Genomic DNA, 54,471 nt, shown 5'->3' with positions numbered 1-54,471 from the left:
CCGCGACTGCCTTCTGATAGGCCGAGGCTGGCAGCGGGCTGTCTGGCTGAATCGTCAGGGCCAGGTTGCGATTGACTTCATCGACCCGGGCATCGACCACCTTGCCGCTGTAGTGCTGGTCCAGGCCGAACACCTGCATGTCCACCGAGCGCACGCGGTCGACATCGGCCAGCTTGTCGAACGGCACATTGGCGCGCACGAAGAGCCCTTGGTCCTTGGGCAGCAGGTGCATCAGCGGCGCATCCTTGTAGCCGTACCCATCCAGGCGTTGGGTCGGGTAGTACACCTGGCAGTCGCAGGGGCTGTTGATCACCGTTTCGAGGGTGGCGCGGCCTAGCAAGGCTTGCAGATCGCCCGGGGCGAGGTCGGCCACTGCCTTCATGTCGGCCGGGCTGGTGAAGCTGGTTGCCAGCTGGGTGGACACGTTGGCCAGCGGCTGGCCGGCTTGCACTTCGGTGGCGCCGGCAGGCAGCAGGTACTTCACGTAGCCGTTGTCGGGCATGCTGATGACCTGGGCGTGGGTGGACACCTGCGCCTGGGCGGCCGGAATGCGGAAGAACAACAGGTAACCCTTGTAGCCGACGAAGGCCAGCGCCGCCAAGCCTGCGGCGGTGTACAGCAGGGTGCCGGTAAAGGCCTTGAGGCGGGCACCGGGGGTACGTGCCGTGGCGTACTTCTGCTTGCGCTCCTTGATGTAGTTTTCCCGTTGCATGACGTTGAACAGGCCATTGATGTCGGCGATTTCACCCGACAGGTAGGCGCTGATCAGGTAGCGCAGGATGTCGCGCTTCTGTGCGTCGAGCTCGACGAACTGCGCGCCCACTTCGCTGCCGCGCTGCGAGACGATGCGGATCTTGCTGTCGATGCTCAGGTCGACCTGGTTCAGGCGCAGGCGGATCGAGGCGTCGTACAGCGCGCCGATCTTCAGCGGCGTTTCGTGACGCAGGCCCATGCCTCCCAGGGAAATGTCCTGCAGGGCCGTTTCGAACGCTGCCTGACCTGCGGCGGACAAACGCACGCGTGCGTTCATGCGGGTGCGTACATGCTGGCGTTCGTCGATCGCCTCATGAACGATGTTGGCCGCTGTCTTGCCCGGGGCCACGGGAATGTTCGAGCTACTCATGTGCAGGCGCCTTTCCTTAACGTTGCGTTGAGTTATCGGGAGACTTCGAGGAGAACGGTGATGACCCCGAAGAAGATGGCGATCGAGGAGCACAGCATCGCCTTCGAGGACCAGCGGTTGAGGGTCGCGTCGAAGTCGACGTTGCCGGTGCTCAGGGTGGTCTTCTGCCGCGTCCAGCTTTGCTGGTCCATGTGGAACATCGCGTAGACCTTCATCAGCGAACCGACGATCTGGTTGTAATAGAGAACGAAGGGGTACATCGGGCTGACCGGGTGGCCGGCGAAGACGAACAGCACGGTCACCAGGCTGCGTGAGAGCAGTACCCAGAACAGGTACACCAGCAGGTACTGGATGCCGAAGATCAGCCCCGCCATCACCGAAGCTGTCAGGCCCATCAGGCAGGTCCACATCGAGATGCGCTGGTCCAATAGGACGTACAGGGTGAACAGCCCGAGGCGAGCACGCCCGAGCAGGGCGGTGGCGCGGAAGTTCTGGCGCAGTGAGTTGCCGTACCAGCGAAACATCAGCTGGCGGGTGGCGACCCAGAAACTGTCGCTTGGCGGGTGCTCGACGGTCAGGGTGTGGCTGTCGGGCACGTAGAAGGTGTCCCAGCCGGCGCGCATCAGGCTCAGCCAGCTCGACTTGTCGTCACCGGTGAGGAATTGGAACCGGCCCAGACGCCAGTGTTCGAGGAAGTCGGCCTCGACGTCGCGGATGAATTCGGGGTCGGTCATCACGCTGGCACGGAAGAACGACAGCCGCCCGGTGAGGGTCAGGACCCGGTGCGAAAGTGCCATGGAGCACATGTTGATATGCCGCTGCACGAAGCGCATTGAGTGCCACTGACGCATCCAGCGGCTGCCTTCGACTTCGCAGAACTCGTTGGTGGTCAGCCCGCCGACATTCGGCAGCAGGGCGAACAGCTTGACCGCGCGCTCCACACAGCCGGGCAGCATCATGGTGTCGCCGTCGACCACGCCGACCACCGCATCGTCCAGCGGCATCTGCCGGGACAGGGCACGGAAGGCGTGGGCCAGGCCATCGCGCTTGCCGGTGCCGCGTGCACGGACGATCACCAGCCTGATATCGTCGCGGTCCTTGACCTCGTTGCGCAGGATGTCCTTGATGAACGTCTCGTCGCCTTTCTCGACAATCGAGGCGATCACCGTGCAGGGCACCTTGAGCCGTTGCACTTCCTGGAACACCGACTGGTAGACCTTGAAGGTGGTCAGGGTCGGGATGCGGAAGCTGGTCACCACCATGAACAGGTGCGAGGGCAGGGCCGCATCGCCCATGCGTTCGACCTGGCGGCGCAGGCGTGGGAACTTCAGGTGCAGGAAGTACATGCCGCGCACGTAGTGGACGACCGCGTTACCGTAGCGCCACATGCCCAGCGTGCCGATGATGAAGATGAACAGGTGATGGTTCGGGTCCAGGTACTGCGGCGCGACCATCTCCGACGCCAGCGCGATCAGCCCGGCCAGGCATGCCCAGGCGAAGAAGCTGGCGCCTGCACGCAGGTAGCCGGGTGCCTCGAAGGGATGCTGTTGCTGTCGATCCATGTAGCTTCAACTCCTGTTGTCGGGTGCCCGATGTCGATCAACGAAGGTGATTTCGTCGACGGAACTCGGGGCTTGTGGGTGCTGGCGGAGCCTGCGAAGTGCCGCATAGCAGCCCCCGGACGCAACTAATTGCGTCGCTGGCTCCGCCGACTCCCACGGGACGGCGGGTTAGGCACGCTGCCGGTTACCAGCAAATGCCCTGACGTTGCGCGTCGCTGGTCTGGGGCATGAAACCGACCAGGTCGATCACCCGTTTGCCATCACTGGCCTCCAGGGCCTGGGCGAAGCGTGCGTCGTTGTTGCCCAGGACGATGACCTCGGCGTCGTCGATCACCTGGTCGAGGTCGCTGTGCAGCAGGGAGGAGACGTGAGGGATCTTCGATTCGATGTAATCGCGGTTAGCCCCGAAGACCCGTGCGTACTCGACGTTGGCATCGAAGATACGCAGGTCATAGCCTTTGCCGATCAGGCGCTCGGCCAGTTCCACCAACGGGCTTTCGCGCAAGTCGTCGCTGCCGGCCTTGAAGGCCAGGCCGAGCAGGGCGATCTTGCGTTTGTCCTGGCGCTCGATCAGGTCCAGGGCGTTCTGCACCTGGTTGCGGTTGCTGGCCATGATCGACGCCAGCAGCGGGTGCTCGACGTCCAACTGGCTGGCGCGGTAAGTGAGGGCGCGTACGTCCTTGGGCAGGCACGAGCCGCCGAAGGCGAAGCCGGGGCGCAGGTAATAGCGCGACAGGTTGAGCTTGTAGTCCTGGCAGACCACGTCCATCACCTCGCGGCCATCGACGCCCGAGGCTTTGGCGATATTGCCGATCTCGTTGGCGAAGCTGACCTTGGTGGCGTGCCAGACGTTGCAGGTGTACTTGATCATCTCGGCGACTTCCACCGACTTGCGGATCACCGGTGCGTCCAAGCCCTCGTACAGTGAAGCCAGCAGGTCGCCTGATTGGCTGTCCAGCTCGCCGATCACGGTCATGGCCGGGAAGTCGTAGTCCTTGATGGCGGTGCTTTCACGCAGGAATTCGGGGTTCACCGCGACGCCGAAATCTTCACCGGCCTTCTTGCCTGAAGCTGCTTCCAGGATCGGGATCACCACGTTTTTCACCGTGCCCGGCAGCACGGTGCTGCGTACCACCACGGTGTGGCGGCCAGCCTTGTCGCGCAGGGCCGTGCCGATCTCGCGGCAGACCGCTTCCATGTATACCAGGTCCAGGTCACCGTTCTTCTTGCTTGGTGTGCCGACGCATAGCAGGGAAAGGTCGGTGGCGAAGATCGCGGCCTGGACATCGGTGGTACCACGCAGTCGGCCTTTGCTGACGCCATCGAGCAGCAACGCTTCGAGGCCAGGCTCGACGATGGGCGACTTGCCCTGGTTGATGAGGTCGATTTTCGCTGGAGAAATGTCTACCCCCAGCACGGTGTGGCCACGTGCCGACAGGCACGCCGCGCAGACTGCGCCTACATAGCCAAGTCCAAAGATACTGATGTTCATAGATCCCTCTTCCTCGGGCGCGGCAACGCCGGCCGAGATACTCAGTTTGGTTAGTTTTCGATCGGCAGACGCGCAGAAGTTAGCCGCGCTCGGAAGTGGCGTAACAGGCTGTTTCTTAGTTGTCTATTTACATCCTAAGGGGGTTTTTATTTTTGCTGCAAGTGTTGGTGTTCTTAAAGTTGAAAATAACTAAAAGGTTTCTCGTTAAGTTTATAAAACCGTTAAAAATCAAATAGTTAAAGTTTGATGATAGTTAGGCGTCAAAAAATTGTTTTCTGTTGAAGGGGCGGTAAAATGACGTCAAATCTGCGTCTTTTCGGCTTTTTGCGGTGTTTTCGCCACGCCTAAAAGGGCCGGAGAATGTCCGGTTAATTGATCTTCCCCTGCTGGTGTGATTGCTTTTCAAGGATTTGCCTCCCCGTTGATTTAATTGTCGGGGCAGGCGGTGGTGGCATACAGATGAAACCCTGGGTTGCGACAATCGAAGGGGAGGGCCATAGTGGCATTTAGATATCTAGTTGCGCATGATGCTATTGGGTTTCGTTGACTGCCGGCTTCCGGCCACAGGGCATCCGGGTGGATGCTGGGGCAGTGACCATGTCAAGACTGCGCCCGTGGAACGGCAAGGTCGTCCGCGCAGCAGCGCCAGACGTTTCTGACAGAAGTTTTACGCTAGGTCCGCCACGAAAAATTTTGTTAAGGTGGCGGGATCCAATCGCCCTGTTGACGAGGTGTGTGCTTGATTAGGGTCCTAGTGGTCGACGATCACGATCTGGTACGAACCGGTATTACCCGCATGCTGGCCGACATCGACGGCTTGCAGGTGGTGGGCGAGGCGGATTCAGGCGAGTCGGCGCTCAAGCAGGTCCGCGAACTCAAGCCGGACGTTGTCCTGATGGACGTGAAAATGCCTGGGATCGGTGGCCTGGAGGCCACCCGCAAGCTGTTGCGTAGCCACCCTGACATCAAGGTGGTGGCAGTGACCGTGTGCGAAGAAGACCCATTCCCCACGCGCCTGATGCAAGCCGGCGCCGCCGGTTACCTGACCAAAGGCGCAGGGCTGGACGAAATGGTCCAGGCCATTCGCCTGGCTTTCGCCGGGCAGCGCTACATCAGCCCGCAGATTGCCCAGCAACTGGCGCTCAAGTCCTTCCAGCCCCAGGGGTCGCCTTTCGATGCCCTGTCCGAGCGGGAAATCCAGATCGCCCTGATGATCGTCGGTTGCCAGAAGGTGCAGCTCATCTCCGACAAGTTGTGCCTGTCGCCCAAGACCGTCAATACTTACCGCTATCGGATCTTCGAAAAACTCTCCGTCACCAGCGACGTCGAGCTGACGTTGCTGGCCGTTCGCCACGGTATGGTCGACGCAAGCCTGTAAAGACCCATGTCCCAGATTTTTGATGCCAGTGCATTCCTGGCAACCTGCAGCGGCCGCCCGGGCGTGTACCGGATGTTCGATGCCGAGGCACGTCTGCTTTACGTGGGCAAGGCCAAGAACCTCAAGAAACGCCTGGCCAGCTACTTCCGCAAGACTGGGCTGGCGCCGAAGACCGCTGCCTTGGTAGGCCGCATCGCCCAGGTCGAAACCACCATCACCGCCAACGAGACCGAGGCATTGTTGCTGGAGCAGACCCTGATCAAGGAGTGGCGACCACCCTACAACATTCTGCTTCGCGACGATAAATCCTACCCCTATGTGTTTCTCTCCGATGGCGAATTCCCCCGCTTGGGGATCCACCGTGGGGCGAAGAAGGCCAAGGGGCGTTATTTCGGTCCGTACCCCAGCGCAGGGGCTATCCGTGAAAGCCTGAGCCTGTTGCAGAAGGCCTTCTCGGTACGCCAATGCGAAGACAGCTATTACGCCAACCGTACCCGGCCGTGCCTGCAGTATCAGATCAAGCGCTGCAAGGGGCCGTGCGTTGGCTTGGTCGATGCACAGGAGTATGCCGAGGATGTACGCCACTCGGTGATGTTCCTCGAGGGGCGCAGTCAGCAGTTGGGCAACGAGCTCAATGCCGAGATGGAGAAGGCCGCCATGGCCCTCGATTTCGAGCGGGCCGCGGAGCTGCGGGACCAGATAGCCCTGTTGCGCCGGGTGCAGGACCAGCAATACATGGAGGGTGGCTCGGGCGACGTCGATGTGGTCGCCGCCTTCGTCAACCCCGGTGGGGCCTGTGTGCACCTGATCAGCGTGCGCGGCGGTCGGGTGTTGGGTAGCAAGAACTTCTTCCCTCAGGTGGGCATCGAGGAAGAGGTTGCTGATGTGATGGCTGCGTTCCTGTCCCAGTATTACCTGGGCAATGCCGAGCGCGAGTTGCCGGGCGAGCTGATCGTCAACGTGCTGCACGAGGACTTCGACGCGATCCGCGAGGCCTTGCACAGCTTGCGTGGTCGTGAACTCGCGATCAGTCATCGCGTGCGTGGCACCCGTGCCCGCTGGCAGCAGTTGGCGGTCACCAACGCCGAGCAGGCGCTCAACGCCCGCCTGGCCAACCGCCAGCACATGGCTGCGCGTTTCGAGGCGTTGGCCCAGGTGCTGGGGCTCGATGAAGTGCCACAGCGCTTGGAGTGCTACGACATCAGTCACTCCAGCGGCGAGGCCACCGTGGCCAGTTGCGTGGTGTTTGGCCCGGAAGGTCCGCTCAAGTCCGACTATCGTCGCTTCAACATCGAAGGCGTGACCGCTGGCGATGACTATGCCGCCATGCACCAGGCGCTGACTCGGCGCTATGGCCGTATCAAGGACGGCGAAGGCAAGCTGCCCGATGTGTTGCTGGTGGACGGCGGCAAAGGCCAGCTGAACATGGCCCGGGAGGTGATGCAGGAACTTGCCATCACCGACCTGACCCTGCTCGGTGTGGCCAAGGGCGTGACCCGCAAGGCGGGATTCGAGACCCTGTATTTGAACGACGTAGCCCATGAATTCACCCTCAAGGGCGACAACCCGGCGCTGCATTTGATTCAGCAGATCCGCGACGAGGCTCACCGTTTCGCGATCACGGGGCATCGCGCCCGCCGTGGCAAGGCTCGCCGCGTTTCGAGCCTGGAGGATGTGGCCGGGGTAGGGCCCAAGCGGCGTCGAGACCTGCTCAAGCACTTCGGCGGCCTGCAGGAGCTCAACCGCGCCAGTGTCGATGAAATCGCCAAAGCGCCCGGTATCAGTAAAAAGCTTGCCGAGTCGATTTATGCCAGCCTGCATAGCGAGTAGAATGCCCGACTCAACCCGCAGCCAGTCGTACCGATGAATATTCCAAACCTGCTCACCGTTCTACGCGTCCTGCTCATTCCGATCTTCATTCTGCTGTTCTACATGCCCTATCACTGGAGCTATGCAGCCGCCAGCAGTGTGTTCGCCATCGCCGCCGCCACCGACTGGCTGGATGGCTACCTGGCCCGTCGTCTGCAGCAGAGCACGCCGTTCGGCGCCTTCCTCGACCCCGTGGCCGACAAGCTGATGGTGGCCGTGGCCCTGGTGCTGCTGGTGCAAGTGCACGCCAACTTCTGGCTGACTCTGCCAGCGGCGGTGATCATCGGTCGCGAAATCGTGGTGTCGGCCCTGCGAGAGTGGATGGCCGAACTGGGGGCGAGGGCGCATGTGGCGGTGTCCAACCTCGGCAAGTGGAAGACTGCGGCGCAGATGCTGGCGCTTGTGATTCTGCTGGCCAACCCGCCGCTGGTCACTTTCTGGGTGATCCTGGGCTACGCACTGCTGCTGGTGGCGGCCGCCTTGACCCTATGGTCCATGGCACACTACCTGCTGGCAGCCTGGCCGCATCTGCGCGAAGGCTCGGAGCAGAAATAAAAGTTTTTCGAATCAAGGGGTTGACGCCGTTTTAGATATCGCTAGAATGGCACCCATCACGACGCGGGAATAGCTCAGTTGGTAGAGCACGACCTTGCCAAGGTCGGGGTCGCGAGTTCGAGTCTCGTTTCCCGCTCCAAATTAAAGATCTACAGGTTTCGCAATGGGATCTGTAAGTCGTGAAAAAAGGGCCTTAGGGCCCTTTTTTCGTTTCCGCGATCTCGCCGGTAACCTGCCCGAAGGCTTCACCACTCGATCGCTTGCCCATCCCATGCCCAGAAGCCTCCGCTGTCCAGCGGCCCAAACCGTCCCACCAGCTCGATCAGGCACTGCGCGCAAAACGCAGGCTCGAAGAGTTTGCCAGCGGGTACCCCTCCTTGAAACGGCCGCGACAGCTCGGTGTCGGTCGTACCCGGATGCAGTGCCAGAATCGTGGCTGCGGGGTTCAGGCGTTTGAGCTCGATACTTGCCGTGTGCAGCAACTGGTTCAGCGCCGCCTTGCTCGCCCGGTAGCTGTACCAACCGCCCAGCCGATTGTCGCCAATCGAGCCAACCCTGGCCGACAGCGCTGCGAAGGTAGTCGGCCCTTTTCGTAAAAGCGCCAACAGGTGTTTGAGCAACAATATCGGCGCGAATGCATTGGTGGCGAAGCTCGCCTGCAGGCCAGCCAGGTCCAGTTGCGCCAGCGATTTTTCTGCCTTTGCGCCGCCCTGATGAAGGATGCCCAGCGTGCTGATGACCAAGTGAAGGTGATCGCAACCGCGCGCCACCTGTCCGGCAAGCGCCGCAAGCGCTTGCTCGTCGCGTGCGTCGCAATCTATCGGCACCAAGCGTTGATTGTTGAGCTGCCCGAGCTTCGCAAGCCTGTCATCGTGCGTGGCGTTGCGCGACACGGCCCAGACCCGGGAAACATCTTCGCGAGCCAACAACGCCTCGCAAAGCGCCAACCCTATACCCCGGCTTGCGCCGCATACCAGCACATTGGCCTTGCCAGACAGATGGGGAATCAGGCTCATGCAGCACCTCGCGCAGTTATCCTCGACGTGAGCGGTTCAAGCACCATTTGGCGGCGGTGCCGGTCTGCCGTTTACCTCGTACAAGCAGTGTAGGCACCTGCGGCCAAATCTTTTGCCTAGCGATTTCGATGCTTGCCCAGGGCCGGCGCGCTGAATCATCCTCAGTGGCTGTCCAATGCTCAGCATTCCCTTTACGCTGAAACCTCTCTTCCTCCGTCACAGACTTTGCACCCTTGAAGAAAATCCCCCGCGTCGACGACCTGCAGATCTTTCTCACCACCACTGAGGTCGGCAGCTTCTCCGCAGCCGCGAGGTTGCTGGACATTTCGCCGGCCCTGGCCAGTGGCGCGATCCAGCGCCTGGAGACCTGCCTGGGGGTGAGGCTGTTCATCCGCTCAACTCGCCGGCTACGCCTCTCGGAAGATGGTGTACGCTATTTGCCTCACGCCCGCCAAGCCCTGGAGTCTCTGGATTTGGGCGAGTTGGCACTGACCGAGGGTCGCGATGAAATCGCCGGCCTGCTGCGCCTGTCCATGCCATCGGACCTGGGCCGCAACGTCCTGCTGCCATGGCTCGATGCGTTTCAGCAACTGCACCCGCAGGTTCTTTTGCAGCTGCGTGTCAGTGATCAGGTTGCCGATCTGTTCGGCGAACAGTTGGACGCCAGCATCCGTTATGGGCAGCTCGCTGATTCGAGCCTGGTGTCGCTGATGCTGTCACCCTCCAACCGCCGCACCGTCTGCGCGTCTCCCGACTACATCGCCCGCCACGGGCGGCCCCAGACGCTGGAGGACTTGAGCAGGCATAACTGTCTGCGCTATGTCATGGGTGAGCAAACCTACGAACGTTGGCATTTCCACACGCCTGACGGAGTGAAAACCCTTCAGGTAACCGGCGACCGCATCAGTGACGATGCTGACATCGTCAGACGCTGGGCGGTCGCCGGGTTGGGCGTGGTGTACAAGTCGAAGCTCGACGTCATGGACGACATACGCAGGGGGAAGTTGGTGGAAATCTTCCCGCCCGAGCATGGCCAGCCAGCGCCGCTTCAATTGGTATGCGCACATCGCACGTCGCTCACGCCCGCATTGCAGGTGTTGCGGACCTTCCTGGCCGAGCGTTGTGAGCATTACATCAATACGTCCATCGCAGGGCACTGACCCGCTATCAGAATCCCTCCAGGACGATCTTGCCCTTGGCCTTGCCGCTTTCGATCAGCGCATGGGCGCGTTTGAGGTTTTCTGCGCTGATTCTGCCGAAATGTTCGCCCAGGGTCGTTTTCAGCACACCCTCGTCGACCAACCGGGCGACCCGTTCGAGCAGCTGATGCTGCTTGATCATGTCGTCGGTGTGGTACAGCGATCGGGTGAACATGAGCTCCCAATGGACAGACAGCGATTTGCGCTTGAGTGGCATGATGTCGAGTTGTTCAGGGTCATCGATCAGTGCGAGTTTGCCCTGGGGACGCAGGGCTTCGACGATCTGCTCAAGGTAGCTGTCGGTGTGGGTCAGGCTGATCACATAGTCGACCGGGCTCAGTTGCTGCGTTTCCAACTGGTGCGGGATCGGTGCTGAGTGATCGATCACGTGGTGAGCCCCGGCTACCTGCACCCACTGCTGTGTTTCCGGGCGCGACGCGGTGCCGATGACGGTCAGTTGCGTGAGCCGACGAGCCAGCTGGACCAGAATCGATCCGACCCCGCCCGCGGCACCGATCACCAGCAGGCTTTGCCCTTTGCCGCCTTTCTCCTTGACACCCAGCCGATCGAACAGCAGTTCCCAGGCGGTGATGGAAGTCAGTGGCAGGGCGGCGGCGCTGGCGTTGTCAAGGGTGCGGGGTTTGTGCCCGACAATGCGCTCATCCACCAGGTGATATTCGCTGTAGCTGCCAGGGCGGTCGATTGCGCCAGCGTAGAACACCTCGTCGCCAGGTCGGAACAGCGAAACGTCGGCACCCACCTCGCGGACGATGCCGACAGTGTCCCAACCCAGCACTTGCGGGCCGTGGCCGCTGCTGCGCGCGCGGACCTTGGTATCGACCGGGTTGACGGCGATGGCCTTGACCTCCACCAGCAGGTCGCGTGGGCCAGGCGTGGGTTGGGGCAGTGTGGTTTCGTACAGCGATTGCGGGTCTTGGATCGGCAAGCCGGGCTGGCTGAAGACGATGGCTTTCATGGGGTTTTTCCTTCACAGAGGTTCAGACGTGATGTCAGGCTATCCATGTTGGTCTGATGCAGAAACAGGGTAATCACCGCAAGACTTTCGTCGTTTTGGCGAAAGTCTTGCGTGTCGGTTTGGGCGAGGGCTGCGTGCGTCCGCTGCAGCACCTGCCGGCTGCGACGGGTGCTTCGGCATTCGATTGGCTTTAATGTCAGCGTAGCGGGGGCGAGCCGGTGGAGAGCCTGAGGCTGGAGGCCGCACGGCCAATGATCGAACAGGAGCCGTCATTGCCTGGATGTGGTGGCCAGGGTAACGGGAGGGCAGGGGCCGGCGTCACCTGCGTGAGGTATTCATGCGGGTTTTTGGCGTTCCCCCGCAGGCGGTGCGTCGGGATGCGCGTCGGGTGGAGTGAACCTGAGGGTTGGCACTTGGTTAGCCACCCCGAACGGTACATGCACCATTGGCAGGTTCCCCGCCGCCGAGGTCAGATGGCTGCGCTGGTCATCGAAGAACATGTGCGGCCGTAGGATGGACAATACCCGGCCCTTCTCCATGCCGCCCAGAAAGAATGACTCGTCCGGAGAAACGCCCCAGGTCTTCAGGGTCGTCACTACCCGTTCATGGGAAGGCGCATTGCGCGCGGTGACGATGGCGATGCGCAGAATGCGCTGGTAGCCCGGGTCCTGTGCCAGTTTACGGTCTTCCAGCGTGCGAATGTGCGACAGCTTGCGGAAAAGGTCGGCCAACGGCCCCGGCTGGTGAGGGACGGCCTTGCGCGCATGCTCATGGGCCTGGAACTCGGAGAGGTCCAGCCGCTGCTTGTACACGCTTTCAGCCTCGTCATCGGCAATCACGCCATCGAAGTCGAAGGCTACCCGCAGTTCGGTGTCGATCTCGTCATCGTAGATGCGTGTGGGCAGTACCAGACCGGCGGGATAGTTGGCGTCGATGGCCCGTTGCACATCGCCTTCATGGGCGCTCAGGAACAATGATGCGTTGAAGGCAGGAATGTATTCGTAGGGCGAGCGGCCGGACATGAACGCTGCGCGGGTGATGTCCAGGCCGTAATGGTCGATCGAGCGAAATACCCGCAGGCCGGTTTCTGGCGAGTTGCGCGACAGCAACACCACTTCAACCGGCAATTGCTCGGGGAAGGCTTTGTTGATGCTCAGGAAGCGGCGGATGAAAGGGAACGCCACACCCTTGGGGAAGGGAACGTCCAGATTCTGCTCCTGATGCAGGCGGTACGCCTCCATGCCATCGTCCTGGTAGATGGTATCCGACACGGTCAGGTCAAACAGGGCGCTGGAGGCGACGCCAACGACCAGTTTCTGTTCGATGGGGTAGGGCATTGGGGCCTCTCCTTAAGACGGACTGTGGGCGCATTTCTACAGGGCAAGTAGCAGGCCCGAGCTTCTTGTCCGGCTGTCCGATTGAATCAAAAAAAGGGTCTTCGCGGTTGATTACCGACGTGCTTTGTCTATGGTGGCATTACACCACCCATATAAGACTAAAGTCGTAGGAGAGTGGCATGAAAATGCGCGGTGATGTTTTCTGGGCCTGGGCTGACCCGACGCTTCACCATCGCACTCATGACGAAACCCTCAATGACGGCACGCTCATCGACGTGCAGGTCAGGCTGTCGCCAGCCGGTGGTACCCAAATGTTCATCGGCGTCTATGCCCCCTCGGGTATGCCCATTCACGAAGAATCGGTGCAGTCACGGCCGGGAGAGTCCATGACCCGGGCCTTGGCCTGGGGTGTCGGGCGCGCCCGGCGCATCGCGACGGATGCCGTACCCGCCGTGGAGCAGTTCGTCTGCGCAAAGTGAGCGGGTAACGGTTTTGGCGCCTGGGCCGCGCCACTGCCGTCAGAGCGTCGAAGTGCTTTCGTCCTGGCTATTGGTAGTGATCTCAGAAGGCACGCTGCGGGTGTCGACATCGTCGTCGGCGATCACATCGTCCCCCGCCAGGGTAGACACGGTGACCGCATAGCGACCCAGGTCGTTTTCCTGGCGCTGGAAGCGCATGCCCACTTTCTGGCCTTGCCATTTGTACACTTCGGTCTGGTAGGAAGCACCGGAGGACAGTTTGACCCAACGGTTGGTGCGCTCGCCGGGTTCGCCGAAATCTTCGGTGAGCATTTCACTGACCAGGTACAGGCTGTTGGCATTGCCGCTGAACACCAGCTCTTTGATCTTGCCGTTGGGTGCGGCCACCACCAGCTCATAGCCTGGAGAAATCGGCAGATACGGCAGCCCGCGAACTTCGAAGCGATCGGCAGTGGCGGTGGCCACACGGCAGAGGCTGGCCGGGCTGGCGGGCAAGGCTGGACAGGTCGGTACCTGCTCCATGAAGTTGCCTTCGATGTCGATGCCCAGGAACGCGCTTGGCTCTTTCGGCCAGGCTGGGGCAGGTTCGGACGTGCCGGATTGTGCCCAGGCAGCAGTGTTGAACAGGCTCGCGAATGCAGCGAGGACGAGTACGGATCTCATGAGCTCCCTCCTTGGATGATGGCCATGGCTAGCGCGATTCTACGCTGGGATATGTGGCAAAATGGCCATGGTACTCACTTTCCTAGGACAGGCGCTATAAGGCTTTTCAGCAGGCTATTTGCTATTACCGCTTCTTGGGCCCTCCGTACAGCGCTGATGGCGAAGTGGCATATCTGCCATCGACACTGCGCAGACCTGCGTTTGCCGTGGTCTGCGAACACAGGTCCCAGGGTATGCCCTCGATCGGTCGCCGGGGTTTCAGGCGAATCGTTAAGTCACGACTGGGCGGAAATCTTGTAGTCCATTTCCCAAAGGTGGTGTTTCCAGCCCCCAAGCCATTGTGGTGATGGCGCTGCCGTTCTAGTCTCGGCCCGCTCGTCGCGTTTCGTAGTAGGTGCAGGTCAGGTCAAGGGCAGAGATCCGTGCAGGGTTCACACGGGTCGGCCTGGCTGGCGTCGTTGGTGGGGCGCGACGGGCGCCCTAGCGGCATGGCAGATTGAGACTATAGTAACGTCTAAAAAACCAGATCAGGGATGGTGCCATGCCTACGATCGAGTTGTCGTCCCCGCAAAGCCTTCGCAAACGCGTGCTGGTGGCAGGGGCCCTGAACATCGGGTCCATCGTGGCTTCACAAGTCATCCGATTAGGCGGCAACCTGATCATCACCCGGTTGCTGGTGCCGGAGATGTTCGGCCTGATGGCCATCGCCACCACGGTGTCGGTGCTGTTGCTGTTACTGTCCGATGTCGGCTTGCGGCAGAACATCGTCCAGAGCGCGCGCGGCGAGGAGCCGCTGTTCCTCAACACGGTCTGGTCGGTGCAGATCATTCGCGGCATGGTGCTGTTCGTCGTGATGGAATTGATCGCGCTGTGCTCCTGGTTCAGCCAACATCTGGAACTGTGGCCGGCGCACTCCACCTATGCCGCCCCGGAACTGCCCGGTGTGCTGGCCATAACAGGCTTCTTCGCGATCATCTTCGCCTTCCAATCGACCAAGATGGACGTGGCCGTTCGTGCGTTCCAGCAAAAGAAAGTGGTCGTGGTCGAGCTGGTTTCGCAAATCGCCGGTCTGCTGGTGATGCTGGTTATCGGTTACCTCACCCGTTCCATCTGGGCGTTGGTGGCCGCGGGCCTGGTCAGTACCCTGGTCACCACCGTGCTCAGCCACGTGATGTTCCCAGGGCACAAGGACCGTCCGCAATGGGACCCGGAAGCGCTGCGCGAGATCGTCAGTTACGGCCGTTGGGTGCTGCTGTCGTCCGCCGTTGGCGTGCTGGCCATGCAAGGCGATCGCATCTGGTTCGGTGGCAGCATGACAGTGGCTCAACTGGGGGTCTACTCGATTGCCGTGGGTATCCTGCAGGCATTCACCCTTAGCCTGCAGCGCCTGGCCGGCGCCGTCGCGCTGCCGGCCTTCAGCGAGGCGGCCAGAAGTGGCGACAAAGAGCGTCTGCGTCGACTGTATTGGCGCTTCAGGCTGATGTTCGATGTGCTGACCTTATTCACCTGTGGCTTCCTGTTCACCGCCAGCCCGCTGATCATCCACTGGCTGTACGATGATCGTTATGCCGACGCGGGGCAGATGATGGCGATCCTGTCGTTGTCGCTGTTCACGCTCCGTTATGGCCTGACCCAGCAAATCTGGATGGCCCTGGGGCTCACCAAGTACATGGCCATGGACAACATCATCCGGGTCGTGGCGTTGTTCACCTTGATGCCGCTGCTGTTGGCCATTGGCGGCGTGACCTATGCGCTATGGGGCGTGGCCCTGCATAGCTTCTTCACCCTCATCCTGATCTTCAAGGTCAGCCACCAACTGGGCATGTTGAGCATCAAGCGTGAGCTGGTGGTCTTGCCGGTGATGGTGATTGGTGCCTTGTGTGGAGAGTTCGTCACCCAGTTGTTCGCCTGAGTCGTTGCCCAAGGACCTGACCGATGAATGTGATCGACTACTTTGATCGAACCAGAATCATCAATATCCCGTACCGGACGGACCGTCGGGTGGAAACCGAAGCCGAGTTCGCCCGCAATGGCTTCCATATCGACGACGACAAGATAGGCTTCTTCGCTGCGGTTACGCCCACGGCGCAGGAGGGGTTTCCCAGCATCGGCGCCAGGGGCTGCTTTCTCAGCCATCTGCACATCCTCGAAGAAGCGATGCGCCTGAATGTGAAGAACATCCTGATCATGGAGGATGATATCCAGTTTTCCCGGCGCATCGCCGCGTTCGGCAAACAGGCCATCGAGTCGTTGCAGGGCATGGATTGGGACATCGCCTACCTCGGTCACCCCTATGAAGGTAACTCGGATACACCCGGTTGGGAGGTGGTCGACCGACCGATTCACCTGTCCCATTTCTATGCCGTGAACGGCAAGAGCGTTGCCAAGCTGCGGGACTTCCTCACCCAGATTCTCGAACGCCCCCCCGGTCACCCGGATGGCGGGCCGATGCACTATGACGCGGCCCTCAATACCCTGATTCGAACCCGCAAGGACATCCAGGCGTACTATTACACCTGGAACCTTGGCTACCAGCGTCCTTCGCGCACCGACCTGCATGCGCTCTCGATCTTTGACCGCCTGGCGGTGTTCCGGCCATTGATGGCTGTCTATCGCAGGCTCAAGGCAGAAAAACTGCGCAGAACACGCTGATGCATGGGCTGGGTGGAAACTACCCAGCCCTGTTCCGTCTTGGTGCGCAACCGCCTCAAATTAAGTCACGGCGCACACATTGAATCGACAACGTTGGCTTTTGAGTGTGCATGATGCACATTGGCGCTTGTGCCGTTCGCCCGCTATTTTTGCCTTTTCAGCCGGTGCAAAAGCGGCCCGCATATTGCTCTGCCTGCTCCCACCTATAACCCGGAGCACCGTGCAATGAGCTCACCCACCGAATTCCCGCTGTCCGAAGCCCCTCAGACCTCCCGCAAGGGCCTGTTGCCCATTGCCATGGTCCTGTTCAGCTTTACCTTCTTTACCGGCACGATGTTCGCCGGCGGCAAGCTTGGCATGGCCTTCAACTTTGTCGACATGCTGTGGGTCGCCGCCATCGGCAACACCTTGCTGGCCCTGTATGCCGCAGCCCTGGCATTCATCGCCTCGCGCAGCGGGCTGAATACCGTGCTGATGGGGCGCTTCTGCTTCGGTGAGGCGGGCAGCCGGTTGTCCGACTTTCTGCTGGGCTTTGCCGAGCTGGGTTGGTATGCATGGGGCACTGCCACCGTGGCGATCGTGCTGGTCAAATTGCTGGGGCTGGCGGAAGGTTACACGATGCCGTTGATGGTGCTGTTCGGTCTGGGCTTCAGCATCACCGCCATCATCGGCTTCAAAGGGCTGGACCTGTTGTCGCGGGTGTCGGTGCCGCTGATGTTCGCGCTGCTGGTGATCTCGATGTACATCGCCACTCGCGATGCCGGTGGCTTTGCCGGGCTGGCTGCAGTGGTACCCCATGAAAGCCTGACCTTTTCAGCGGCAGTGACCATGGTCTTTGGCACGTTCGCCAGTGGTGCCACCCAGGCCACCAACTGGACCCGCCTGGCGCGCAGCGGACGGGTGGCGGTAGTCGCCAGCGTCGTCGCGTTTTTGCTCGGCAACGGGTTGATGGTGGTGGCGGGGGCCTGGTGCGCCATGGTCTACCAGCAAGCCGACATCGTCGAGGTGATGATGCTGCAGGGCCTGTCGTTCGCCGCAGTGGTGATGCTGTGCCTGAACCTATGGACCATTCAGGGGCCCACCATCTACAACGTGTCGGCAGCCGCGTGCCACCTGCTGCGCAGCGAACGCCGCCGCACGGCGACGCTGGTGGCGGCAGGCGTCGGGATCGTGCTGGCCATTGGCGGCATGTACGAAATGCTGATTCCGTTCCTGGTATTGCTCGGTTCGATCATCCCGCCGGTGGGTGGGGTGATCATGGCCGACTTCTGGTACCGCCACCGCGGCAAGTACCCTGCGTTGGCCAGTGTGAACCTGCCCCGCTACAACCTGATGGGGCTGTTCGCCTATGCGGTCGGCGCGGTATTGGCCTATGCGTCGCCGTGGGTCGCGCCACTGGTAGGCATCGGCGCCTCGGCCCTGTGCTACATCGTCATGCTTGAACTGAGCGGCCAGCGCCGGGCACTGGGGCAGGCAGGTGTCGAACCGTGAGCCTGGCGCTTGACGAAATCCTTCACCTGCCAGGCCTGCAGGAAATGACCGTTCGTGCGGGCGCGCGCAATCTGCAACGGCGCGTGCGTTGGCCGTATGTGGCGGAAAACGAAGGTATCGCCGAGTGGGTGATGGGCGGCGAGTTGGTGTTCGTTACCGGGATCAATCACCCTCGCGGTGAGGCCAACTTGCTGAGCCTGGTGGAAGACGGCGACGCCGTGGGTATTGCCGGTATGGTGATCCTGACTGGCGGCAGCTTCATCCAACGTATTCCGCCGGCGGTGATCGAGCGGGCCGAGCAGCTGGGGCTGCCACTGATCGAACAGCCTTACGCGCTGAAGATGGTGGTCGTTACCCACCTGATCGGCACGGCTCTGGTTCAGATGACCCAGGTGCGGCGCTCGCGCAACGACATCCTCGGCCAGTTGCTGACCGGCGATTACCCGAGCCTGGCCATCGCCCGACAGCGGGCCACGCACCTGGCCCTGGCGTTGGACGCGCCACGCCGCCTGGTTGCGCTGCGCTTGTCTGGCGTCGATAGCCTGTTCGAACGCCACGGGCTGGCCCAGGGCGAGCGGGTGTGGCAGGGCATCCGCCAGGCGCTGGAAGATCGGCTGGAGGCCTGGTGCCATGGCCGCCCGGGGACGGTGACGGCGCAGTTGCCGGGCGACCTGTTCGTGTTGTTGCTGGCGGATGCGCCGGACTTGCAGGTCACCCTGGCCGCGCTGCACCGGCAGTTGGCCGCTGCGGCAGGGGAGCTGAGTCTTGCCATGGGCTTGTCGAGCCTGGCCGAAGATTGCGCCCACTATCGCCAGGCGCTCAACGAAGCACGTCAGGCCATGGAGGTGGCGCAGAACCTGCGCCCGGTCACGGGCTTCTGCGACTTCAGCGAGTTGGGCGTGCTGCGCCTGCTGCAGGGCATCGCCGACCGTTCACTGATCGACGACTTCGTCGCGCAAACCTTGGGCCCGCTGATCGCATCTGGTCGCAAGCAGCCCCATGTGCTGGTGCATACCCTCGATGCGCTGCTCAAGGAAAATGGCAATGGCCTCAAGGCTGCCCAGCGTCTGGGCCTGCACCGCAATACCATCAACCAACGAATTCAACGCATCGAACAACTGAGCGGGCAGTCTCTGGACGACCCGCTGTTTCGTATGAACGCTTCGGTCGCCATGCTGGTATGGCGCATGAGCGAAGCCCAAGGCAAGGAGTAATGTCATGAACATCATCAATGCACGTCTGCGTGGCAAGTCGGGCCTGTTTCGCATCGAACTGAACGGCGACCGCATCGCAGCCATCGCGCCACAGGCCGATGTGGCGGCGCTCGGCAGCCCCGATGACCTGGACGCCAAGCAGAACCTGGTGGTAGCCCCCTTCGTCGAGCCGCACATTCACCTGGATGCCACCCTTACCGCCGGTGAGCCGAAGTGGAACATGAGCGGTACCTTGTTCGAGGGTATCGAGCGCTGGGCCGAGCGCAAGGAAATCACCACCCACGACGACATCAAGCACCGCTCGAAAAAGACCATCGACATGCTGGTGAACCATGGCATCCAGCACGTGCGTACCCATGTGGATGTGACCGACCCCAAGCTCACTGCGCTCAAGGCCATGGTCGAAGTGCGCGAAGAGGTGCGTCACCTGATCGACCTGCAAATCGTTGCCTTCCCCCAGGAGGGCATCGAGTCGTATGCCAATGGCCGGGCCTTGATGACGGAGGCGGTGGCCATCGGTGCCGATGTGGTCGGCGGCATACCGCATTTTGAAAACACCCGTGATCAAGGGGTGTCATCGGTGAAATTCCTGATGGACCTGGCCGAGCGTACCGGCTGCCTGGTGGACGTGCACTGCGACGAAACCGACGACCCACAGTCGCGCTTTCTCGAGGTACTGGCCGAGGAGGCCCGTGTGCGGCACATGGGGGCACGGGTCACCGCCAGCCATACCACGGCCATGGGGTCCTACGACAACGCCTACTGCTCCAAGCTGTTCCGCCTGCTCAAGCTGTCGGGCATCAACTTCGTGTCGTGCCCAACCGAGAGCATCCACCTGCAAGGTCGCTTCGACACCTACCCCAAGCGCCGCGGCCTGACCCGCGTGGCCGAAATCGACCGTGCGGGCATGAACGTGTGCTTCGGCCAGGACTCGATCGTCGACCCGTGGTATCCGCTGGGCAACGGCAACATCCTGCGCATTCTCGAAGCCGGGCTGCACATCTGCCATATGCTTGGCTACGAAGACCTGCAACGCGGGCTGGACCTGATCACCGACAACAGCGCCCGTACCCTCAACCTGGGCGAGCGCTACGGCATCGACGTCGGGCGGCCGGCTAACCTGTTGCTGCTGTCTGCGCCTGATGACTACGAAATGGTTCGCAGCCAGGGGCATGCCTTGGTGTCGGTGCGCAATGGCAAGGTGCTCATGCGTCGTACGCCTGCGCAGGTCGAGCGGTTTGCCTGACGCCTTTACCGGCAAGCTGGCCCCCCCTACGGTGCAGCAGTGGCCCGGTCATTGTAGGGGCTGGCTTGCCGTGAGTACCCGGGTGTAGCTGGACGTCCGCGAGGCGGCGTTTCGCCGGTGGTGCTGACCTGGTCCGGGTTGGCAGCGCTGCCTGTGTTGCTGGCACGTTGAACGCTTGCCTGGGGGCTTCGAACTTGGCACCCTTGGACCGCGTGAATGGTCCGTGCCTTGGCTGAAGGAAACACACCGTTGAGTTGGGACAAAGTCGGGAAGCTTCTGGTCGCTGTGCTGATTGGCCTGCTGGTCGTGCTGGTGGCCTATGGGTTCCTCAAGAGCCGTCCGCGTTTGGAGGCCACGCTGACCTACGCCTATCTCACTTACCCAAGCCAGTTCAGCGAGCGCATCAGCAAGGCCAGCGAGCTGCTCAAGTACGAGCAATTGCATCGGCGCATTCGCAGCATCGGCCAAGGTGGGCTCAGCGACGAGCAAGTCGACAAGCTGGTCGACCTGGCCCAGGCCCCTTATGCGCAACTGTTCGCCAAGCCCTTCGAGGCAGGCCTGGTGGATCACCGCACCGGTTTGCTGATCGACCTACGCAACACGGGCGATGCGCTGGTGCGCAACGTGAAGGTCAACTTGCCGGCCAAGGGCCTGGTACAGGTTCGCGATGCCCAGGGCAACGACAACATCGTCGAGGTTTCGACGTCGACGGTCGAGATTCCCACCCTCGAGCCGGGTGGCCTGTGCAAGGTCTGGGTGTATTTCGATGCCGACTACGCCCAGATCCGCCAGGGCGGTATCAGCATAAGCCATGCCGATGGCCTGGCCGATGTGCAGGTTTACCGCGAGTATGTGGGGTTTCCCGCGCAAGTGGCCCGGTACAGCCGCGAGTTGGTCACACTGCTGGGGGTGTTGGGGCTGAGCGTGCTGGGGCTTGGCTGTATCTGCCTGTGGCGGCGTCGTGCGCCGGTCCTACCATCCTGAGCTGACGGGCAAGGCTCACTGATCCTGCAGTGCCAGGTTCTGGCGCAGTATCGGCCCACAGGGTGAAATGCACCTCCCTTGAGGTCACTGGACCAGCCGAGCGACCCACTTGCCACCCAGACGGCCATCCTTCAACTGGCGTAACGCCTGAGGCAGTGCCTGGAAGTCGAAACTGCGCCGTTGTGGTGACAGCAACCGACCCTCGGCGACGGCCTGCAAGAGTTGTTCTCCCGCCACCCGCAGCGCTTGGCGGTCGAGCAAGCGGCCATGGGCATGAATACTGTTCAGTGCCACTTAGTGCAACGAGATCGCGGTGCTGAATGCGGGCAGGGGCGCGTTTTCCTGGCGGTCCTGAATGCATACCAGATGGCCGTTGTAGCCAAGCAGGTGGGCAAGGCTGGCGGCATGGGCGCCACTGACCGTATCGAACAGCGCATGCAGCGGGCGCTCGCCAAGGGCGGCCTGCAAGCGGGCCTGCCAGTCGCTTGCTTGGTAGTCGTAGGCTTCGATCACGCCCAGGGCCTTGAGCGCCGCGTGATGATGCTGGCCGGCAGTGGCCCAGACCCTCAACCCACGCTGCACCGCCAATTGCGCGACATACCAGCCCACCGCTCCACCAGCTCCGATCACCAGCACATCGCAGTTGGCGCCAGCGGGCACCTTGGCCAAGGCCTGCCAGGCAGTGAGCGCGGGGCAGGGCACAGCGGCGGCAGCGCTGTCGTCAAGGTTGGTCGGCAGGTGCATCAGCAGATTGGCATCCACCAGGCAGTACTCGGCGAAACTGCCATCGCGAGACAGCGTCTGGTGGTAAGCGACGCGCGTACCCAGTGGCAAATCCACACCATCGCCCAGCGCCTCCACCACACCGACACCATCCACCCCAGGCACGGTCCCTTGGTGCCAGTCCGGATGGCCCCATTGGCAGATCTTCCAATCCACCGGGTTAAGGGCAATGGCGCGGTTGGCGACCAACACTTGGCCGGGGCCAGGGTTAGGCAGGGGCTTGCGAACCAGTTGCAAGCCGTCAAGACCGGCGCCTGGGGTCCAGGCCCAGGCGTTGTAATCGTTGGACATGAAGGTCTCCTTGAGCACAAATCTGCCTGGAGGCTAGCGGATCGGCGCAGGCTGAAACAGCCGCCGCCAGGCCAAACTGTGGTGAATCCACGTCACAGAAAGCTTGCTTCGCCTAGCTTGCGCGGCGAAAGGCCAAGGAAAAGGCGGCACGACAACGATGAGGCAGACGATACGAGCTCACAGGCCTGTGATGTAGACTCGTACAATTCAAGCCAGCTGTGAATCGAAGTCATGCAAAGCCGAATCAAGGACATCAACCGCTCCGGCGAAATGGAGGTGTTCGCCGAGGTGGTGGCCGCCAGCACGTTCTCGGAAGCGGCACGTCGCCTGGACATGACGCCCTCGGCGGTCAGCAAGTTGATTGCCCGCCTCGAACAACGTCTCGGTGCACGCCTGCTACATAGGACCACTCGACGCCTGGAACTGACGGCCGAAGGTGAGCGTTTTCACGTCGAAAGCCTGCGCATCCTCGAGCAGATCGACAACGCCGAACGTGACGTGGCCAATGCGGCCTGCCCAAGCGGCGTCATCCATATCAACAGCAACCTGCCATTCGGCTTGCATTGCCTGACGCCGTTGATTCCCCGATTTCTTGAGACCTACCCACAGATCACCCTGAATCTTGAGCTGACCGACATGGTGGTCGATCTGTTGGAGCGCCGCGCCGATATCGCCATCCGCTCGGGCCCGTTGAAGGCATCGCGCCTGGTGCAGCGCCACCTGGGCCGCAGCCGCTTGCGCACCGTCGCCTCGCCGGGCTACCTGGCGCGCCATGGCTGGCCGCGCACGCCAGCAGAGCTGGCCCGCCACAACCGGCTCGGTTTTGGCTTTCATCGCCACGCCCAGGCGTGGGTCTACCGTGACGAGCACGGTGAGCGGGTGGAGGTCGAGCCCGAGGGCAACCTGCTGGTGCATGACGGCGAGAGCATGCGCCAGCTGTGCCTGGGCGGGGCGGGGGTAGCTCGTCTGGCCAATTTCCATGTGGGCGGCGATATCGACGCGGGACGGTTGGTGCCATTGCTGGACGGTTTTGAAAGCGACGACCAGCAGGACGTGCTGCACGCCGTGTTCATTGGGCCGGGCCGGCAGTTGCCGCAGCGGGTGAGGGTGTTCATCGACTTTCTGGTCGAACATCTGGACACACGCTATTTCAGTTGATGCGGGCGCAACCACTGCTGTATACATGACGCCACCAAGGGGAGCCCGGCAACGGGCTGAGAAACCGCTGGCGCGGTGACCCTTCGAACCTGATCCGGATCATGCCGGCGAAGGGATGGGACTGCCGACCTGCCTTTTTGCCGGCCTCACTGCGAGGTCGTTCCATGTATCACTGCACCGGTCTCGCTGTCAGCCTAGAAAGGACAGCACCATGACCGAACGCTTCACCGCCACCCTGCGCCGTCAGAGCGAGCCGACCTGGTCCGCCGCCGTTGGACACCGCTTCGTCACCCAACTGTGCGACGGTAGCCTGCCGGACGCGGTGATGGTCCGCTACCTGGTACAGGACCACCGCTTCCTCGACAGCTTCCTGACCTTGCTCGGCGCGGCCATCGCCACGGCGGACACCTTCGAAGCCCGCCTGCGTTTCGGGCGTTTCGCCGGCATGATCAGCAGCGACGAAAATACCTATTTCCTGCGCGCTTTCGAGGCCCTGGACGTTAGCGCCGAGCAGCGCCAGGCACCGGCCGACACCGTGCCCACCGCGGGCTTCAAGGCGATCATGCGCGAAGCCGCCGCCACCCGTTCTTACGCCGCAGCGCTGGCAGTGCTCAATGTCGCCGAAGGCCTGTACCTGGACTGGGCGACCAAGGCACCCAAGCCGCTTCCAGCGAATTTCGTCCATGCCGAGTGGATCACCCTGCACGACAACCCGGCGTTCAGTGAATTTGTTGCCTTCCTGCAAACCGAATTGGACCGGGTCGGCCCGCAGGACGCTGAGCGGGCTGCCGATTTCTACCTGCGCACCGTCGCGTTGGAACTGGCCTTCTTCGAGGCCGTGTACGAGGAGCAACAATGAGCCTGGATATCTTCGACCGCCTCAAGGCCGCTGCACTGCCGGAATGGAACAGCTACGTTGATCACAGCTTCGTGCGCCAGATGGGTGACGGCACGTTGTCGGAGGGGGCCTTCCGCACCTATCTGGTACAGGACTATCTGTTCCTTATCCAGTTCGCCCGCGCCTGGGCGCTGGCTGCTTATAAAAGCCGTCGCCCTTCCGACATCCGCGCCGCCCAGGCCGGGCTGGCGGCGATTCTCGACGAAACCGACCTGCATGTGCGCTTGTGCGCGCGCTGGGGCCTTAGTCAGGCTGATATCGAAGCGGCGCCGGAGCTCCAGGCGACCGTGGCCTACACCCGTTTCGTCCTGGACTGCGGCGCGGCCGGCGATTTGCTCGACCTGCACGTCGCGCTGGCGCCTTGCGTGATCGGTTACGCTGAAATTGGTAGTCGGTTGGCAGGCGCTATCGGCGACATGGCCAGCCACCCATACCGCGAATGGATTGGTGAGTATGCCGGCGAGGCTTACCAAGGGGTTGCCCAGGGCGCGCGCAGGCACCTGGACGAACTGGCTGCCCGCAGCATGACTGAACAACGCTTCACGGAGCTGGCGGCGATCTTCGCCCAAGCTTCGAGGCTGGAAGCCGACTTCTGGCAGATGGGGCTGGACGGCGCACGACCTGCATCACTGTAATCGGGGACGCAGTTGGAGTGCCTCAGGATCTGGCGCTGCATCCAAATCACCTGGCACGGCCCATTCCGATAGGAGCGGTTTACCCGTGAAAAGGGCAGTGGTTTCACTGCCGAATTCGCGGGTAAACCCGCTCCCACAGGGAGGGCTGCCGGGAGGTCAATCCAGCAACGCGCCCAGCGCCACCATCGCGCCGTCGAATTCATCCATGGCATCGAGCATGGCACCGCTAAAGTAAGCCAGCGATGCCCGGTCGAACAGGATGTGCATAGCCGGCAACGTCGCGCTCCCAACATTGATCACGATCACATTGATCCGCGCCGCCGATGTCTGGGCCACCGCCCCGACGGGAAACGTCTCCGGTCTCAGGTCGACGCCACACAGCTTGGCCATCACCGCGCTCCCTCGGTGCCCTGACAGTTGCAGCCAGGCATGGCTGTCTTGACGCGGCAGCAGGTAATTGCGTCGGGCGTCCTGTGCCCAGTTGGCCTCCTCGGCGGCGACCCGCTCGCCTTCGTCGGCAAGGCTGCCGAGCAGCAGGTATTCGCTTTGTGACAACCGAGCTACCCACCCTCCGTCATCCTGGCGCAGCGCCTGGTTGGGCCGCTCGGGGAGGCGATAGCCCCGCGCCTGCAGGTAGGCTGCGCTGTCGCTGCCGCGAAAGCCCACGCGCGGCAGGTCAGTCAGGTTGGTCAGCGCGCAGGTATTGAGCAGCCCGGCCTGCGGACTGCGTTCGATCAAAGCTTCGGCATTGAGGCTGGACATGAATCAGAGCTCCTGGCGCTGGTTGTCGGGGTCGAAGAAGGGCAGTTGCACCACCAGGGCGTTGACCATCACGCCGCCCTCCACGCGGATCGGGATGTGCATACCGGGGGTGGCCTGGTGCGCCCCGGCGTAGGCCAGGCCGATGATCTGTCCCAGGGTCTGGGAGTACTCGCAGGAGGTGACGTTGCCGCTGATGTCCTGGCCGTCCAGCACCAGATGCCCCTCCAGCGGTTGTGGGCTGCCTTTGGGTAGGGTGAAACCGACCAGTTTGCGCTTGAGCGGCTGCCCTTCGAGGATCTCGATCGAGCGTTTGCCAACGAAGAACGGCTTCTTGCGGCCGATCGCCCACTGCATGTCGATCTCGGCCGGGTGGGTCATGCCGTCGGTGTCCTGGCTGATGATCACATGGCCCTTCTCAAGGCGCAGCAGGCGTTGGGTCTCGACACCGAACGGGCGGATGCCAAGCCCCGCACCGGCCTGCATCAGCGCATCCCACAGGCGTTCAGCATGGCGCGCAGGCACGTGCACTTCATAGCCCAGCTCGCCGACGAAGCCGACCCGCAGGATACGCGCCGGGATGCCGGCCACCGTGCCCACGCGTACGCCCAGGTAAGCAAAGGCCTCGGCCGACAGTTCGACATCGTTGCACACCTTGGCCAGCACCTGTCGCGACAGTGGCCCGGCCAGGTTCACCGCAGCCAGCGCGGCGGTGACGTTGGTGATGTCCACGTCCAGGCGCCATTGCGCGTTCCACTTGAGCATCTGTTGGTAGATGCGGTCCACGCCGCTGGTGGTGGCGGTGACGTAGAAGTGCTGGTCGGCCAGGCGTGCGCAGACGCCATCGTCGATCACCACGCCGTGCTCGTTGGTCATCAGAGCATATCGGGTGCGCCCGACCGGAAGCTTGGCGAAGCCGAAGGTGTAGAGCCGTTCGAGCAGTTCGGCGGCATCCGGGCCGCGCACATCCAGGCCGCCAAGGGTGGAAACGTCGATCAGGCCGACCTGCTCGCGCACGTGGCGGGCTTCTTCTTGCATGCAGCGCTCCCGCTGGTCCGGCGTGCCGTAGTAAGCGGGGCGCTGCCAGATGCCAGCAGGCATCATCTTCGCCCCGGCTTCCAGGTGACGGCGGTGCATGGGTGTCTGGCGATAGGGGTCGAACGCACGGCCCGCGACGTGCGCCAGTTTCTCGGCCTGGAATGGTGGGCGAGCGGTGGTCACACCGGTTTCGCTGATGCTGCGCCCAGTAGCCTGGGCCACCAGGCGAGCGGTGGGCAGTGCCGAGTGGCGGCCTTGGGACGGGCCCATGCCCACCGTTGAGAAGCGCTTGACCAGCTGTACATCACGGTAGCCGCTGCGGGTGGCGTTGACGATGTCACGCACTTGCAGGTCTTCGTCGAAATCGACGAAATCCTTGCCTTTGGGGTGCGGGAAGATCGGCCAGGGGAAGTTGACCTTGGCTTCGGCGACGAAGGCCGGCAGCACCGGGGGCGGCAGGTCCAGTGCGGTCAGTGCTTCGGCGGCGCCGCGCGAGGCGTCGGTTAGCACGTTGTCCAGTTGGTGGCGGCCGTTCACCGAGCCTGCGAGATCAAGCCCAGCGGGCAGGCCGCTGATGGCGAACTCGTCGCGACCTACGTCGTAGGCCAGCTTGCCGCCGGCCTGGCATAGCAACGGGTACACCGGCATGTAGCCTGCCGACATGCACAGCAGGTCGCACGCCAGGCGCAGGCCATGCTCGCTCACCTTCCCTTGACCGGTGATGGGGCGAATGTCCACGCCGCTGACATGGCGCATGCCGGCTTCGTGCAGGGCCTCGTAGACGGTACTGCCAAGGTGCAGGGCAATGTCGCGGCGCTTGAGCTCGGCCGCCAGCGTGGCATCGGCGGGAGCGGCGCGCATGTCTACCACCGCCGCCACGGCCACGCCTTGCTCTTGCAGGTCGAGCGCGGCCAGGTAGCCATCGTCATGCCCGGTGAGGATCACCGCACGCTGGCCCGGCTTGACCGCATACAGCTTCATCAGTCGCTGGGCCGCGCTGGTCAGCATCACACCGGGCAGGTCATTGTTGCGAAACACAACCGGCTGGTCGAACGAGCCGGCCGCCACCAGGCAGCGAGTAGCGCGTACCTTGTACATGCGTTTGTGTTGGATCACCGGCAGGTAGTTGTCGGTGAACCAACCGTTGCAGGTGGCCTCCAGCAATACCTGGATGTTCGGGTGGCCTTCGACCGCCGCCAGCAGTTCCTGGCGCAGCCTGGTGGCACGGGTGCCGGCGATGTCGAAACGGGCATAGGTGAGCGAACCACCCAGCACCGGCTGCTGCTCGATCAACAGCACCTTGGCCCCGCCGTTGGCGGCATCCAGGGCCGCGCGCAAGCCGGCTGGACCGCCCCCGATGATGGCGATGTCAACGAACAGATACGCTTTGTCGTAGTACTGCGGCCTGAAGCTCAGGTCGAGCACGCCGAGTCCGGCCTTCTTGCGGATCAGAGGCTCCCAGACCTTCCACATACCCTTGGGTTTGTAGAACGCACGGTAGTAGAAGCCCACCGGCATGAAGCGCGAGAATGTGCCCAGGTAGGCATCGCGGTCGTTGTCCAGGCTGCCGTTGAAGTTCTGGCCTTCGACCACCTGGCCATCCTGTGCGGCCTGCATGTCGGCCAGCACATTGGGTTCGTCGGGCAATTGCACCAGGGTATTGGCGTCCTGCCCGGCCAGGCTCAAGGGGCCGCGTGGGCGGTGGTACTTGAACGAGCGCGACAGCAGCCAGCGACCGTTGCCGAGCAAGGCGCTGGCGATGCTGTCGCCGGCAAAGCCAGGGTAGCTCTGGCCGTCGAAGGTAAAGCGCAGGGGCCGGTCGCGGTCGATCAGCAGGCCCATGGGCGCGGGGAGGCGAGTGAGGCTGTTCATCCTGCGGTCTCCGGCGTGGCGGTGGGGGCAAAGTCGATGCGGCGGACGAATACGTCCTTTGGATCGAAGGTGCGCAGTACCTGGTCGCTCACGGTGTGACGTTCGGCCAGGAACCAGTAGCTGGAGGCGTTGTGCAGCCACCATTCGACGACCACCCCGGCAAGGTTGTCGCTGTTGAACACGTAGTCGGCCCACTCCGCGTCGCTGCAGCGACTTGGGTCGGGCATCTGCTTGAACTCGCCGCCGTAGGTGAATTCGCTGATGTTGCGCGGGCCGTTCAAGGGGCAGGTCAGGATCTTCATCGTGCGTTCCTCTAGTGGCTGGCCGCCGTGGCGCCCATTTCATTGACTTGCTGGAAGCGGCTGAAGCGCTCCAGGGCGAAAGGGGCGATCAGTTCGGGCACCTTGCCGCCGCTGGCGACCAGTTCGGCCATGGTCTTGCCGCAGATGGGCGTGGACTTGAAGCCCCAGGTGCCCCAGCCAGCATCCAGGTAGTAGTTCTCGACCGGCGACAGGCCCATGATCGGACTGTAATCCGGGGTCATGTCGGTCATACCGGCCCATTGGCGCATCAGCTTGGCGTTGGCCATGAACGGGAACATTTCGATGGCGTGGGCCAGCAGGCTTTCCTTGAGGTCCAGGGTCGAGCGGGTGTTGTACAGCGGGTAGGGATCGGAGCCGCCACCGAAGACGATCTCGCCACGGCTGGTCTGTTGCACATAGCAGTGCAGGGCGGACGAGCTGACCAGCGGATCGAGGAACGGTTTGAACGGCTGGGTAACCATCGCCTGCAGCGGGTAGGTGTGGATCGGCGCGCGAATGCCCGCCTTGGCCATCAACAGCGAGCTGGCGCCAGCCACCGCCTGCACCACGCAGCCGCACTGGACGGTGCCACGGTTGGTCTTGACCGCTTCGATCCGGCCATTGCGAATCACCAGGTCCTGCACTTCGGTCAACTGATGGATTTCCACGCCGCGTTTGGCCGCTTGCTTGGCGTAACCCCAGGCCACCGCGTCATGGCGCGCGGTGGCGCCGTCGATGTGCCAGAGCCCGGCCAGCACCGGCAAGTGGCCGGGGTCGAGATTCAGGGTCGGTACCAGTTCGCGGATCTGCTGGCGGTCGATCATTTCGGTACGCCCGCCGAAGTGTTTGTTGACCTCGGCCCGTTGGCGGAAGGCGCGCACGGTGGCATCGGTGTGCGCCAGGGTGAGCTGGCCACGCTCGGAATACATGATGTTGAAGTCGAATTCGTTCGACAGGTGCTGGAACATCCGCACCGATTCGGCGTAGAAGCGCACGCCTTCGCTGGTGAGGTAATTGGAGCGGATCACCGCGGTGTTGCGCGCGGTATTGCCACCGCCCAGATAGGCTTTTTCCAGCACTGCGACATTGGTCACGCCATGGTATCTGGCCAGGTAGTAGGCAATGGCCAGGCCGTGACCGCCGCCGCCGATGATCACCACGTCGTAACGTGGCTTGAGTTCGCAAGGTGGCGGCAGGTCGACCTCCACCGGGTAGTCGGCGCTCAGGCCGTATTTCAGCAGGGCGAAGGGCATGGGGTGCGCTCCTGTTGGGCGGCCTGTTGCTGCAGGTCGAGGGCGAGCAGGGTATTTTTCATCAGGTAGGCGATGGTCATGGGCCCGACGCCTCCGGGAACCGGGGTGATGGCGGCGGCCTGGGGCAGGGCCGCGTCGAAGTCGACATCGCCCACCAAGCGGCTGCGGCCGTTCTCTTCGATGCGGTTGATACCCACATCGATGACCACTGCCCCCGGCTTGAGCCAGTCGGCGCCGATCAGCCGAGGCTTGCCGACCGCGGCGACCAGGATGTCCGCTTCGCGGCACAGTGCCGGTAAGTCACGGCTGCGCGAATGCACCACTGTCACCGTGCAGTCGGCCTGCAACAACAGGGCGGCCATGGGCTTGCCGACAATGTTGGAGCGGCCGACCACCACCGCGTGCTTGCCCCGCAATGGGCCACAGGCATCACGCAGTAGGCGCATGCAGCCACTGGGCGTGCAAGGGGTGAGTACATCGCGACCCTGGGCCAGGCCGCCGACGTTTTCACTGTGAAAACCGTCCACGTCCTTAAGCGGACTGATGGCCTGCAAGACGCGGTGTTCATCGATATGCGCGGGCAAGGGCAACTGCACGAGAATGCCATTTATCGCCGTATCGCGATTGAGCCGGTCGATCAGGGTCAGTAGCTCGTGCTCGGTGGTGTCGCCTGGCAGACGGTGCTCCAGCGAGCGAATACCCACCTCCTCGGCGCGCAGCACCTTGTTGCGCACATACACCTGGCTAGCCGCGTCCATGCCCACCAGCACCACTGCCAGGCCCGGTTGCACGCCGCCCTGGCGCAGGGTGTCGACCTGCTCGCGCACCTCGGCCAGCACCCGCGCCGCCGTGGCCTTGCCGTCGATCAGCTTGACGCTGGGGATGGCATTCATTTGAAGATCACCGTGCGGTCGTGGTTGAGGAACACGCGGTGTTCGAGGTGGTACTTCACCGCGCGGGACAGGGCGATGGTTTCGGTATCGCGGCCGATGGCGACCAGATCGTCAGGCGCGTAGGCGTGGTCCACACGTTGCACTTCCTGCTCGATGATCGGGCCTTCGTCCAGGTCGCTGGTGACGTAATGGGCAGTGGCGCCGATCAGCTTGACCCCGCGTTGGTAGGCCTGGTGATAGGGCTTGGCGCCCTTGAAACCCGGCAGGAACGAGTGGTGGATGTTGATGGCCCGGCCCGAGAGTTGACGGCACAGGTCGTCGGAGAGGATTTGCATGTAGCGCGCCAGCACCACCAGCTCAGTATCGGTGTCCTCGACGATGCGCATCAGCGCCGCTTCCTGCTCGGCCTTGGTTTCCTTGGTTACCGGCAGGTAGACGAAGCGGATGCCCTGGCGCTCGGCCATGGGCCGCAGGTCCAGGTGGTTGGAAACCACGGCGGTGATCTGCATCTCCAGTTCACCTTTGGCGTGGCGGTAGAGCAGGTCGCTCAGGCAATGGTCGAACTTGCTCACCATCAGCAGCACGCGCATCGGGCGGGCGCTGCTGTGCAGGCTCCAGTCCATGGCGAAGCGCTGGGCCACGTCGGCGAAGCCCGCTTCCAGCTGCGGCGTGTCACCAGTGATACCGGTGTTGTAACGGAACACGGCGCGCATGAAGAAGCGGCCATTGTCTTCGTCGTCGAACTGCGCCATCTCGCTGATGTAGCAACCGTGCTCGGCCAGGTAGGTGGTCACCGCCGCGACGATGCCGGACACGGCCGGACAGCTGACGCGCAGGATGAAATGGTCGGGAGCGGGGTGCATGTCGAGGTCCTCGTGGTGGGGTGGGGCAGGTCGGGCACAAGGGCGAAATGGCCTCGCGGCTGGCGAAGCGGTGTTTCTTATCAGGAATATAAATTTCCTTTTGGCGATTTATAGGCGAAGAGGTGGGTGGTGGTCCAGAGGTTTGTGAAATTTTTTATCCTGAGGGGAAATTCTGGTGATCGAGGTGGCCCCTGGCAGGCGCCGGCTGGCCGGCGACATCGCCAGTGCAGCCGACACCAAAAACTGGCTATGCTTGCCCCATGACCAACACCCCTCCATTACGCCAACCGTGCCCCCCCGGCGCCTGTGTGTGTGGCCGCGAACAACTGGCCGATCACCCCCAGGCCGCCCAGCGAATCCTGCTGCTCACTCGCCAGGAAGAAAAACGCCTGCTCGAGCGCCTGGAAAACCTCAAGGACCTGGAGGATCTGCAACGCCTGCAGCAGCGCATGTACGAAAACCTCGGCATTCGCGTGCACATCGCCCCTGGGTTCAACGAAGTGCGCACCATGCGCGGTATCGTCATCGAACTGGACGAGCAGGTGGGGTTGTGCCGCAAGACCCGACAGTCGATTCCGGCTGCGATTCGGCGGGGGTTGGAGCGTAACCCGCAGGTCGCGTTCCGGTTGCTGGATGCGCATGATCTGTTGCGGGACGCTTGAGGGGTCGTCTTGAGCCGCACGGCGCTGTCGAGATCGAGTGCCGCCCAACAGCGGACTCCCGCCAGCCTGCTCCAGCCTCACCCAGACTAATTTTCCCAACGGCTCCAACGTCTACCTGAGAGCCGCCCCACGCCAAGTGCGTATCGGCATTCATCACTCAAGGAGACAGGCAATGACTTCCGTTTTCGACCGCGACGATATTCAGTTCCAGGTAGTGGTCAACCACGAAGAGCAATACTCCATCTGGCCCGACTACAAGGCCATCCCCAACGGCTGGCGCGCCGTGGGCAAGAGCGGCCTGAAGAAGGACTGCCTGGCCTACATCGACGAGGTCTGGACCGACATGCGCCCTCTGAGCCTACGTCAGAAGATGGCTGAAGCCGCGGCGCAGTGAGCGGGATGAAGCTGCTGTGCCTGCCTTACTCCGGCGCCAGTGCCATGGTCTACAGCCGCTGGCGGCGCACGTTGCCGGCTTGGCTTGAGCTGCGCCCGGTGGAGCTGCCGGGCCGTGGCGCGCGCCTGAGTGAACCACTGCAGACCGACATGCAGGCGCTGGCCCGGCAACTGGCGGCCGAGCAGCGCACGGCCGCCAGCGCGCCCTATGCATTGCTGGGGCACAGCCTGGGCGCGCTGCTGGCGTTCGAGCTGGCCCATGAACTGCAAGCGCTGGGCTGCCCGGCGCCACGCGCGTTGTTCGCCTGCGGTACCGCGGCACCGACCCGTCGCGAAGACTACGATGGCAAGCACTGGTCCGAACCCAAGACCGACGCCGAGCTGATCAACGAGCTGCGTGCGCTCGACGGTACTCCACAGGAGGTGCTGGCCAACGCCGAGCTAATGAGCCTGACCTTGCCCATCCTGCGCCATGATTTCCTGCTGTGCGGCCGTTATGCCTATCGTCAGCGGTCGCTGCTGCAATGTCCGCTGCACGTCCTCGGCGGTGAGGCCGACCGGGCCACGCAAGAGCAACTCATGGCCTGGCGCCGTGAAACCTCGGGGGAATTTTCGCTGCAAATGTTCCCCGGCGGCCACTTCTTCATCCATGAGCACGAGCACCGCGTGCTCGGTGTGGTGGCCGCGTCGCTGGAGCCGTACCGGCGTTCTGCCTGATTGACGTCATCGCTTGCCTGGGGGAGGCTAGGGTTTTCCCCAGGCAAGAGGCCGACAATGCTGATCAACCCTCGCCAGGCCACGCTGCTGGTCGTCGATATCCAGGAAAAGCTCATAGGCGCCATGAGCGACCCCGAGGGCACCCGAGCGCGTGCGCGCTGGCTGGTGGCGGCCAGCGCCGAGCTGCAATTGCCAATCGTGATGTCCGAGCAGTACCCCAAAGGCCTGGGGCACACCCTGGCAGCGCTCACCACTGCCGCACCGGCAGCCCAGGTGGTGGAGAAAACGCATTTTTCCTGTGTGGCTGCCGAGTGCCTGCCGGAAAGCCTGCTGCGCCGCGAGCAAGTGATCGTCTGTGGTATGGAAACCCATGTCTGCGTGCTACAGACCGTGCTGGGCCTGTTGTCGCTGGGCAAGCACGTGTTCGTGGTCGAGGATGCCTGCGACAGCCGTACCCCGGCCAGCAAGGCCGCGGGCCTGGCGCGCATGCGTGATGCCGGGGCGCAGGTGGTGACCCGTGAGATGGTGCTGTTCGAACTGATGGGCAGCGCCAGCCATCCCTTGTTTCGCCATATCAGCAAGACCTACCTGGTCGGTGAGCAGCCCTGAACGCGCGGCTGATGGCGGCAGGGCTGGTGGCGCTGGCCCTGCTGCAAGGTTGCGCCGGGCGCCGCGAAGAAGCAGTGGAAACCGACCCCACCAAAGTGCGAGCACAGTTGATGCGACTGCTGCCGGCGCAAGCCAAGGACCGGCAAGGGTGGGCCCAGGATATCCAAGTGGCCTTCGAAGCCCAGGGCATTGCCCCAAGCAAAAGCAACCTGTGCGCGGTATTGGCCGTCACCGAGCAGGAGTCGACCTTCAATGCCGACCCACAGGTGCCGAACCTCGGGCGCATCGCCCGAGCAGAAATCGACCGGCGCGCGGCGCGTCTGCATATCCCCAAGCTGCTGGTCGACGGTGCCCTGAATACCAGTTCCGGCAGTGGCAAGACCTATCAGCAGAGGCTGCTGGCGGTACGCAGCGAGAAACAGTTGAGCACGCTGTACGATGATTTCATTGCCGGCCTGCCCTTGGGCAAGACTCTGCTGGGCGGGCTGAACCCGGTGCATACCGGTGGGCCGATGCAAGTGAGCATCGACTTTGCCGAGCAGCACGCCAAGGGTTACCCCTACCGCTATGAAGGCACGATCCGGCAGGAGGTATTCACCCGCCGTGGCGGTTTGTACTTCGGCATCACCCACCTGCTGGGCTACCCAGCGAACTACGAGCGGCCGTTGTACCGCTTCGCCGATTTCAATGCGGGTTGGTACGCCAGCCGCAATGCCGCTTTCCAGGCAGCGTTGAGCCGGGCAACCGGGGTGAAGTTGGCGCTGGATGGCGACCTGGTGGCGCCAGGGGCGATCATGCCCGGAACCACCGAGCAGGCGGCGCGCAAACTGGGGGCGAAGCTTGGCTTGCGCAACCCGCAGATTCGCAGCGAACTGGAGCAGGGTGACAGCCTGGCCTTCGAGGACACCCGGTTGTACCGCGGCGTGTTCGCCCTGGCCGATGCGGCGGCCGGCAAGCCGGTGCCGCGTGCAGTATTGCCGGGAATCGAGCTCAAGAGCCCGAAGATTACCCGCAAGTTGACCACGGCGTGGTTCGCAGGTCGTGTGGATGAGCGTTACCAGCGCTGCATGAAGCGGTAGGGCAAACCCGCTCCCCAAAGTCTGGCCGTGGCGCCGACCCCGGGGGCGGGTGTACCGGCGAACAGGCCGGTGAAGCGAACCTCAACCCTGACCCAAGGCATCCACCACTTGCTCGACACTGGCCTTCAACCCCGCCAGGGCATCCTCCGGGTCGCTGTCGACCACCAGCAACCTGGCCCCGGATGCCTTGATCACCTCGGCTACCGCAGCCTCCGGCTGGCGGTGGTGCAGCACCAAAGCCACATCCTGGGTCTTGAGGTTCTCACCCAGCGCCTTGAGCGTGGCCTCATCCCACTTGTCCTCGGGCGGCAGCGCCTGCTGCGCCACGTCCAGGTTCAGCCCGCTGGCCAGATAACCCAGGCGATCCGACAAGCTGACCACGGTCAAGTTGTCGACTTCGGCCAGGCGTGTCTGGCTGCTGGCGGTCAGCTCCAGCAACTGGCGCTTGAGAGCGGTGAGGTTGCCTTGGATCTTCGCCTTGTCAGCCGGTGAGAGCCGCTCAAGGTCATTGGCCACCACATCGGCCATGCGCCCAAGATTCGTCGGGCTGAGCCAGGGATAAGCGGCATAGGCCTCATCGCCGGTTACGGCAATGCCCGGCAATGCGCCATCCACTGGCCGTGCGGCATCGATCTCGACGATGCGGATATTGCTGCGCCGCGCCATTGGGTAGAGCGGGTCGTCCCGCCAGATCGAGCGCACGCCAATCACCGCATCGGCCTGTTGCGCGGCCTTCTGCAGGCCGGCACCGCCACGACCACTGAAGTACGACGGCTGGCGGCTTGCCGGCAGGTTGGCTGGAGCCGCGCGCTTGAGCTGCACCGAGGTGCCGTCAAGCAGAGCAGCGGCCAGGCTGTGGGTCACGGGCAAGGTGGTGAGCACCTGGGTGGCAAAGCTCAGCGAAGGCAGGCCCACCAGGGCGATGGCCAGGGTCAGCTGCTTGATATTCAGATTCATGCCGGGTTTCCTTGCAGGCGTGGGACGAGGGCGCGGGCCAGCGCGGCGAGGGCGAAGCACAGGCCGGCGACCAGAATGATCGCGGCACCCGACGGCACCGGCAGGTCGAGTACGATCGGCAACAGGATGCCGAGCAGGGTGCTCAGTGTGGCGATCAGCACCGAGAGGAAGAAAAAGCCTTTCAGCGACTGGCTGACCAGGCGTGCGGCGGCGGCCGGAATCACCAGCAGGGCACCGACCAGAATCGCCCCGATCACTTTCACCGAGGCCACGGTGACCAAGGTCACCAGGACCACGAACAGGTAGTCCAGGGTCTTCACCGCCACCCCGCGCACCGCGGCCAGTTGCGGATTGAAGCTGGCCAGCATGATGCGGTTGTAAAGCGGTAGGGCCAGGCTCAGCACTAGCACCGCGACGATGCCCAGCACCAGCAGGTCGTGGGCGCTGACCGTCAGCACCGAGCCGAACAGCACGTTCTCGAGGATGTGCACGTTGATCTTGCCGGCCAGCATCAGCAGCAGGCTCGCGCCTAGGGCCAGGGACACCGAGAGGAACACCCCGATCAGTGTGTCCGGCGACAGTCCGGTGCGGTTGCGCAGGTAGTTCAGCAGGATGCCGAACAGCAGGCAGTAGCCGAACAGACTGCCATAGGGGCCGGTATAGGGTTCGCCGAGCAGGATGCCAATGGCTACGCCCGTGAGCGCGGCGTGGCCCACAGCCTCGGAGAAGAACGCGAAGCGCTTGACCACGACCAGCGTGCCCAGGCCGCCGAGCACCGGGCCTATCATCAGACCGGCCAGTAACGCATTGATCACGAACCCATAGGCCAGGGCCTCGGGCAGGTAGCCGGCGCTGGCCCAGTCCTGGACCAGTTGACGGAAGGCTTCATAACTCATCAGGCGAGGCTCTCGCTGCGCGGGTGAACGGAGAACAGGTTGAGAAGACGCTCGGGGGTCAGGGCCTGGGCGGGCGCGGCGTCGAACAGCACCTGGCGGCTCAGGCCGGTGACCCGGTCGGCCAGGCGCAGCACGGCCTGCAGATCGTGCTCGATCCACAGCACGGTGGTACCGGATTGGCGCCAGCCCTGTAGCAGCGCTTCGAACACCTGGATGCCCGCTTCGTCGAGGGCCGACATCGGCTCGTCCAGGACCAGCAACTGGGGTTCGGGGATCAGGCCCTGGGCCAGCAGCACCCGCTGGCGCTCGCCACCGGACAATGCGCCCATGCGACGCTTGCGTTTGTCGAGCATGCCGACTTGTGCCAGCGCTGCGTCGATGGCCGGCTGGATACGCCGCGAAAGGCCCAGGAACGCGGGGCGCCTTTGGCACATGGCGGCCATGAAGTCGTCCACGGTCATTGGCAGGCCTCGGTCGAACTCCAGCGCCTGGGGCACGTAGCCGATCACGTTGGCTTGTGTCGGCCAGTGAAGGGTCAACTGGCCCTGGTGCGGCATCTGCCCCAGCAAGGTCTTGATCAGCGAGCTCTTGCCGCCGCCATTGGGGCCGACGATGGCATGCACGCTGCCAGCGGCGACGCTGAAGGCGACCTGTTCGAGGATGCGCGTACGGCCCAGGGTCAGGTCGATGCCGACGAACTCGATGCGCGGCCCGCGGGCGGGCATGCGCGTGGCGGCGGCGGTCATGCGCGGTTCTCCTGGATGGCCCGCACCACTGTGTCGAGGTTGCGCTTCATTTCCACCTCGTATTTGTCCTTGGTGTACTCGCCGTAGGAGATGTGCGTCAGCGGGTACAGTCGAACGCCCGATTCACGCTGGATGGTTTCGACGTAGGCAGAAGGGAAATCCATCTCCGAGAAAATCACCTTCACGTCCAGGGCCTTGAGCTGGTCGATGGTCTTCTTCAGTTGTGCGGGGCTCGGCTCGATGCCGTGGGCCGGCTCGACCACGGCGGTCACTTCCAGGCCGAAGTCGCGCACCAGGTAGTCGTAGGCCGCGTGGATGGTGGCGACGCGCAAGGTCGCCGAGGGCGCCTCGGTGACCTGTGCCAGAGCCTCGGCACGCAGGGCGCGCAAACGCTTGGCGTAGGCGCGGGCGTTCTGGGTATAGAACTTGGCATTGTCTGGGTCGAGCTTGCCCAGTTCGCGGGCAATGTTGTTGACCTGGGCGATGGTGGTGCTGATGGACAGGAAGGTGTGCGGATTGACCACCTTGCCCGCGCCGCGAGCAGCGATGCCGGTGGCAGCCAGCAGCGGAACGTTCTGGTTGGCTTCGATGGTGGCGATGCCCGGTTTTTCACTGGCGGCGATCATGCGGTCGGCGAAGTCGTCGTGGCCCACGCCGTTGAGCACCACCACGTCCAGCGTGCCGATGCGCTTGATGTCCTCGGCTCGTGGCTCGTAGGCGTGCGGGTTGAAGCCCGCCGGAATCAGCGGTACCACCTCGGCTTTGTCGCCCACGATGTTGCTGACGTAGCTGTAGTAGGGGTGCAGGGTGATGCCAATGCGCAGCGGCTTGGCGTTGTCGGCCAGGGCCAGGGCTGGCAGGGCGCAGGCCAGGAGCAGCGCAAGGACGGAGCGGAGCATGGGGGAGATTCCTTGGGTTCAGTGACGGTGTTCGCGGGTGACCCCGGCGTCGTAGTGGCTAACCACCTGCTGCCAGCCGGCAGCGATCAAGGCCGCCTGGCCCAGGTCGTCCGGGAGCAGGGCAGTGCTGTCGCGGCGTAGCCAGACATCGGACGGCCCGGCGGCGTCGCCAGGCAGGATCAACAGGAAGCTGCCGGCGATTTCCGGGGCTTTGCTGCGCCCCAGGTAGGCGCCGCTTTGCAGCCATTGCCAGTGATGGCGGCCACGGCTTTGGCTGCCGGCATCGACGACGAAGGGCGGTAGGCCCTCTTCGACCAGGTCGTCGACGCTCGGGGCAACGGCGTTTTCTTCGCGCAGCAGTTGGATCTCGTCGAAGGCCACCCGCAGGTCGGTGTAGATGCCCTGTTCGGCGGCAGTGAGGTCACGCCGGGCATCTATCTGATGGCGGGCGATGGCCTGTTCGTCCTCGCGCTCACCGCGCATCAGCACCACCGTGGAGGCCAGCAGCACGATCAGCAGGCTGGCGAGCAGAACGTAGAGCGTTTCGTACCCGGCACCGGCCGGGCGTACTACCTGGGCGTGACTCATGCAGGGCTTGCTCATGGCTGGGCGATGTCGGCGTGGTCGATTTCCACCACGTGGCCGGGACCGGCGTCGAACAACACGTAGAACTCGCCATCGGGGCGTTGGAAGGTCAAGGTCGAGTCCTGCGCGAGCTTGCCGCCGACCAGCACCTGTTCGTCGTAGCCGATCACGTCCAGCGTCACGCCAGGCGCGCCGCTGCCGTCGGAGAACCCTCCAGTGCATTTGATCTGGCCGCCGGCGACCTCTTCGCATTCGCACATCGGGTTGTGCGCCAAGGCTGGCCCGGCGGCAAGGGCCATCAGTGGCAGGACGAGCCTGCGGATCGTATGTTTCATGGTTTGCCTCCTTGTTTCTTCAGCCAGGCCACGGTGGCGGGGGATGCGTCGGCCAGCGCGACGGAGCCTTGGTGCATGCTGCCGTCCCAGCCTTCGAGGGTGATCCAGATCCGTGCGTCGGGGCGGGTGCGGGCAGGGACTGGCAGATTGGTACTCATGCGGTAGGGGGCGCCGAAGAAGATGCTGCCGGCGGCGCGCAGGTTGCGTGGTTTGCCAATGCGCAGGTAGATGGCCTTGACGTCCCCAATGCACGCCTTGCACAAGGCCGCATTGAACGCCTTGAAGTGGCCTGCGGGGCCGTCGGCGCGCGGCGCCTCGTTGCGCAACTCGGCCAGGTCGACGGTGTAGGGGCCGACCTGGATGGCGCTGATCGGGTTGACGCCGAGGCCGGCATCGCCACGCAACAGCTTGGCGTCGGCGAAGTACTTGGGCATGAAGCCCAGCGGTACGAGGATCAAAAGGATGTTCAGGTGAAAGCGCCACTTCAGCCACCACTGCTTCAGCGGGCTGACGGGCACCCTATGGACCTGGCTCATGGATGGACCTCGGCAGTGGTGTCGTTGTGGCCAGCGTGTAGGCGGGGCGTGCGCTCGCTGCGTTTGAGGGCGGCTGCGGTGGCCTGGGCGGTGCGTTTGGTCCAGATCAGCAGGCCGCTGAATACCATCAGGGTGAGAACCAGGCCGAAGAAGAACCAGATCAGCTTGATCGGCAGGCCGCCGAAGTCGCCGGTGTGCAAGGGGCGCATGGATTCGGTGACGAACTCCAGGGCCGAACGATCGGCCAGCAGGAACTGGCTGTCGACGTTTCGGGTGTACGGGTTGATGGCCGCGGTCTGGTACATCAATGGATACCAGCCACGCCCGCCCAGGTTGATATGGCTGTAGTGGGTGGCAGGCAGTGAAATGAAATCGATATCCAGCCCCGGGATCGCCTGGCCGGCGATGCGCGCCGCTTCGTCCAGGTCGATGCGCGGTGCCGGGCTGCCATCGCGAGTGGGTGGCACATCCTCGCGCGAAATGACCGGCACCACCGGTTCGGTGGATACGGTGACGTGGTTGTCGGCAAGTATGGCCTGGATCAGGAACCAGGTGCCGGTGATGGAGATGACTGCGATGAACCAGATCGACCACACGCCGGCCAGGCGGTGCAGATCACCCCAGAAAATACGTGAGCCGTGACCGGTGCGGATGGGTTTGAAGAAGCCTTTCCAGAACTTCTTGTAGACCACAAGGCCAGTCACCAACGAGGCCAGCATCGGCAGGCCCAGCAGCGACACCAGGTACCAGCCCCAGCTGTAACCATTGGTGAAGGGCACCAGCCACCAGCCATGCAAGGCGCGGGTGAACGCCTCGAAATTGAAGTCAGGGCTCTTGCCCTGGATCACGCCGGTATAGGGGTTCACGTAAAGCGTCGGGCTAGTGCCGTCCGGGAAGACCACCGAGGCATTGAGTGCGAAGTGCGCACCGTCCGGCTGGCGCAACGTGCGCACCACCATGTCCGGCTCGGCTTTGTGCAAGGCGTCGAGTACTTGCTGGTAGCTCAAGCGTTCAGTCACGTCATCGGGCTTGCTGGCGCGCACGTCCGGGTTGGCCAGCCAGACGATTTCCTGGCTGACCACGGCGAGCATGCCGGTAAAGCAGACGATCAGCACGAAGAACCAGATCGGCAGGGCGAGCCAGCTATGTACCAGGAACCACAGCCTGGACTTGGATTTTTTGGGAGATTTGGCCATCGGTCGGTCTTCTGAAAAGGAGGGTCGAGCACAGGCCCAACCAAAGGGCTGCATTAATAAGGACGAATGAGAATCGAAATCCTGAAGATTTAAATGCAAGCAAATGTTTCAGAAAACACGAGCCGGCGTGCGCGCGGAGGCGACATGCCGGCTGCTAAGGCCTATGGCGAGGTTCAGGCGCTGGCGGCAGCCGCGTGTGTCCTGCCGTACTGGCGGGCCAGGTCCTGGTACAGCGACTGGCCGATTTCCGCCGCGCGGGCCGGCAGCACCGACAGCAACGTGTCGCTCAGGCCGTGGCTGTTTTCGCAGAAGCCTTGCAGGTAGACGGAGGCTTGCAGGTCTGGGCTGGCCAGTACGCGGTAGTTGCGGTCGACGCTGAAGTCGTTCAGGTAGCCAGCCAAGGGTGCCAGCAGGTCGCGGTGCGAGCGGCGCTCGTAGCCAGTGGCGAGGATCACCGCATCGTAGCGGTGGGTCTGCTGCTGGCCGGTGGCCAGGTCACGCAGGGTCAGTTCGATGCCCTCGCGGGTGGCCACCACGGCTTCCACATTGCGGCGGCACAGCACATTGTGGCGGAACTGGTGGGACACCTTCTGGCGATAGAGAATGCCGTAGATGCGCTCGATCAGATCGAGGTCGACCACCGAATAGTTGGTGTTGTGGTATTCGCCCAAGAGTTTGCTGCGCTGGTCGGCCGGTTCGTTGTAGACCAGGTCGGTGTAGTCCGGCGAGAAGATCTCGTTGACGAACGGGCTGTCATCGGCCGGTTTGAGTGCCGAACCGCGCAGCACCATGTCGACCTTGACCGACGGATAGCTGTCGTTGAGGTCGATGAAGGCTTCGGCGGCGCTCTGGCCCGAGCCGATCACCGCAATGCGCATCGGCTTGCCTTCGGTGCAAGGCAGCTGGTTCAGACTGCTCAGGTACTGGGAGTGGTGGAAGACCCGGGGATCGTCCTTGAACGCGCCGAATTTCTCCGGGATTTTTGGCGTGCCGCCACTGCCGACCACCACCGCGCGCGTGCGGCGACTGTATTCGCGGCCCTGTGCATCGCGAGACACCAGACGCAGGTGTTCGACTCGACCGGCATTCACTTCAGGCTCGATGCGCAGCACTTCCTCGCCATAGGCCGCCTGAGTGGCGAAATGCTCGGCAGCCCAGCGCAAGTAGTCGTTGTACTCCAGTCGGCAGGGGTAGAAGGTGCCGAGGTTGATGAAGTCGGCCAGTCGCTGCTTCTGGTGCAGGTAGTTGACGAAGCTGTAAGGGCTGGTGGGGTTGCGCAGGGACACCAGGTCCTTGAGGAAAGAGATCTGCAACTCGCTCTGGGTAGCCAGGGTCTCACCGTGCCAGCGATAGTCTTTCTGCTTGTCGATGAACAGGGCATCCAGGGCGTGACCCTGGGTCTGGGCGAGCTCCTCCAGGGCGATGGCCAGGGCCAGGTTGGACGGGCCGAAGCCCACGCCTATCAGGTCTTTGATTGTTTCCGGGTTTGAAGACTGGCTCATGGCTGCGATTCCATAATGGTCGAATGTGGACGCCCGCCGGGGCTCCGGCTCCTGCGCGAGTACATGGGTTGGAACGAGCCACGTGTGGAGGAATTTACTTAAGGCGGCGTAGGGTGTTTGCGCGCCGGCCTAAAGTTCTGAGCCGCTGGGCCGATAGGTAGGCCAACCCAAGGACCCACTTCAAAGGCAGGGAAATCTCATGGTCGGAATCAGCGCCGTCACCGTCAACAACGTTTCGGCTCAGGCCCAGGCTGCCAATCAAAGCAGCGAAACAGCCGCAACCGAGGACCGCTCGACCACTCAGGTCGACACGTCGAAAATCACCGGCAATGGCCAGGCGCAGGGTGCGCAAGGGGCCCAGGGCGGCGAGGGCAGCGGCGAGTCGGCTGCCATCAAGCAACTGCGTCAAATGATCAAGGACTTGCAGAAGCAATTGGCCGAGCAGCAGAAGCAACTGGCCGCGATCATGGCCAAGGATATGGACGAGAGCGCCAAGCTTGCGCAGGCCAGTGCCAAGCAGGCCAGCATCACCACGATCAATGGTGAGATCCTGCGGGCCACCGCACAGTTGCTCGAAGCGCTTCAGGAAACCGGTGGCAGCAGCGCGGGCGGTATCGTCAGCACCCAGGCTTGAGGGGCGTTGCTGGCAGTGAAAAGGGCTGACTTGCTGCTGTCAGCCCAATCGATACTCAGTCTGCCGCCACGCGCCCTTTGTTCTGGCGCTCGGACTTGTACTGCATGGCCACCGCCGGTGCCGGCTTGGCCGCGCCAGTTTCCAGCCATTGGCGCATGCGGCTGGCATCGGCGAAGTGAGTGTACTTGCCGAACGCGTCGAGAATCACCATGGCCACTGGGCGATTGTCCATCCGGGTCAACAGCACCAGGCAATGGCCGGCCTCGTTGGTGAAGCCCGTCTTGGTCAGCTTGATGTCCCAGTTGCTTTTGTTCACCAGATGGTCGGTGTTGCGAAAGCCCAACGTGTAGTTGGGCTTGCGGAACGCCACGGTCTTTTCCCGGGTGGTCGACAGCTCGCTCAGCATCGGGTACTTGCGTGAAGCCATCAGCAGCTTGGCCAGGTCACGGGCGGTCGAGACGTTCTGGGTCGACAGGCCCGTTGGCTCGACGTAGCGGGTGTGCGCCATGCCCAGGCTACGGGCCTTGGCGTTCATGGCCTTGATGAAGGCCGGGTAGCCTCCTGGGTAGTAGTTGGCCAACGTGGTCGCGGCACGGTTCTCCGACGACATCAGGGTAATCAGCAAGGTTTCGCGGCGGTTGAGCTGGCTGCCCAGGCGCACACGCGAATAGACGCCTTTCATTTCCGGGTTGTTGGCGATGGTCATGGTGAGCATTTCATCCATGGGCAGCTTGGCATCCAGCACCACCATCGCCGTCATCAGTTTGGTCACCGAGGCAATGGGTACCACGCGGTCGGCGTGGCTCGAATACAGTTCCTGGTTGGTGTTCAGGTCGATCAGCAGGGCGCTGCCAGAGGCCAGGTGCAGCTTGGAAGGGTCGCGTTGAACCTGGGCCGGGGGTTGTGCAGCAGCGGTCGACGGGAGGGTCGCGGTTCCTGTGAGCAACAGCATCAGGCTGAGGATGGACAGGGATGTTTTCACGTTGAGGCTCACTAAATGTTGGTATGTCGTTGGCTGTGCAAGGGTTTTCCCCCAAAAAACCGCTGCATTTTGGAGTATGGCTGAACGGCTGTCGAATGCCTTATATCTAAAGGGCGCAAAGTGAACGAAATTTAATCCTGTACCAATTCTGTACCAATTATGTTCGCTTCCAGCTTCGCCAGTTCGGCCCAGTCGTTGGCGGAATTCAGCCATTTGGCGTAGGTCGAAAGAAGGACCTGCACCGAGTGTCCAAGCTGCCCTGCAATGAATGCCGGATTCATCCCTGACATGAGGCACATCGTGGCATAAGTGTGCCGGCAGTTGTACTGGGGGCGATGCTTGAAGCCCTTCGCTTCAACCGCCTGGTTGAAGTGCTTACCGGCGGTCTCGGGTACGGTGATGTGTGGCGACGAGCCTGCTGGCTGGAAGATGAACGGCGACTCGGTCGACACCCGGCGTTTTTGCTTGGAACGGTAGTGCGCGATATCCCTGGCCCGGGCTAGCGCGCCCAAGGCCCGGCTATTCAACATCACAGTGCGGGTGTATTTGGTTTTGGTCCGCTCGACCACCTTCTTCTCGACCACGATCCGGCAGACGTGAGCCGTCTTCTTCTCAAAGTCGATCTCATCCCAGCGCAGTGCCATGATTTCCCCCGTTCGCATCCCGGTGTAAAAGGCGAACTCATAGAACGCCGCGAACACCTGATTGCACCGGGAGAAATTCTCGTACATCCATTCAATCAGCGATTCCGCTTCTTCAACCGTGAAAGGGTCCACCTGTTTCTTGTTCTTCAGCGGCAGCTGGATCGATGCTGCCGGGTTCCTGTCAACCACCTCGTCATACACAGCTGCTCGAAACATCGCCTTGACCCGGGCGATTGCTGCGCGCTTGACTGTCGAGCTTTTCCACTCGGTCTTCGCAACCACCTCCCTTAGCACCATCGGCGTGACCGCCCTGATAGGCAGTGTCGCCAGATGGGGCATCCAGTAGTTGTTCATCAAACCTTTGTAGTTAACTCGGGTGTCGTGCACCACCTCCAGACTGTTCAGCCAGCTTTGGGCATACTCGCCAAACATCAGTTCGTTGGCCGGCGCCGTATAGCTCGAAGCAGGAAACAACTCGGCATACCGTTTTTCGTCCAGAACACCGTGCTTCGCCAGGCTGACTACTTGAGCGCGTAGATCGGCTGCCGCTTTGATCCCCTTGGCGGTTTGGGGATACGCGAGAGTTTCGGACCGACGCTCACCGTTCCAAGTAAAACGGATCCGGATTGACTTACCGATGAATTCGACTCCAGTGGGTAGCCCCAGCTTCCTTCCAGCCACGCTTCGTATCTCCTGATGCTGTAAAAAATCCGGCCGTCGATCTTCTTCCAGACCCCCTCGGGGATCACTCCGCGGCTTCGCTTGCCTTCCAAGGCCCGCTTGGTCGTGCCGACAAGCTCGGCCATTTTCTCCTCCGGGACCTTGTCGGATACATAGGCCACCGGCTGGCGTTCTTCGTCTTGCATGATGGTCTCCACGCCGCCGGTGGCGGCAGGTTGGTGGTCAGGCCAGCAGCACGTCGCGCACGACTTCCCAGAGTCGGGCGGCGGGCCATTGGTAGCGATCGAAGTCTGTGTCCGGCTGGACGCCGTAACGGCAGGTTGAGTGGGCGCCGGCGGGGTACTCGCCGCGCTTCTGCATGATGGTGGCAACTCGGCCGTCACCGCCTGGCTCGGTCCGGTGGTACTCGTAGGCCCTGGTGGTGTACACGTCGCCGGCTGCAATCGTGCAAGTCGAGTGGTGCACCATGTTGGCGCGGCCATCTGGTGTCCAAGGGCGCCCGCCGCCGGCCTGGCGCTGACCTTCATGCAAATACAGAACGAATTCACCGTCATCCAGCCGGCGCATGTCGTAGCAGTGATTTATCTGTTGGCCGACCAAGATCCGAGATACGAAATTGAACCTGTGGTCGTGGATAGCCGAGTGCTCGAAGCAACTGCGGCGGGGCAGCTCGGGGTGCCAAACGTGCAGGCGCTGCTCGCCCTGCAGCTGGACCTGTACGAAGCCCAGTCCGTGAAGGGTGATTTTGTCCGTCATCACGTCGTCGATGATCATGGCAATAGCTCTCCATGCCCGCGCATGTCGGCGGGCTTGAGTAGTAGGGGGAGGGGTTAGCGTTGGCGGTTGAAGAAGTTGCCGGCCTTGCGCTGGACCGTCAGGTGAGCCCATTGGCGGGCTGCGTTTCCTGCCTGTACGAGCGAGGTGGCGTCGGTTGAGTAGCCGGCATGCAGGACTTCGTCACCTGCTGCACTGCTGAGTACGATCATGGCTGCCAGCGGTTCGCGCTCCACCTCGTTGCCCTCGATGTGCTGGGCGATTTCGCGGAACCAGTCGGCCAGCCTTTTGCGCTCGGCTTGGTTGGCCATCACTTGGTTGTTGCGTGCCCGGCCCTTCAGCGGAAATTTGAAGACTTCTGCGCTCATCGCCGCTCCCTGTAGATCAGGTAGGCCATGAGCAGCGGTGCTGCGATCGGTATCAGGAACATGGCATCAGCTCCTTCGGCACCTGGACGGTATCGCCGAGCTTGGCCTGCGCTATTGCCCGGCAAGCAGCAGTTAGCGCGCTAGGTCCGCCGCCGCTTGGGAACTCCTGCTGACCGCTTGGCTTGCACACATATGCGCACCAGTACTCGCCGGTCGGGCTACGACTGAAGCCGCTGCCATTGAAGCTGGTTTGAATGTGGTGCTTATCAATCAGCGGACCGCCCAGCGCCCAGTCTTCCCACGGGTTGTAGCGCTTGGTTCGCTCGGTGGCGGTGGCCTGGTACCGGGCGAACACTCGCCAGGGGTTGCCGTATTGCGGCGGGGCCAGGAACACGTCCAGGCCTTCGGACTTGCCAACTGCCCAGCCCAGCGCCTCGCCATCCATGTTTGCCGTCTTCACTTCGATCAGGTCGGTCATGCGCGCTGCTCCTTCCGACGCTCCACATCGATCTGCTCGTAAAGAGCATCCACTCGCTTCTGCTTGCGGTTAATCGCCTCGGATCGGCTCAGATGGTCCCTCATGGCCTTGTCATATGGCTCGATCTTCTCGATCAGCCGAAGGCGCTCATTCGGGTCTTTTGACGCGTTGAATTGCTTGGCCAGGCGATCACGCTCGCCGAAGTCGAGGTGATCAAGTGAACGGTTTTCCTTCTCCATTTCATCGATAACGGCGGCCGATTGTCGATGCCAGCGCAGGTACAGAACATCGCTCTTCTTGGGCTTGATGAAAAAGTGCTGCGACCTGATCCAGTCCACCAAGTCTTCCTTGGTCATTTCGTCGAGCACATCTTTGCGGGTGGCTTTTGTCACAGCTCATACCTCTCATCAATCCAGCGCCCAGGCGCCAGAGCAGGTGTAGGTTCGGGTTGGGTTTCGTGCGGGGAGAGCTGGCGCTGGTTGCCGGCCACTTGCGGAAGCCAGACCCTCACGCAGCTGATGGCGTTGTTTCCCAGCGAGTTCATGACGTAGCAGACGACGCCGAGGGGCTTGTCCTCGAAGGACCAGACGCCTGACGGCAGTTCGGTTGCGCTGGCGCCGGTGGCCAGCAGCAGGAGGCAGAGGGCGAGGCGGGTCATGGCTGCACCTCGGCGTTGTAGCGCTTGTAGTCCTCGCCAAACTCCCAGCAGTAGGTCGCCGGCCATGCACCACGGGTACCCTGCGGCACGATGTTGTACATGCAGTCGTAGGTGCCGTGACCCGGGGTTGTCTTGATCCAGACATGCTCAGGGCCACCCAGGCACCAGCCAGGGTGATCCGCAACGGCAGCCTTCATGAACTCTTCCAGATTGTGGTGACCCTTGCTCATGCAGATGTAGGTGTCTTCGCCGACGCTACGCACATCAAGCGGATAGGTTTTGGATGGCATCGTTCTGCACCCTTTCGAAGTAGAAGACGACCTTGGCCCCGGTCTCGGCGATCAAGCCGTAGGCTTTGGCCAGGCGGTAGATGGGGTGGTACTGGTTGAGGCTGTTTACGTGGCCGGCCAGCCAGCGGCGCCAGTCCTCCAGCTGCATGCGGTGCTTGCTCAGGTTGCAGGGCGCACAGGCCGGCATCATGTTGGCCAGGTTGTGGTTACCTGGCCGCAGTGCTGGGACTGTCTTGGCTGCTTCACCTGTGTTGCGGACAACAGGCTCAAAGTGGTCGGCGTGCCAGCGCTCGCCAAGGTTATTGCCGCAGTAGGCGCAGCGGCCGCCGTACTTCAAGCGGACCTGCTCGCGTTCGGCTTTCTTCAGGCGCATGGTTGCTCACCCCGCTCGGACTCCAGATCAGCGCCATGCTCTGGAAATTCGATCAACGTCGTGCTTCCTTCCTCCGGGTATTCATCGGTCGCGATGTGCAGCCCGTGGACTTTGTTCCCATCGTCGTCCAGCACGTAGCCGACCCATAGCCGGCCATCGGTGTACTGCCCGAACTGGCCGCCTTCTTCCTGATCAGTGTCGCCGCAGTGGAAGTTGATGACCCCGATCACCTCTTTGCTGAGCAGCATGCTTCTCGGCACCAGGGCGTAGCCTTGAGGAGCATCCACCTGCCGCCCCAGTTGCTGGCGCAGGCTGCGGATCTCTTCAACCATGGCCAGCACCACGGCAGGCCGAGCAGCGCGGTAGTGGGCCTCTGCATGGACGTGTGGATCGCCGATCCCGTAGAACTGAACCCCCAGCGCCACGCCGTCGTAGTTCAGGTAGTCGGCGGTCAGCTCAACGGAGCCTTCACCGCCACACCCAGGGCATTCCATCCAGCCTTCTTCTGCACCACCGACTTGGGCGCTGACGAAGTCTTGCGGGGTTGCAGCCTTGGCTGCTGCCTCGATCGCGTCGAGATCCAACACAATTTTTTCGGACACAGGAAATCCTTGGCCGCCATATCGCGGCAGTGAATAGAGGGGAGAGGGGTTACAGCTGGGTGGAGTACTTTTGTACTCCTTTCGTCAGGATGCCTTGATCTCAAGCGCCGCGCGGGCCTGCCAAGCGTCGTGAGCTGTACCGGCAACGAGGTCGTGATACAGGCCGATCTCGTCCAACCTCAAGTTCAGCGGGGTTAGCCTGGATCGGGCCCAACTCTCGAACGCTGCATTCTCATTGTGCTCAACAGGCGTTGTCGGCGTTGTGTTTCCCTTGAGCTCATTCAGGATGTCGCGCAGATACCCAGTGGCTACGCTCGGCTGGGTGCCAGCGCAATCGACCAGCCTTTGGACGAAAGCCGTGGCCTTGGTCAACCGTGCAGCCTCGACATCCCCGGTCATTGGCCCCAGTCCAACAATCGGCAGCCCAGTAGCCGCCGCATCCCTCTCTGCCTCTTCTTTGGTCCACCAGAAGGCAGTACCAACCATCCAGGCTATTGGCTCGGGATGGGGCTGCGGGGCTAGCTCAGCTGCAAGGTGGTGCCAGCTCTCAACCTCGAACTCTGCCGGGCGCAGGCCAAGGCGGGTCCCGTCTTCCATTACCGCCGCGACGGCACCGTGGCTATTCGTCCACACGGGATAGATTTGACCTGCTTTCGCAACTGGCGCATCGCCCTTGATGTAGGCGAGCCCGATACCGGGCATAGGGTCGGCGGTGACGGTCTTCAGCATCCGGACTGTGCGCGGCACTCGATCGCCGAACGGATAGCTGCTGCTGCGCTTGTGTAGCGCGGGGCAATCAACTTTGTTTTCTGTGGGCATGGGGATACCTCTGCAGTCGTCTAAAATTTTTGGATGTGTGGAGGGCCAAGCAATGTACTGCTATCTCTGCGGCTGCTATCTCGTACTGATATGGGACCGAGGCGAGGGCGGTAAGTCGTTGGAATGCGTTCTATGCGGGCGGTACGACATATCCAGGGACGCGCTGGCGGCCATGGCTCAACATCCGAATGGTCTAGACGTGGAGTTGAATAGGCTCTGGTTGGAGGAACAGCGGAAGATGAACATCAACCCTCCGCTTATTGAAAGCCAGACCGCCTACTGGAATTAGCAGCGCGAGTCAGCTATCCCCGCGAAAAAGGGCACGGCTGCACCTGTCTGACCACCTCGGTGTTGCTGGATCGGTTTTCTGTGGGCATGGGGATACCTATGCGCTGCATTCGCGCGAAATTATTGGAGAGAAGTCATGGCGGGGCGTTACACCGGTACTCAGACGACCAAAACGTTTTCGTATCTATTTTCAGGTGCCAGGCGCGCTTTAGAAGCCGCGGAAAGTCAGGAAGAAGGTGAGTTTTACGCGGTTATGAACTGCCTCATTCTTCAAGCTTTTACTGTTGAGGCGTATTTGAACCATCTGATTGATGGGCCGGAAGAGCATGACCTGCAACTGACGTTCAAAAGGGCCCGACCAAGCGTTTGGGAAAAATACGAGGCTGTGTCTTCAGCATTGAAAATCGAACCAGTCAAGTTGGTCGATGCTTATCCGGAAGTGGCGGCGATTCTTGCCTTTCGCAATACGCTGGCCCATGGGCGAACCGAGTCCGTATCAGTAGATGAAATCCTTGAATCGGATGAGCCTCCACATCGGGCGTCGGCTCGCCAATTTCCTGACTGGATGAACTTCTGCGACATCGAGAATGCTAAAACCGGCATGGAGAGTGTCCGTGCGCTCATCGAAAATATTCACCAGAGAGCTGGGTTGGGCAAGTACCCATTGGAATCTCTAGGCGGCGGGATGTTTGCATTCAGGCGCTTGACATGATGGTTATGCAGCGCGTAGCACAGCCTCGATTATTCGCTGCCCAGCCAGCGGCGGGACCGCATTGCCGGCCATGTGCATGGTCAGCCGATGGTTGTTCGGTCTCAGGGTGTCTGCCGGGAACGACATCGCGGCCAGGGCCTCGCTGGCGCTGAGCATGCGCATCTGGTCGCAGTCGACTAGGGCCCAGCGGTCCAGAGTGGTGATGGTGCCGATCGGCCGGTTGATGTCACGGCCGGTGGTGCCGGAACCCTTGCCATAGTAGGGCATGATGAAGCGGTCGCCGAAGCGCTGGCGGCCGTTGCGCACCCGGTCGAGCGTTGCCTGGGCCCGGCCTGGTTTCTCGATGGGCGACCACCGCCCGCCGCCGAAGTCGAGGAAGCTCGCTGCCGGCACATGTCGTTCCTGTGGCAGTTGAAGCATCAGCGGTGCCTTGCTGCGCGTCAGCACCATGAAGAGGCGCACGCGGTGCTGCGGCACTCCGAGGTCGGCGCAGTCGACAATGTGCGGAGCTGCCTGATACCCCAGCGCCTGCACTGCCTGCAGCCAGGCCGGGTAGAGCACCCAGTCGGTGAACTCCGGAACGTTCTCGATCACCGCCGCCTGCGGTCGATGGAACTCCAGGGCCGAGACAGGCGCCCAGGCCGTCGAGCGCGAAGCATCGTGCTCAGGATTGCCAGACTTTTTGCCGCGGGCCTTGGCGTGGCCCTGACAGCAGGGTGAGGCGAGCAAGATGTCGTGCGCCGGTACCTGCTCCCAGCGTGCCTGGTGCAGGTCCTGGCAAACGTGCTGCGTTTCGGGGTGGTTGGCGCTGTGCCATTCAACGGCCACCGGCCAGTGGTTTGCCGCCCAGAGAACGTGGACGCCTGCGGCGCGCGCGCCGGTGCTCCATCCGCCGAGGCCGGCGAACAGGTCGATTGCTGTGGTCATTTGGTGATCTCGTTCGGTTACAGGGCCAGTTCGGTCTGGCTCTCGCGCTGCCAAGTCGGCGAGCTGGTGTGCGCTTCAATGCGATCGGCGATCACGCTGGCGCGTTGTCCGGCCGATGGCGGGGTGTACATGCCGAACCGGCTGATGCTGCCGCCGTTTACCGCCGCGTTGGTGCTGTCCGCTGAGGCCAGGGGCAGGCTCTGGAAGATTGCCGGATCAAGCATGCGCAGGCCGTGCAGGCGGCATTGTGGCCGGCCCTGGTCGTCGCAGATGGCATCCATTGCTGAGCCCATGCGCTTCCACCACGCTGCGGCGCCAGGCGATCGCCACTGCCCGGAGCTGCCCAAGGCCACCATTCGCCAGGACTGCGCCAAGCGCTGCAGGCGCTCGATCGACTCGTGCATGTGCCAAACCGGAACGCCTGGGAGGTGGCCGGGCCATTGCTCGAGCAGGCGGTCGTTGGCATCCTCGTCCCCGTCGATCACGTCTGGGATCAACGCCCAGTCGAATCCGGGGTGCCGGTGCCAGTCATCCACCCAGCGGGTGTACCCCTCGACATCGACCTGGCCGCCTTTCTTCCAAACGGTGAACGCGCCGTTGTCGAACACGAATGACTGGCAGGCCTCGGCGACAATGCCCATGTCGTCCTGTCGCGGGAACGGTACCAAGGCGTGCCGGCCGGCCAGGAGCCGAGCTGCATCTTGCCGGGTGCCGCCGATTGGCGTGCCGTGGTAATGGATCATCCGTTCAGCCTCACCGTTTCGATCTCGACTCCCTGGTGCACCGCCTTGATCACTTGGTCGCCACCGAAGCGCTCGGCCAGTTGGTCGGCGATCTGCTCGTGCCAGCCCTGTTTGATCAGCGAAGTCGCGATCTTGATGTGCTCCACCCGGATCATCTGCAGGCTGCGGATCTCCAAGCTGTAGACGATCACCTGGCCATCGCCGGGGCAGGTCGCTGTAAACGTGTACCGGTAGGTGTTGCTGGATCGGTTTTCTCTGGGCATAGGGATATCCTGGAACAATGATGGCTTATTGATGTCAGTACAGGCGCTGTCACTCACAAACAACCAGAACCGGAGAACGCATCGTGGAAAATGCATATAGAGTCCTGATAGGCATCAAGGAGGAATTTCAGATTGAGGTTGAAAGAGAGGCGCGCAACGTGACCACTGAGAGTTGCACGAGGAAGCTGAACGTGCGCCGCCCAGGCGGGCAACTTGTGGACTCCTACGACGTCACCACAAGCAATGCATTGACTGGCGGGTATGGCTCCGTGACTTGGACTCGGACCTTTGGCGCGGGCGAAAGCAGTATCCCTGTCGATGCTCCTGGGAACCCTTCCTGGAATTGACGGTTGAGCGCCAAGCAGCCTAACTAGGTTCGACGTGACTCACCCATCCAGCTTCGGCGCCCGAGTCTTCGCATAGATGATCGGGCGCCCTCCAGCGTCGATCAGTCTGATTGGACCGGGTGGTTCTCGTGATCCTCTTGGCCTTGGCAAGCGCTACCACGGGTCATGCTGAAAACTGCGAATGTGCTCATGGTGATCTCCAGACAGGCGCCGCCCTCGCCGGGGAGGCGTTATCGTTGAATAGGGGAAGGCACCAAAGCTGGCGCGCATTGTTATGCTGGGCTATCAGTTCATGGCTGACTCGACCCCGTGGAGGTCGCCATGACACTGAAAAGCGATACCGAGGCCCTTGCCTCTATCGAGGAAGAAGCCCAGGCAATGCTGAAAAAGATCGGTCTGCCGGATGACCACCTGAAGAAGGAAATTGTCATCGGCCTGCGCCAGATCATTGCGATTGCGCGCTACCGGGAAGGGCTGGGCGCCGACCCTGTCGTTGAATAGGGGAAGGCGCTGGCGGGCAGTGCCGAATTGGGCTATTGCTTGGCTCTCGGTCAATCCATTCAAGGAGCGCGAGATGAAGCGGTTAATGATTTGTGCGTTGCTGGCTGCGTCGGGCGCGGCTCAGGCTGGCATTCCACTGGTGAACGCCACGTGCCCAGGAAACATCGAGGTGCACGCCGACAAGGGTGGTCCGATTTACATCAACGGCAAAGAAGGCAAGCTGAAGAAGTTCAACGAGAACTACTTCGAAGCCAAAGGCAGTGGGGTGACAATCTCGCTGTCGATCAACCCGGA

The 54,471-nt window shown here is 62.4% G+C and carries 62 protein-coding genes, 1 tRNA gene, 1 pseudogene and 1 riboswitch (1 of these 65 only partly in view); of the genes and pseudogenes, 25 read left to right on the top strand and 39 right to left on the bottom strand.

The features are described from left to right. The 3 genes from H620_RS0123640 to H620_RS0123630 form a co-directional block, all read right to left on the bottom strand. Positions 1-1,123 carry the 5' portion of a PilZ domain-containing protein gene (locus H620_RS0123640; RefSeq protein WP_027908155.1) on the bottom strand. It extends 41 nt beyond the left edge of the window, so 1,123 of the gene's 1,164 nt are visible here — the first part of the coding sequence; the start codon lies at positions 1,121-1,123; its stop codon lies beyond the left edge, outside the window. A gap of 32 nt (positions 1,124-1,155) precedes the next feature. Continuing rightward, positions 1,156-2,685: a glycosyltransferase gene (locus tag H620_RS0123635; protein ID WP_023381196.1), complete on the bottom strand. Its 1,530-nt coding sequence runs from the start codon at positions 2,683-2,685 to the stop codon at positions 1,156-1,158. Between the two features lie 184 nt (positions 2,686-2,869). Then, a complete protein-coding gene (locus H620_RS0123630) occupies positions 2,870-4,177 on the bottom strand; it encodes a nucleotide sugar dehydrogenase (RefSeq protein WP_027908154.1) in 1,308 nt (435 codons plus the stop codon). Positions 4,178-4,916: 739 nt separating this feature from the next. Between H620_RS0123630 and gacA the strand changes: the two genes are divergently transcribed. The 4 genes from gacA (at position 4,917) to H620_RS0123610 (ending at position 8,118) form a co-directional block, all read left to right on the top strand. Beyond that, complete coding sequence (gacA, locus tag H620_RS0123625) at positions 4,917-5,555, top strand: response regulator transcription factor GacA (RefSeq protein ID WP_027908153.1); 639 nt, start codon at positions 4,917-4,919, stop codon at positions 5,553-5,555. Positions 5,556-5,561: 6 nt separating this feature from the next. Next, positions 5,562-7,385: an excinuclease ABC subunit UvrC gene (gene uvrC, locus H620_RS0123620; RefSeq protein ID WP_023381193.1), complete on the top strand. Its 1,824-nt coding sequence runs from the start codon at positions 5,562-5,564 to the stop codon at positions 7,383-7,385. Between the two features lie 33 nt (positions 7,386-7,418). Continuing rightward, positions 7,419-7,979, top strand: coding sequence for a CDP-diacylglycerol--glycerol-3-phosphate 3-phosphatidyltransferase (gene pgsA / locus H620_RS0123615; RefSeq protein ID WP_023381192.1), 561 nt, complete (start codon positions 7,419-7,421; stop codon positions 7,977-7,979). Between the two features lie 63 nt (positions 7,980-8,042). After that, positions 8,043-8,118 (top strand) — tRNA-Gly (locus tag H620_RS0123610). A 106-nt stretch (positions 8,119-8,224) separates the two neighbouring features. Here H620_RS0123610 and H620_RS0123605 read toward each other — a convergent pair. Then, positions 8,225-8,995, bottom strand: a complete 771-nt coding sequence (locus tag H620_RS0123605; RefSeq protein ID WP_027908152.1) for an SDR family NAD(P)-dependent oxidoreductase — start codon at positions 8,993-8,995, stop codon at positions 8,225-8,227. A 242-nt stretch (positions 8,996-9,237) separates the two neighbouring features. Here H620_RS0123605 and H620_RS0123600 point away from each other — a divergent pair, with 242 nt between their 5' ends. After that, a complete protein-coding gene (locus H620_RS0123600) occupies positions 9,238-10,155 on the top strand; it encodes a LysR family transcriptional regulator (protein ID WP_027908151.1) in 918 nt (305 codons plus the stop codon). Positions 10,156-10,162: 7 nt separating this feature from the next. Here H620_RS0123600 and H620_RS0123595 read toward each other — a convergent pair whose 3' ends face one another. Next, positions 10,163-11,170, bottom strand: coding sequence for a zinc-binding alcohol dehydrogenase family protein (locus H620_RS0123595; RefSeq protein ID WP_023381189.1), 1,008 nt, complete (start codon positions 11,168-11,170; stop codon positions 10,163-10,165). Between the two features lie 212 nt (positions 11,171-11,382). Between H620_RS0123595 and H620_RS27555 the strand changes: the two are divergent. Then, positions 11,383-11,567: pseudogene (locus H620_RS27555) on the top strand (GlxA family transcriptional regulator); the annotation flags it as partial. On the opposite strand, the gene H620_RS26120 reads toward H620_RS27555, so the two are convergent. After that, positions 11,506-12,507, bottom strand: a complete 1,002-nt coding sequence (locus H620_RS26120) for a 5'-nucleotidase (RefSeq protein WP_023381188.1) — start codon at positions 12,505-12,507, stop codon at positions 11,506-11,508. The pseudogene H620_RS27555 and the gene H620_RS26120 sit on opposite strands and share 62 nt — an antisense overlap. A 179-nt stretch (positions 12,508-12,686) precedes the next feature. On the opposite strand from H620_RS26120, the gene H620_RS0123580 reads away from it, so the two are divergent. Continuing rightward, complete coding sequence (locus H620_RS0123580; RefSeq protein ID WP_027908150.1) at positions 12,687-12,986, top strand: hypothetical protein; 300 nt, start codon at positions 12,687-12,689, stop codon at positions 12,984-12,986. A gap of 39 nt (positions 12,987-13,025) precedes the next feature. Here the strand turns inward: H620_RS0123580 and H620_RS0123575 are convergent, their stop codons facing one another. Next, on the bottom strand, positions 13,026-13,649 hold the full coding sequence (locus H620_RS0123575; protein ID WP_027908149.1) for a hypothetical protein: 624 nt from the start codon (positions 13,647-13,649) through the stop codon (positions 13,026-13,028). A gap of 541 nt (positions 13,650-14,190) precedes the next feature. Here H620_RS0123575 and H620_RS0123570 point away from each other — a divergent pair. From H620_RS0123570 to H620_RS0123545, 6 genes are all read left to right on the top strand, one after another. Beyond that, complete coding sequence (locus H620_RS0123570; protein WP_023381186.1) at positions 14,191-15,561, top strand: oligosaccharide flippase family protein; 1,371 nt, start codon at positions 14,191-14,193, stop codon at positions 15,559-15,561. A gap of 23 nt (positions 15,562-15,584) precedes the next feature. Then, positions 15,585-16,301, top strand: a complete 717-nt coding sequence (locus tag H620_RS0123565) for a glycosyltransferase family 25 protein (protein WP_023381185.1) — start codon at positions 15,585-15,587, stop codon at positions 16,299-16,301. A gap of 225 nt (positions 16,302-16,526) precedes the next feature. Beyond that, entirely contained in the window at positions 16,527-17,792 is a 1,266-nt protein-coding gene (gene codB, locus H620_RS0123560) for a cytosine permease (RefSeq protein ID WP_023381184.1), read from the top strand. After that, the gene (locus tag H620_RS0123555; RefSeq protein ID WP_023381183.1) at positions 17,789-19,006 is read left to right on the top strand and encodes a PucR family transcriptional regulator; all 1,218 of its coding nucleotides are present in this window, start codon (positions 17,789-17,791) and stop codon (positions 19,004-19,006) included. Before codB ends, H620_RS0123555 begins: the two co-directional genes overlap by 4 nt. Before the next feature lie 4 nt (positions 19,007-19,010). Next, entirely contained in the window at positions 19,011-20,252 is a 1,242-nt protein-coding gene (codA, locus tag H620_RS0123550; protein ID WP_027908148.1) for a cytosine deaminase, read from the top strand. Positions 20,253-20,501: 249 nt separating this feature from the next. After that, positions 20,502-21,236, top strand: a complete 735-nt coding sequence (locus H620_RS0123545) for a COG1361 family protein (protein WP_027908147.1) — start codon at positions 20,502-20,504, stop codon at positions 21,234-21,236. 84 nt (positions 21,237-21,320) lie between these two features. Here the strand turns inward: H620_RS0123545 and H620_RS27550 are convergent, their stop codons facing one another. After that, complete coding sequence (locus tag H620_RS27550) at positions 21,321-21,530, bottom strand: MDR/zinc-dependent alcohol dehydrogenase-like family protein (RefSeq protein ID WP_244880983.1); 210 nt, start codon at positions 21,528-21,530, stop codon at positions 21,321-21,323. Beyond that, entirely contained in the window at positions 21,531-22,310 is a 780-nt protein-coding gene (locus H620_RS0123540; protein ID WP_244880982.1) for an alcohol dehydrogenase catalytic domain-containing protein, read from the bottom strand. It lies immediately after the preceding gene. A 231-nt stretch (positions 22,311-22,541) separates the two neighbouring features. Here H620_RS0123540 and H620_RS0123535 point away from each other — a divergent pair, with 231 nt between their 5' ends. The 3 genes from H620_RS0123535 (at position 22,542) to tenA (ending at position 25,001) form a co-directional block, all read left to right on the top strand. Then, entirely contained in the window at positions 22,542-23,468 is a 927-nt protein-coding gene (locus tag H620_RS0123535; protein ID WP_023381179.1) for a LysR family transcriptional regulator, read from the top strand. A gap of 27 nt (positions 23,469-23,495) precedes the next feature. Then, a riboswitch (TPP riboswitch) is annotated at positions 23,496-23,601 on the top strand. Positions 23,602-23,679: 78 nt separating this feature from the next. Beyond that, positions 23,680-24,327, top strand: coding sequence for a TenA family protein (locus H620_RS0123530; protein ID WP_023381178.1), 648 nt, complete (start codon positions 23,680-23,682; stop codon positions 24,325-24,327). Next, on the top strand, positions 24,324-25,001 hold the full coding sequence (gene tenA, locus H620_RS0123525; protein ID WP_023381177.1) for a thiaminase II: 678 nt from the start codon (positions 24,324-24,326) through the stop codon (positions 24,999-25,001). Before H620_RS0123530 ends, tenA begins: the two co-directional genes overlap by 4 nt. Before the next feature lie 156 nt (positions 25,002-25,157). Here the strand turns inward: tenA and H620_RS0123520 are convergent, their stop codons facing one another. Genes H620_RS0123520 through purU form a run of 6 tightly spaced genes read right to left on the bottom strand, consistent with a single transcriptional unit; the run spans position 25,158 to position 31,981 of the window. Then, entirely contained in the window at positions 25,158-25,763 is a 606-nt protein-coding gene (locus tag H620_RS0123520) for an aminomethyltransferase family protein (protein ID WP_023381176.1), read from the bottom strand. A 3-nt stretch (positions 25,764-25,766) separates the two neighbouring features. After that, positions 25,767-28,670, bottom strand: a complete 2,904-nt coding sequence (locus H620_RS0123515; protein WP_027908145.1) for a 2Fe-2S iron-sulfur cluster-binding protein — start codon at positions 28,668-28,670, stop codon at positions 25,767-25,769. Continuing rightward, the gene (locus H620_RS0123510) at positions 28,667-28,972 is read right to left on the bottom strand and encodes a sarcosine oxidase subunit delta (RefSeq protein WP_023381174.1); all 306 of its coding nucleotides are present in this window, start codon (positions 28,970-28,972) and stop codon (positions 28,667-28,669) included. The genes H620_RS0123515 and H620_RS0123510 overlap by 4 nt, the downstream gene beginning before the upstream one ends. Before the next feature lie 11 nt (positions 28,973-28,983). Beyond that, positions 28,984-30,225 (bottom strand): FAD-dependent oxidoreductase, encoded by a 1,242-nt coding sequence (locus H620_RS0123505; protein WP_023381173.1) that lies wholly within the window; start codon positions 30,223-30,225, stop codon positions 28,984-28,986. After that, the gene (gene folD, locus H620_RS0123500; RefSeq protein ID WP_023381172.1) at positions 30,207-31,118 is read right to left on the bottom strand and encodes a bifunctional methylenetetrahydrofolate dehydrogenase/methenyltetrahydrofolate cyclohydrolase FolD; all 912 of its coding nucleotides are present in this window, start codon (positions 31,116-31,118) and stop codon (positions 30,207-30,209) included. Before folD ends, H620_RS0123505 begins: the two co-directional genes overlap by 19 nt. Beyond that, positions 31,115-31,981 (bottom strand): formyltetrahydrofolate deformylase, encoded by an 867-nt coding sequence (gene purU, locus H620_RS0123495; protein WP_027908144.1) that lies wholly within the window; start codon positions 31,979-31,981, stop codon positions 31,115-31,117. Before purU ends, folD begins: the two co-directional genes overlap by 4 nt. Positions 31,982-32,241: 260 nt before the next feature. Between purU and H620_RS0123490 the strand changes: the two genes are divergently transcribed. The 5 genes from H620_RS0123490 (at position 32,242) to H620_RS0123470 (ending at position 35,441) form a co-directional block, all read left to right on the top strand. Next, positions 32,242-32,643, top strand: a complete 402-nt coding sequence (locus tag H620_RS0123490; RefSeq protein ID WP_027908143.1) for a hypothetical protein — start codon at positions 32,242-32,244, stop codon at positions 32,641-32,643. 172 nt (positions 32,644-32,815) lie between these two features. After that, positions 32,816-33,037 (top strand): MbtH family protein, encoded by a 222-nt coding sequence (locus H620_RS0123485; RefSeq protein WP_003256222.1) that lies wholly within the window; start codon positions 32,816-32,818, stop codon positions 33,035-33,037. A gap of 5 nt (positions 33,038-33,042) precedes the next feature. Continuing rightward, complete coding sequence (locus tag H620_RS0123480) at positions 33,043-33,753, top strand: thioesterase II family protein (protein WP_189672951.1); 711 nt, start codon at positions 33,043-33,045, stop codon at positions 33,751-33,753. A gap of 57 nt (positions 33,754-33,810) precedes the next feature. Then, on the top strand, positions 33,811-34,362 hold the full coding sequence (locus H620_RS0123475; protein WP_023381168.1) for a hydrolase: 552 nt from the start codon (positions 33,811-33,813) through the stop codon (positions 34,360-34,362). A gap of 11 nt (positions 34,363-34,373) precedes the next feature. Then, positions 34,374-35,441: a DUF1615 domain-containing protein gene (locus H620_RS0123470; RefSeq protein ID WP_049818850.1), complete on the top strand. Its 1,068-nt coding sequence runs from the start codon at positions 34,374-34,376 to the stop codon at positions 35,439-35,441. A gap of 81 nt (positions 35,442-35,522) precedes the next feature. Here the strand turns inward: H620_RS0123470 and H620_RS0123465 are convergent, their stop codons facing one another. From H620_RS0123465 to H620_RS0123425, 9 genes are all read right to left on the bottom strand, one after another. Then, entirely contained in the window at positions 35,523-36,392 is an 870-nt protein-coding gene (locus tag H620_RS0123465; protein WP_027908140.1) for a metal ABC transporter substrate-binding protein, read from the bottom strand. Positions 36,393-36,394: 2 nt separating this feature from the next. Further along, positions 36,395-37,294 carry a metal ABC transporter permease gene (locus H620_RS0123460; protein WP_023381165.1) on the bottom strand — a complete coding sequence of 300 codons (900 nt, stop codon included), beginning with the start codon at positions 37,292-37,294 and terminating at the stop codon, positions 36,395-36,397. After that, the gene (locus tag H620_RS0123455) at positions 37,294-38,040 is read right to left on the bottom strand and encodes a metal ABC transporter ATP-binding protein (RefSeq protein WP_023381164.1); all 747 of its coding nucleotides are present in this window, start codon (positions 38,038-38,040) and stop codon (positions 37,294-37,296) included. Before H620_RS0123455 ends, H620_RS0123460 begins: the two co-directional genes overlap by 1 nt. Continuing rightward, positions 38,037-38,939: a metal ABC transporter substrate-binding protein gene (locus H620_RS0123450; RefSeq protein ID WP_027908139.1), complete on the bottom strand. Its 903-nt coding sequence runs from the start codon at positions 38,937-38,939 to the stop codon at positions 38,037-38,039. Before H620_RS0123450 ends, H620_RS0123455 begins: the two co-directional genes overlap by 4 nt. A gap of 18 nt (positions 38,940-38,957) precedes the next feature. Further along, the gene (locus H620_RS0123445) at positions 38,958-39,527 is read right to left on the bottom strand and encodes a DUF6162 family protein (protein WP_027908138.1); all 570 of its coding nucleotides are present in this window, start codon (positions 39,525-39,527) and stop codon (positions 38,958-38,960) included. 11 nt (positions 39,528-39,538) lie between these two features. Continuing rightward, the gene (locus H620_RS0123440) at positions 39,539-39,859 is read right to left on the bottom strand and encodes a hypothetical protein (protein WP_023381161.1); all 321 of its coding nucleotides are present in this window, start codon (positions 39,857-39,859) and stop codon (positions 39,539-39,541) included. After that, complete coding sequence (locus H620_RS0123435) at positions 39,856-40,395, bottom strand: hypothetical protein (RefSeq protein ID WP_027908137.1); 540 nt, start codon at positions 40,393-40,395, stop codon at positions 39,856-39,858. The genes H620_RS0123440 and H620_RS0123435 overlap by 4 nt, the downstream gene beginning before the upstream one ends. After that, complete coding sequence (locus tag H620_RS0123430; protein WP_023381159.1) at positions 40,392-41,591, bottom strand: PepSY-associated TM helix domain-containing protein; 1,200 nt, start codon at positions 41,589-41,591, stop codon at positions 40,392-40,394. The genes H620_RS0123435 and H620_RS0123430 overlap by 4 nt, the downstream gene beginning before the upstream one ends. 173 nt (positions 41,592-41,764) lie before the next feature. After that, positions 41,765-43,093 carry a lysine N(6)-hydroxylase/L-ornithine N(5)-oxygenase family protein gene (locus H620_RS0123425; RefSeq protein ID WP_023381158.1) on the bottom strand — a complete coding sequence of 443 codons (1,329 nt, stop codon included), beginning with the start codon at positions 43,091-43,093 and terminating at the stop codon, positions 41,765-41,767. Between the two features lie 199 nt (positions 43,094-43,292). On the opposite strand from H620_RS0123425, the gene H620_RS0123420 reads away from it, so the two are divergent. Further along, the gene (locus H620_RS0123420; RefSeq protein WP_023381157.1) at positions 43,293-43,727 is read left to right on the top strand and encodes a hypothetical protein; all 435 of its coding nucleotides are present in this window, start codon (positions 43,293-43,295) and stop codon (positions 43,725-43,727) included. 55 nt (positions 43,728-43,782) lie between these two features. Here the strand turns inward: H620_RS0123420 and pbpG are convergent, their stop codons facing one another. From pbpG to H620_RS27535, 12 genes are all read right to left on the bottom strand, one after another. Next, the gene (pbpG, locus tag H620_RS0123415) at positions 43,783-44,709 is read right to left on the bottom strand and encodes a D-alanyl-D-alanine endopeptidase (RefSeq protein WP_023381156.1); all 927 of its coding nucleotides are present in this window, start codon (positions 44,707-44,709) and stop codon (positions 43,783-43,785) included. Between the two features lie 131 nt (positions 44,710-44,840). Further along, entirely contained in the window at positions 44,841-45,974 is a 1,134-nt protein-coding gene (locus H620_RS0123410; protein WP_342342018.1) for a tyrosine-type recombinase/integrase, read from the bottom strand. After that, complete coding sequence (locus H620_RS27545; RefSeq protein WP_244880981.1) at positions 45,875-46,219, bottom strand: hypothetical protein; 345 nt, start codon at positions 46,217-46,219, stop codon at positions 45,875-45,877. The genes H620_RS0123410 and H620_RS27545 overlap by 100 nt, the downstream gene beginning before the upstream one ends. A gap of 37 nt (positions 46,220-46,256) precedes the next feature. After that, positions 46,257-46,808, bottom strand: coding sequence for a hypothetical protein (locus H620_RS0123400; protein ID WP_027908135.1), 552 nt, complete (start codon positions 46,806-46,808; stop codon positions 46,257-46,259). A gap of 56 nt (positions 46,809-46,864) precedes the next feature. Further along, positions 46,865-47,176: a hypothetical protein gene (locus H620_RS0123395; protein WP_027908134.1), complete on the bottom strand. Its 312-nt coding sequence runs from the start codon at positions 47,174-47,176 to the stop codon at positions 46,865-46,867. A 52-nt stretch (positions 47,177-47,228) separates the two neighbouring features. Continuing rightward, positions 47,229-47,654: a DUF2591 domain-containing protein gene (locus H620_RS0123390; RefSeq protein ID WP_027908133.1), complete on the bottom strand. Its 426-nt coding sequence runs from the start codon at positions 47,652-47,654 to the stop codon at positions 47,229-47,231. Beyond that, complete coding sequence (locus H620_RS0123385) at positions 47,651-48,046, bottom strand: hypothetical protein (RefSeq protein ID WP_027908132.1); 396 nt, start codon at positions 48,044-48,046, stop codon at positions 47,651-47,653. Before H620_RS0123385 ends, H620_RS0123390 begins: the two co-directional genes overlap by 4 nt. Continuing rightward, positions 48,043-48,312, bottom strand: coding sequence for a hypothetical protein (locus H620_RS0123380; RefSeq protein ID WP_027908131.1), 270 nt, complete (start codon positions 48,310-48,312; stop codon positions 48,043-48,045). The genes H620_RS0123385 and H620_RS0123380 overlap by 4 nt, the downstream gene beginning before the upstream one ends. After that, entirely contained in the window at positions 48,309-48,602 is a 294-nt protein-coding gene (locus tag H620_RS0123375) for a hypothetical protein (RefSeq protein WP_027908130.1), read from the bottom strand. The genes H620_RS0123380 and H620_RS0123375 overlap by 4 nt, the downstream gene beginning before the upstream one ends. Next, complete coding sequence (locus H620_RS0123370) at positions 48,577-48,975, bottom strand: HNH endonuclease (RefSeq protein ID WP_027908129.1); 399 nt, start codon at positions 48,973-48,975, stop codon at positions 48,577-48,579. Before H620_RS0123370 ends, H620_RS0123375 begins: the two co-directional genes overlap by 26 nt. Next, complete coding sequence (locus H620_RS27540; RefSeq protein WP_244880980.1) at positions 48,966-49,577, bottom strand: hypothetical protein; 612 nt, start codon at positions 49,575-49,577, stop codon at positions 48,966-48,968. The genes H620_RS0123370 and H620_RS27540 overlap by 10 nt, the downstream gene beginning before the upstream one ends. Before the next feature lie 84 nt (positions 49,578-49,661). After that, on the bottom strand, positions 49,662-50,396 hold the full coding sequence (locus tag H620_RS27535) for a hypothetical protein (RefSeq protein ID WP_244880979.1): 735 nt from the start codon (positions 50,394-50,396) through the stop codon (positions 49,662-49,664). 424 nt (positions 50,397-50,820) lie between these two features. Between H620_RS27535 and H620_RS0123350 the strand changes: the two genes are divergently transcribed. Next, positions 50,821-51,396, top strand: a complete 576-nt coding sequence (locus H620_RS0123350) for a hypothetical protein (RefSeq protein ID WP_027908127.1) — start codon at positions 50,821-50,823, stop codon at positions 51,394-51,396. A gap of 3 nt (positions 51,397-51,399) precedes the next feature. On the opposite strand, the gene H620_RS0123345 is transcribed toward H620_RS0123350, so the two are convergent. The 3 genes from H620_RS0123345 to H620_RS0123335 are packed head-to-tail and all read right to left on the bottom strand — an operon-like array spanning position 51,400 to position 53,329. Further along, positions 51,400-52,323 carry a DNA cytosine methyltransferase gene (locus H620_RS0123345; RefSeq protein WP_027908126.1) on the bottom strand — a complete coding sequence of 308 codons (924 nt, stop codon included), beginning with the start codon at positions 52,321-52,323 and terminating at the stop codon, positions 51,400-51,402. 17 nt (positions 52,324-52,340) lie between these two features. Beyond that, the gene (locus H620_RS0123340) at positions 52,341-53,066 is read right to left on the bottom strand and encodes a hypothetical protein (protein WP_027908125.1); all 726 of its coding nucleotides are present in this window, start codon (positions 53,064-53,066) and stop codon (positions 52,341-52,343) included. Further along, entirely contained in the window at positions 53,063-53,329 is a 267-nt protein-coding gene (locus H620_RS0123335) for a hypothetical protein (protein WP_027908124.1), read from the bottom strand. Before H620_RS0123335 ends, H620_RS0123340 begins: the two co-directional genes overlap by 4 nt. A 668-nt stretch (positions 53,330-53,997) precedes the next feature. Here H620_RS0123335 and H620_RS0123330 point away from each other — a divergent pair. Both H620_RS0123330 and H620_RS0123325 read left to right on the top strand, forming a co-directional pair. Next, on the top strand, positions 53,998-54,177 hold the full coding sequence (locus tag H620_RS0123330; protein ID WP_027908123.1) for a hypothetical protein: 180 nt from the start codon (positions 53,998-54,000) through the stop codon (positions 54,175-54,177). Between the two features lie 73 nt (positions 54,178-54,250). After that, positions 54,251-54,471, top strand: a 221-nt coding sequence (locus H620_RS0123325) for a hypothetical protein (protein WP_049818854.1), incomplete at its 3' end; no start/stop codon positions are given.

This window comes from Pseudomonas taiwanensis DSM 21245, from assembly GCF_000425785.1.
Taxonomy (GTDB): Bacteria; Pseudomonadota; Gammaproteobacteria; order Pseudomonadales; family Pseudomonadaceae; genus Aquipseudomonas; species Aquipseudomonas taiwanensis.
Note: the sequence above shows the minus strand (reverse complement) of the source record. Positions and strands in the feature narration are given on the sequence as shown.

Coding starts and splice junctions, on each gene's coding strand:
- H620_RS0123635 (WP_023381196.1), bottom strand. CDS start 2,685: ATGGATCGACAGCAACAGCATCCCTTCGAGGCACCCGGCTACCTGCGT.
- H620_RS0123630 (WP_027908154.1), bottom strand. CDS start 4,177: ATGAACATCAGTATCTTTGGACTTGGCTATGTAGGCGCAGTCTGCGCG.
- uvrC (WP_023381193.1), top strand. CDS start 5,562: ATGTCCCAGATTTTTGATGCCAGTGCATTCCTGGCAACCTGCAGCGGC.
- pgsA (WP_023381192.1), top strand. CDS start 7,419: ATGAATATTCCAAACCTGCTCACCGTTCTACGCGTCCTGCTCATTCCG.
- H620_RS0123605 (WP_027908152.1), bottom strand. CDS start 8,995: ATGAGCCTGATTCCCCATCTGTCTGGCAAGGCCAATGTGCTGGTATGC.
- H620_RS0123595 (WP_023381189.1), bottom strand. CDS start 11,170: ATGAAAGCCATCGTCTTCAGCCAGCCCGGCTTGCCGATCCAAGACCCG.
- H620_RS26120 (WP_023381188.1), bottom strand. CDS start 12,507: ATGCCCTACCCCATCGAACAGAAACTGGTCGTTGGCGTCGCCTCCAGC.
- H620_RS0123580 (WP_027908150.1), top strand. CDS start 12,687: ATGAAAATGCGCGGTGATGTTTTCTGGGCCTGGGCTGACCCGACGCTT.
- H620_RS0123575 (WP_027908149.1), bottom strand. CDS start 13,649: ATGAGATCCGTACTCGTCCTCGCTGCATTCGCGAGCCTGTTCAACACT.
- H620_RS0123570 (WP_023381186.1), top strand. CDS start 14,191: ATGCCTACGATCGAGTTGTCGTCCCCGCAAAGCCTTCGCAAACGCGTG.
- H620_RS0123565 (WP_023381185.1), top strand. CDS start 15,585: ATGAATGTGATCGACTACTTTGATCGAACCAGAATCATCAATATCCCG.
- codB (WP_023381184.1), top strand. CDS start 16,527: ATGAGCTCACCCACCGAATTCCCGCTGTCCGAAGCCCCTCAGACCTCC.
- codA (WP_027908148.1), top strand. CDS start 19,011: ATGAACATCATCAATGCACGTCTGCGTGGCAAGTCGGGCCTGTTTCGC.
- H620_RS0123540 (WP_244880982.1), bottom strand. CDS start 22,310: ATGTCCAACGATTACAACGCCTGGGCCTGGACCCCAGGCGCCGGTCTT.
- H620_RS0123535 (WP_023381179.1), top strand. CDS start 22,542: ATGCAAAGCCGAATCAAGGACATCAACCGCTCCGGCGAAATGGAGGTG.
- H620_RS0123530 (WP_023381178.1), top strand. CDS start 23,680: ATGACCGAACGCTTCACCGCCACCCTGCGCCGTCAGAGCGAGCCGACC.
- tenA (WP_023381177.1), top strand. CDS start 24,324: ATGAGCCTGGATATCTTCGACCGCCTCAAGGCCGCTGCACTGCCGGAA.
- H620_RS0123520 (WP_023381176.1), bottom strand. CDS start 25,763: ATGTCCAGCCTCAATGCCGAAGCTTTGATCGAACGCAGTCCGCAGGCC.
- H620_RS0123515 (WP_027908145.1), bottom strand. CDS start 28,670: ATGAACAGCCTCACTCGCCTCCCCGCGCCCATGGGCCTGCTGATCGAC.
- H620_RS0123510 (WP_023381174.1), bottom strand. CDS start 28,972: ATGAAGATCCTGACCTGCCCCTTGAACGGCCCGCGCAACATCAGCGAA.
- H620_RS0123505 (WP_023381173.1), bottom strand. CDS start 30,225: ATGCCCTTCGCCCTGCTGAAATACGGCCTGAGCGCCGACTACCCGGTG.
- folD (WP_023381172.1), bottom strand. CDS start 31,118: ATGAATGCCATCCCCAGCGTCAAGCTGATCGACGGCAAGGCCACGGCG.
- purU (WP_027908144.1), bottom strand. CDS start 31,981: ATGCACCCCGCTCCCGACCATTTCATCCTGCGCGTCAGCTGTCCGGCC.
- H620_RS0123490 (WP_027908143.1), top strand. CDS start 32,242: ATGACCAACACCCCTCCATTACGCCAACCGTGCCCCCCCGGCGCCTGT.
- H620_RS0123485 (WP_003256222.1), top strand. CDS start 32,816: ATGACTTCCGTTTTCGACCGCGACGATATTCAGTTCCAGGTAGTGGTC.
- H620_RS0123480 (WP_189672951.1), top strand. CDS start 33,043: ATGAAGCTGCTGTGCCTGCCTTACTCCGGCGCCAGTGCCATGGTCTAC.
- H620_RS0123475 (WP_023381168.1), top strand. CDS start 33,811: ATGCTGATCAACCCTCGCCAGGCCACGCTGCTGGTCGTCGATATCCAG.
- H620_RS0123470 (WP_049818850.1), top strand. CDS start 34,374: ATGGCGGCAGGGCTGGTGGCGCTGGCCCTGCTGCAAGGTTGCGCCGGG.
- H620_RS0123460 (WP_023381165.1), bottom strand. CDS start 37,294: ATGAGTTATGAAGCCTTCCGTCAACTGGTCCAGGACTGGGCCAGCGCC.
- H620_RS0123455 (WP_023381164.1), bottom strand. CDS start 38,040: ATGACCGCCGCCGCCACGCGCATGCCCGCCCGCGGGCCGCGCATCGAG.
- H620_RS0123450 (WP_027908139.1), bottom strand. CDS start 38,939: ATGCTCCGCTCCGTCCTTGCGCTGCTCCTGGCCTGCGCCCTGCCAGCC.
- H620_RS0123445 (WP_027908138.1), bottom strand. CDS start 39,527: ATGAGTCACGCCCAGGTAGTACGCCCGGCCGGTGCCGGGTACGAAACG.
- H620_RS0123440 (WP_023381161.1), bottom strand. CDS start 39,859: ATGAAACATACGATCCGCAGGCTCGTCCTGCCACTGATGGCCCTTGCC.
- H620_RS0123435 (WP_027908137.1), bottom strand. CDS start 40,395: ATGAGCCAGGTCCATAGGGTGCCCGTCAGCCCGCTGAAGCAGTGGTGG.
- H620_RS0123430 (WP_023381159.1), bottom strand. CDS start 41,591: ATGGCCAAATCTCCCAAAAAATCCAAGTCCAGGCTGTGGTTCCTGGTA.
- H620_RS0123425 (WP_023381158.1), bottom strand. CDS start 43,093: ATGAGCCAGTCTTCAAACCCGGAAACAATCAAAGACCTGATAGGCGTG.
- H620_RS0123420 (WP_023381157.1), top strand. CDS start 43,293: ATGGTCGGAATCAGCGCCGTCACCGTCAACAACGTTTCGGCTCAGGCC.
- H620_RS27545 (WP_244880981.1), bottom strand. CDS start 46,219: ATGCAAGACGAAGAACGCCAGCCGGTGGCCTATGTATCCGACAAGGTC.
- H620_RS0123400 (WP_027908135.1), bottom strand. CDS start 46,808: ATGATCATCGACGACGTGATGACGGACAAAATCACCCTTCACGGACTG.
- H620_RS0123395 (WP_027908134.1), bottom strand. CDS start 47,176: ATGAGCGCAGAAGTCTTCAAATTTCCGCTGAAGGGCCGGGCACGCAAC.
- H620_RS0123390 (WP_027908133.1), bottom strand. CDS start 47,654: ATGACCGACCTGATCGAAGTGAAGACGGCAAACATGGATGGCGAGGCG.
- H620_RS0123380 (WP_027908131.1), bottom strand. CDS start 48,312: ATGACCCGCCTCGCCCTCTGCCTCCTGCTGCTGGCCACCGGCGCCAGC.
- H620_RS0123375 (WP_027908130.1), bottom strand. CDS start 48,602: ATGCCATCCAAAACCTATCCGCTTGATGTGCGTAGCGTCGGCGAAGAC.
- H620_RS0123370 (WP_027908129.1), bottom strand. CDS start 48,975: ATGCGCCTGAAGAAAGCCGAACGCGAGCAGGTCCGCTTGAAGTACGGC.
- H620_RS27535 (WP_244880979.1), bottom strand. CDS start 50,396: ATGCCCACAGAAAACAAAGTTGATTGCCCCGCGCTACACAAGCGCAGC.
- H620_RS0123350 (WP_027908127.1), top strand. CDS start 50,821: ATGGCGGGGCGTTACACCGGTACTCAGACGACCAAAACGTTTTCGTAT.
- H620_RS0123345 (WP_027908126.1), bottom strand. CDS start 52,323: ATGACCACAGCAATCGACCTGTTCGCCGGCCTCGGCGGATGGAGCACC.
- H620_RS0123340 (WP_027908125.1), bottom strand. CDS start 53,066: ATGATCCATTACCACGGCACGCCAATCGGCGGCACCCGGCAAGATGCA.
- H620_RS0123335 (WP_027908124.1), bottom strand. CDS start 53,329: ATGCCCAGAGAAAACCGATCCAGCAACACCTACCGGTACACGTTTACA.
- H620_RS0123330 (WP_027908123.1), top strand. CDS start 53,998: ATGACACTGAAAAGCGATACCGAGGCCCTTGCCTCTATCGAGGAAGAA.